Source organism: Pseudomonas sp. SDO5591_S426, from assembly GCF_054070755.1.
Genome location: NZ_JBSVXD010000004.1, coordinates 1 through 57,553 on the forward strand (window position 1 = coordinate 1; position 57,553 = coordinate 57,553).

Annotated in this window: 52 protein-coding genes (1 of these 52 cut by a window edge); 36 read left to right on the forward strand and 16 right to left on the reverse strand. The window is 58.5% G+C overall.

Annotation, left to right across the window (positions count from 1 at the left end):
- The 4 genes from ACW9JC_RS01720 to tssI form a co-directional block, all read right to left on the reverse strand.
- Positions 1–2,221: DUF6531 domain-containing protein (locus tag ACW9JC_RS01720; RefSeq protein WP_457453176.1), on the reverse strand; the 2,221-nt coding region annotated here is incomplete at its 3' end.
- Positions 2,222–2,224: 3 nt separating this feature from the next.
- The gene (locus ACW9JC_RS01725; protein WP_457453178.1) at positions 2,225–2,692 is read right to left on the reverse strand and encodes a DcrB-related protein; all 468 of its coding nucleotides are present in this window, start codon (positions 2,690–2,692) and stop codon (positions 2,225–2,227) included.
- Positions 2,693–2,731: 39 nt separating this feature from the next.
- Positions 2,732–3,316 carry a hypothetical protein gene (locus ACW9JC_RS01730; RefSeq protein ID WP_457453281.1) on the reverse strand — a complete coding sequence of 195 codons (585 nt, stop codon included), beginning with the start codon at positions 3,314–3,316 and terminating at the stop codon, positions 2,732–2,734.
- A gap of 11 nt (positions 3,317–3,327) precedes the next feature.
- A complete protein-coding gene (tssI, locus tag ACW9JC_RS01735) occupies positions 3,328–5,178 on the reverse strand; it encodes a type VI secretion system tip protein TssI/VgrG (RefSeq protein WP_457453180.1) in 1,851 nt (616 codons plus the stop codon).
- Between the two features lie 712 nt (positions 5,179–5,890).
- On the opposite strand from tssI, the gene ACW9JC_RS01740 reads away from it, so the two are divergent.
- The 8 genes from ACW9JC_RS01740 (at position 5,891) to ACW9JC_RS01775 (ending at position 11,813) form a co-directional block, all read left to right on the forward strand.
- On the forward strand, positions 5,891–7,309 hold the full coding sequence (locus ACW9JC_RS01740; RefSeq protein WP_457453182.1) for a DUF6861 domain-containing protein: 1,419 nt from the start codon (positions 5,891–5,893) through the stop codon (positions 7,307–7,309).
- 435 nt (positions 7,310–7,744) lie between these two features.
- Positions 7,745–7,978, forward strand: a complete 234-nt coding sequence (locus tag ACW9JC_RS01745; RefSeq protein ID WP_150715154.1) for a hypothetical protein — start codon at positions 7,745–7,747, stop codon at positions 7,976–7,978.
- Between the two features lie 94 nt (positions 7,979–8,072).
- Positions 8,073–8,678: an SMI1/KNR4 family protein gene (locus ACW9JC_RS01750; RefSeq protein WP_457453184.1), complete on the forward strand. Its 606-nt coding sequence runs from the start codon at positions 8,073–8,075 to the stop codon at positions 8,676–8,678.
- 52 nt (positions 8,679–8,730) lie between these two features.
- Positions 8,731–9,846 carry an ADP-ribosylarginine hydrolase Tri1 gene (gene tri1, locus ACW9JC_RS01755; RefSeq protein ID WP_457453186.1) on the forward strand — a complete coding sequence of 372 codons (1,116 nt, stop codon included), beginning with the start codon at positions 8,731–8,733 and terminating at the stop codon, positions 9,844–9,846.
- A gap of 42 nt (positions 9,847–9,888) precedes the next feature.
- Positions 9,889–10,152, forward strand: a complete 264-nt coding sequence (locus tag ACW9JC_RS01760) for a hypothetical protein (protein WP_457453188.1) — start codon at positions 9,889–9,891, stop codon at positions 10,150–10,152.
- Positions 10,153–10,219: 67 nt separating this feature from the next.
- A complete protein-coding gene (locus ACW9JC_RS01765) occupies positions 10,220–11,128 on the forward strand; it encodes an immunity protein Tsi6 family protein (protein WP_457453189.1) in 909 nt (302 codons plus the stop codon).
- Between the two features lie 39 nt (positions 11,129–11,167).
- Positions 11,168–11,515, forward strand: a complete 348-nt coding sequence (locus tag ACW9JC_RS01770; protein ID WP_160389443.1) for a hypothetical protein — start codon at positions 11,168–11,170, stop codon at positions 11,513–11,515.
- A gap of 19 nt (positions 11,516–11,534) precedes the next feature.
- A complete protein-coding gene (locus ACW9JC_RS01775) occupies positions 11,535–11,813 on the forward strand; it encodes a DUF6966 domain-containing protein (protein ID WP_457453191.1) in 279 nt (92 codons plus the stop codon).
- Between the two features lie 265 nt (positions 11,814–12,078).
- Here the strand turns inward: ACW9JC_RS01775 and ACW9JC_RS01780 are convergent, their stop codons facing one another.
- From ACW9JC_RS01780 to ACW9JC_RS01795, 4 genes are read right to left on the reverse strand one after another with little or no spacing between them, the layout of a single operon-like run.
- The gene (locus ACW9JC_RS01780; protein WP_457453192.1) at positions 12,079–12,552 is read right to left on the reverse strand and encodes a hypothetical protein; all 474 of its coding nucleotides are present in this window, start codon (positions 12,550–12,552) and stop codon (positions 12,079–12,081) included.
- 5 nt (positions 12,553–12,557) lie between these two features.
- Positions 12,558–13,298 (reverse strand): hypothetical protein, encoded by a 741-nt coding sequence (locus ACW9JC_RS01785; RefSeq protein ID WP_457453194.1) that lies wholly within the window; start codon positions 13,296–13,298, stop codon positions 12,558–12,560.
- A gap of 46 nt (positions 13,299–13,344) precedes the next feature.
- A complete protein-coding gene (locus tag ACW9JC_RS01790; RefSeq protein WP_457453195.1) occupies positions 13,345–13,887 on the reverse strand; it encodes a CbrC family protein in 543 nt (180 codons plus the stop codon).
- A gap of 28 nt (positions 13,888–13,915) precedes the next feature.
- Positions 13,916–14,443: a DUF4303 domain-containing protein gene (locus ACW9JC_RS01795; RefSeq protein WP_457453197.1), complete on the reverse strand. Its 528-nt coding sequence runs from the start codon at positions 14,441–14,443 to the stop codon at positions 13,916–13,918.
- Between the two features lie 113 nt (positions 14,444–14,556).
- Here ACW9JC_RS01795 and ACW9JC_RS01800 point away from each other — a divergent pair, with 113 nt between their 5' ends.
- Entirely contained in the window at positions 14,557–14,703 is a 147-nt protein-coding gene (locus ACW9JC_RS01800; RefSeq protein ID WP_457453198.1) for a DUF6966 domain-containing protein, read from the forward strand.
- 35 nt (positions 14,704–14,738) lie between these two features.
- On the opposite strand, the gene ACW9JC_RS01805 is transcribed toward ACW9JC_RS01800, so the two are convergent.
- Complete coding sequence (locus ACW9JC_RS01805) at positions 14,739–16,904, reverse strand: M48 family metallopeptidase (RefSeq protein ID WP_457453199.1); 2,166 nt, start codon at positions 16,902–16,904, stop codon at positions 14,739–14,741.
- Positions 16,905–17,601: 697 nt separating this feature from the next.
- Between ACW9JC_RS01805 and ACW9JC_RS01810 the strand changes: the two genes are divergently transcribed.
- The 15 genes from ACW9JC_RS01810 to tssA all read left to right on the forward strand — a co-directional run bounded on the left by ACW9JC_RS01810 (position 17,602) and on the right by tssA (position 38,475).
- Entirely contained in the window at positions 17,602–18,354 is a 753-nt protein-coding gene (locus tag ACW9JC_RS01810; RefSeq protein ID WP_457453200.1) for a hypothetical protein, read from the forward strand.
- 67 nt (positions 18,355–18,421) lie between these two features.
- Positions 18,422–18,955: a type VI secretion system contractile sheath small subunit gene (gene tssB / locus ACW9JC_RS01815; protein WP_007978739.1), complete on the forward strand. Its 534-nt coding sequence runs from the start codon at positions 18,422–18,424 to the stop codon at positions 18,953–18,955.
- A 10-nt stretch (positions 18,956–18,965) separates the two neighbouring features.
- Positions 18,966–20,468, forward strand: a complete 1,503-nt coding sequence (gene tssC / locus ACW9JC_RS01820; RefSeq protein ID WP_457453201.1) for a type VI secretion system contractile sheath large subunit — start codon at positions 18,966–18,968, stop codon at positions 20,466–20,468.
- Between the two features lie 25 nt (positions 20,469–20,493).
- On the forward strand, positions 20,494–20,976 hold the full coding sequence (gene tssE, locus ACW9JC_RS01825) for a type VI secretion system baseplate subunit TssE (protein WP_034150988.1): 483 nt from the start codon (positions 20,494–20,496) through the stop codon (positions 20,974–20,976).
- Positions 20,976–22,808, forward strand: coding sequence for a type VI secretion system baseplate subunit TssF (gene tssF / locus ACW9JC_RS01830; protein ID WP_457453203.1), 1,833 nt, complete (start codon positions 20,976–20,978; stop codon positions 22,806–22,808). The genes tssE and tssF overlap by 1 nt, the downstream gene beginning before the upstream one ends.
- The gene (gene tssG / locus ACW9JC_RS01835; protein ID WP_457453205.1) at positions 22,772–23,842 is read left to right on the forward strand and encodes a type VI secretion system baseplate subunit TssG; all 1,071 of its coding nucleotides are present in this window, start codon (positions 22,772–22,774) and stop codon (positions 23,840–23,842) included. The genes tssF and tssG overlap by 37 nt, the downstream gene beginning before the upstream one ends.
- Positions 23,839–26,442, forward strand: coding sequence for a type VI secretion system ATPase TssH (gene tssH / locus ACW9JC_RS01840; RefSeq protein WP_457453207.1), 2,604 nt, complete (start codon positions 23,839–23,841; stop codon positions 26,440–26,442). Before tssG ends, tssH begins: the two co-directional genes overlap by 4 nt.
- A gap of 23 nt (positions 26,443–26,465) precedes the next feature.
- The gene (gene tssJ, locus ACW9JC_RS01845) at positions 26,466–27,218 is read left to right on the forward strand and encodes a type VI secretion system lipoprotein TssJ (protein WP_457453208.1); all 753 of its coding nucleotides are present in this window, start codon (positions 26,466–26,468) and stop codon (positions 27,216–27,218) included.
- Positions 27,215–28,558, forward strand: coding sequence for a type VI secretion system baseplate subunit TssK (tssK, locus tag ACW9JC_RS01850; RefSeq protein ID WP_457453210.1), 1,344 nt, complete (start codon positions 27,215–27,217; stop codon positions 28,556–28,558). The genes tssJ and tssK overlap by 4 nt, the downstream gene beginning before the upstream one ends.
- Complete coding sequence (icmH, locus tag ACW9JC_RS01855; RefSeq protein ID WP_338581296.1) at positions 28,555–29,268, forward strand: type IVB secretion system protein IcmH/DotU; 714 nt, start codon at positions 28,555–28,557, stop codon at positions 29,266–29,268. Before tssK ends, icmH begins: the two co-directional genes overlap by 4 nt.
- A gap of 30 nt (positions 29,269–29,298) precedes the next feature.
- Complete coding sequence (locus ACW9JC_RS01860; RefSeq protein WP_457453211.1) at positions 29,299–33,171, forward strand: type VI secretion protein IcmF/TssM N-terminal domain-containing protein; 3,873 nt, start codon at positions 29,299–29,301, stop codon at positions 33,169–33,171.
- 31 nt (positions 33,172–33,202) lie between these two features.
- Positions 33,203–34,129 carry a type VI secretion system-associated protein TagF gene (gene tagF / locus ACW9JC_RS01865; RefSeq protein ID WP_457453213.1) on the forward strand — a complete coding sequence of 309 codons (927 nt, stop codon included), beginning with the start codon at positions 33,203–33,205 and terminating at the stop codon, positions 34,127–34,129.
- Positions 34,126–36,606: a type VI secretion system membrane subunit TssM gene (gene tssM / locus ACW9JC_RS01870; RefSeq protein ID WP_457453214.1), complete on the forward strand. Its 2,481-nt coding sequence runs from the start codon at positions 34,126–34,128 to the stop codon at positions 36,604–36,606. The genes tagF and tssM overlap by 4 nt, the downstream gene beginning before the upstream one ends.
- Positions 36,607–36,768: 162 nt before the next feature.
- Positions 36,769–37,287 (forward strand): Hcp family type VI secretion system effector, encoded by a 519-nt coding sequence (locus ACW9JC_RS01875; RefSeq protein WP_034150979.1) that lies wholly within the window; start codon positions 36,769–36,771, stop codon positions 37,285–37,287.
- A 93-nt stretch (positions 37,288–37,380) separates the two neighbouring features.
- Complete coding sequence (tssA, locus tag ACW9JC_RS01880) at positions 37,381–38,475, forward strand: type VI secretion system protein TssA (protein WP_457453215.1); 1,095 nt, start codon at positions 37,381–37,383, stop codon at positions 38,473–38,475.
- 219 nt (positions 38,476–38,694) lie between these two features.
- Here the strand turns inward: tssA and ACW9JC_RS01885 are convergent, their stop codons facing one another.
- From ACW9JC_RS01885 to ACW9JC_RS01910, 6 genes are all read right to left on the reverse strand, one after another.
- Positions 38,695–40,041 (reverse strand): glutamine synthetase family protein, encoded by a 1,347-nt coding sequence (locus ACW9JC_RS01885; RefSeq protein WP_457453216.1) that lies wholly within the window; start codon positions 40,039–40,041, stop codon positions 38,695–38,697.
- A gap of 23 nt (positions 40,042–40,064) precedes the next feature.
- Positions 40,065–40,619 (reverse strand): helix-turn-helix domain-containing protein, encoded by a 555-nt coding sequence (locus ACW9JC_RS01890; protein ID WP_457453218.1) that lies wholly within the window; start codon positions 40,617–40,619, stop codon positions 40,065–40,067.
- Positions 40,620–40,644: 25 nt separating this feature from the next.
- Positions 40,645–41,934, reverse strand: coding sequence for an NAD(P)/FAD-dependent oxidoreductase (locus tag ACW9JC_RS01895; RefSeq protein ID WP_457453219.1), 1,290 nt, complete (start codon positions 41,932–41,934; stop codon positions 40,645–40,647).
- 198 nt (positions 41,935–42,132) lie between these two features.
- Positions 42,133–42,408, reverse strand: a complete 276-nt coding sequence (locus ACW9JC_RS01900; RefSeq protein WP_338581304.1) for a type II toxin-antitoxin system RelE/ParE family toxin — start codon at positions 42,406–42,408, stop codon at positions 42,133–42,135.
- Positions 42,398–42,589: a type II toxin-antitoxin system RelB family antitoxin gene (gene relB, locus ACW9JC_RS01905; RefSeq protein ID WP_338581305.1), complete on the reverse strand. Its 192-nt coding sequence runs from the start codon at positions 42,587–42,589 to the stop codon at positions 42,398–42,400. The genes ACW9JC_RS01900 and relB overlap by 11 nt, the downstream gene beginning before the upstream one ends.
- Before the next feature lie 259 nt (positions 42,590–42,848).
- Positions 42,849–44,255, reverse strand: a complete 1,407-nt coding sequence (locus ACW9JC_RS01910) for a purine-cytosine permease family protein (RefSeq protein ID WP_457453220.1) — start codon at positions 44,253–44,255, stop codon at positions 42,849–42,851.
- A 324-nt stretch (positions 44,256–44,579) separates the two neighbouring features.
- Between ACW9JC_RS01910 and ACW9JC_RS01915 the strand changes: the two genes are divergently transcribed.
- From ACW9JC_RS01915 to arsH, 11 genes are all read left to right on the forward strand, one after another.
- On the forward strand, positions 44,580–45,065 hold the full coding sequence (locus tag ACW9JC_RS01915; RefSeq protein WP_448108165.1) for a flavin reductase family protein: 486 nt from the start codon (positions 44,580–44,582) through the stop codon (positions 45,063–45,065).
- 80 nt (positions 45,066–45,145) lie between these two features.
- Positions 45,146–46,189, forward strand: a complete 1,044-nt coding sequence (locus ACW9JC_RS01920; RefSeq protein ID WP_457453222.1) for an LLM class flavin-dependent oxidoreductase — start codon at positions 45,146–45,148, stop codon at positions 46,187–46,189.
- A gap of 222 nt (positions 46,190–46,411) precedes the next feature.
- Positions 46,412–47,407 carry a TRAP transporter substrate-binding protein gene (locus ACW9JC_RS01925; RefSeq protein WP_457453224.1) on the forward strand — a complete coding sequence of 332 codons (996 nt, stop codon included), beginning with the start codon at positions 46,412–46,414 and terminating at the stop codon, positions 47,405–47,407.
- A 62-nt stretch (positions 47,408–47,469) separates the two neighbouring features.
- Positions 47,470–48,102, forward strand: coding sequence for a TRAP transporter small permease (locus tag ACW9JC_RS01930; RefSeq protein WP_338581309.1), 633 nt, complete (start codon positions 47,470–47,472; stop codon positions 48,100–48,102).
- Positions 48,099–49,382 carry a C4-dicarboxylate TRAP transporter large permease protein DctM gene (dctM, locus tag ACW9JC_RS01935; RefSeq protein ID WP_457453226.1) on the forward strand — a complete coding sequence of 428 codons (1,284 nt, stop codon included), beginning with the start codon at positions 48,099–48,101 and terminating at the stop codon, positions 49,380–49,382. Before ACW9JC_RS01930 ends, dctM begins: the two co-directional genes overlap by 4 nt.
- Before the next feature lie 84 nt (positions 49,383–49,466).
- A complete protein-coding gene (locus ACW9JC_RS01940; protein ID WP_457453228.1) occupies positions 49,467–50,417 on the forward strand; it encodes a TAXI family TRAP transporter solute-binding subunit in 951 nt (316 codons plus the stop codon).
- 71 nt (positions 50,418–50,488) lie between these two features.
- The gene (locus tag ACW9JC_RS01945; RefSeq protein ID WP_457453230.1) at positions 50,489–52,516 is read left to right on the forward strand and encodes a TRAP transporter permease; all 2,028 of its coding nucleotides are present in this window, start codon (positions 50,489–50,491) and stop codon (positions 52,514–52,516) included.
- Entirely contained in the window at positions 52,513–52,899 is a 387-nt protein-coding gene (locus ACW9JC_RS01950) for a DUF1850 domain-containing protein (protein ID WP_457453232.1), read from the forward strand. Before ACW9JC_RS01945 ends, ACW9JC_RS01950 begins: the two co-directional genes overlap by 4 nt.
- Positions 52,900–53,082: 183 nt before the next feature.
- Positions 53,083–54,150 carry an alpha/beta fold hydrolase gene (locus ACW9JC_RS01955; RefSeq protein ID WP_448108168.1) on the forward strand — a complete coding sequence of 356 codons (1,068 nt, stop codon included), beginning with the start codon at positions 53,083–53,085 and terminating at the stop codon, positions 54,148–54,150.
- 183 nt (positions 54,151–54,333) lie between these two features.
- Positions 54,334–54,804, forward strand: a complete 471-nt coding sequence (locus tag ACW9JC_RS01960) for an arsenate reductase ArsC (protein ID WP_457453234.1) — start codon at positions 54,334–54,336, stop codon at positions 54,802–54,804.
- A gap of 11 nt (positions 54,805–54,815) precedes the next feature.
- Complete coding sequence (arsH, locus tag ACW9JC_RS01965) at positions 54,816–55,502, forward strand: arsenical resistance protein ArsH (RefSeq protein WP_457453236.1); 687 nt, start codon at positions 54,816–54,818, stop codon at positions 55,500–55,502.
- Here the strand turns inward: arsH and ACW9JC_RS01970 are convergent.
- Positions 55,495–56,271, reverse strand: a complete 777-nt coding sequence (locus ACW9JC_RS01970; RefSeq protein ID WP_457453283.1) for an AraC family transcriptional regulator — start codon at positions 56,269–56,271, stop codon at positions 55,495–55,497. The two genes, arsH and ACW9JC_RS01970, sit on opposite strands and share 8 nt — an antisense overlap.
- 131 nt (positions 56,272–56,402) lie before the next feature.
- Here ACW9JC_RS01970 and ACW9JC_RS01975 point away from each other — a divergent pair, with 131 nt between their 5' ends.
- Positions 56,403–57,553 carry the 5' portion of an MFS transporter gene (locus tag ACW9JC_RS01975; protein WP_457453238.1) on the forward strand. Its footprint extends 67 nt past the window's final position, so the window shows 1,151 of its 1,218 coding nt (coding positions 1–1,151); the start codon lies at positions 56,403–56,405; its stop codon lies off the right edge, out of view.

The following is a 57,553-nucleotide window of genomic DNA, read 5'->3' on the forward strand; positions in this document are numbered from 1 at the left end:
CGTATTCGTAGCGGATGCGCTGGCCCTTGGCGTCCTGACGGCTGCTCGGCAATCCACGGGCGGTGCGCAGCAGGCGCGTGGTCTGGCCTTTGCCGTCGGTATGCGTCAGCACCTGGCCGAGGGCGTTGTAGGTGAAGGATTCGGCGCTGCCGTCCGGATGATGGATGCGCAGCACTTCGCCGTCGGGTTTGCGTTCCAGCGTGGTGGTCTGGCCCAGCGCGTCGGTGACGGCGACCAGGTGCTGGCGCTCGTCGAAGCGGTAGGTGGTGTTTTTACCCGAGCAATCCTGGAAGCGTTCGACCTGGGCCAGGGTGTTCCACCACAGGTATTTGGACTTGTGGGTCGCGTCGATGATGGTGTGCGGCAGGCCGTCGTCGCCGTTGAGGTATTCGGTTTTATTGCCCAGGGCGTCGACTTCGGCGATCAAGTTGCCCTTGGCGTCATAGCGGGCCTGCCAGGTGCTGCCGTCGAGGAAGGTCGTTTCGGTGACCAGGGTAGTGCCGAGGTGGTGCTTGTATTTGATCTTGCGACCCAGCGGGTCGGTTTCTTCAAGCAAACGCGAAAAGTCATCGTACTTGAACCCCAACCGGTTGCCATCCGGCAGCTTGAGACCGGTCATGTTGCCGGCTTCGTCGAGGTCGATGGCGTACTGCTCACCGCCGAAGTCGCGACTGGCAATCACGCGGCGATCGTCGTTGTAGTGGATCTGCAGCTCGCGCCCCAGCGCGTCAGTGGCCCACGAGGTGCGGTGCTTGAAGTCGTAGCGGTAGTGAAAGTGTTCGCCATCGCTGGTCCAGTGCTCCACCACACGCAGCTGGCCTTCAAGGGTTTCCCAGCGGTAATGACAGCTCAGGCCCAAGGCGTTGCTGTGGCTGGCCATCACACCATCGGCGTAGCTGAAACGGCGCATCGAATCGCTGTTGCGATTGATCACCTCGATGAGTTGGCCGTTGTCGTCATAGCGGTACTGCACCAGGGTTTCAACCGCCACGTTGTCGACGACGCGCTTGACGTCGGTCAGGCGCCCCAGCGGGTTGTCATAGTGCAGGTGCACGCGAACACCGCCAGTGGCGCTGATGTCGGTCAACCGGCCTTCTGTCGTACGGGTGAAATGCAGGTAATGCCCAAGGGCATTTTCCAGGCGCTGCAGCGGAACATCGCTGTTGTCGTCCGGCACCTCGCCGAAGTAGAAGAACAGGTTGTCGAGGGTTTGCAGCAGGTAGTGGCCGCCTTCGGTGCGGACCAGGTGGAGTTGCTCATAGGGGTTATAGATGCGATCGCCGGGCTCCACATCCACAAAGGGCACGCTGCGCCCCTGGTTATCCGTGAGGTAGACGAAGCTGCCGCTTCTGCGCAGGCTTTGCTCCCAAGGCAATACCCAGCCTTTGCCGAGCACGCTGTCGACAGTCAGATCGCTGGCATAGAAGCGCGACCATTCAATCGGCATGAGCCCCGGCAGCGCAAAGTCGGTTTCTCCCGACTCGAGCAACAGCTTGCGCCCGCTGGTAAGGTCGACGGGATTGCCGCTCAAACCGCCGATTGCGCGCTCAACGGCCGGACCGATGACAAAGCGACCGGCCAGATAGCTGCCCGCCACGGCCGCGCCGAATTTCAATGCGCAAGGTCCGGCCGCCTTCAGACCTTGTGTCATACCCAGCCTGAAGATCGGACCTATTGCGCGGCCCATCGAGGCGACGATCATCAGCACGTCGACGGTGACCCGCAGCCAGCCGGGAATTTCTTCGTCGACATCGAGATAGCGCTCAGTCCCGCCGCCAATGAACACATTGTTCGAGCCGCTGGAGATCTTCGCGCCGCAGGTGAGTTTGTCACCCTTGCGCGAAGCCGCCACATTGTTGATGAAAACGTTGGAGGAGCCTTCGGCAACCATTACAGGTGCTGGGTGTTTATCGCAAATACCCATGCTCAATTTTGCGTGGGCGGCATTACGGCTGTTGATGAACACATCCGTGGAGCAGCCTTCGAGCTTGATCCCACCTGCGGGCGAACTCATTGCCGACCCTATGCTTTCGCCAATCATGGGGACGAAACTGGCAGCCAGCCCTACGGCAATCCCCAGCAGAATGCCGCCGAGCCCCGCCGTGCAGATCGTGAATGCGGCAGCCGTCGCAATTGCAAGCCCGATCACTGCGCCGGCGAGAAACCCGCCGAGCGCACTGGTGTGTTCAATTTCATCGCCCCAACGCGCAGCTTCGAACATGGGTTACTCCTGTTCGGCGCTGTCGGTGGACACCGTATCGGCCTGACGCGGTTTGAAACTTGCCAGCAGCTGCAACCAATTCTGGTTTTGTGTGGCGCTGAAATCAGCCTGGCTGGTCGTGGAAAACACCAGGATGCGACCGGGTTCGATTTCGAACGCTGCCTGCCGTTGGTACACCGGTCGACCATCGTTCATGTAGTAGGCATCCACCTGGATGCCGGAGAACGGTTGCTCCCCGGACAGCGCTGCCGGCTTCTTGCTGAGCAAGGTATAGCCGCGCAGTTTGGCGGCAATGAGTTTTACCTGGCGCTCGATGTAAGCCTTCAGATCCTCTGCCGGCAGCATGTTGTCGCGCGACAGTGTGATGTTCAGCGGCGCAGGAATGCTGTTGCCGAGCACAAACATGTTCACCGTGCGGTCCTGAAAACCTTCCGGCAAAGTGATGGATCCTTCCTGAAGCTGATAGTCCATTGGGCGTGTGTTCCGTGAATGCGTGAAAGGGGAAAATGTTTAGTCGACGCTGATGTTTTCGAGCATCGTCTCGAACTCGATCAGCCAATCGGCTAGCTCTGCATGAGCGGGATTGATCATCGTCGACATGCTCAACCATTGGCGCTCGTTACCATGGCCGGGCTGGATGACTGCGCTGGTCGCTCTACCGTGGCGACGCTCCTGTCCCGCCGTGAATATATAATCCAGGGTTATCGCCGGGCTGCCAGCCAGCAGGCAATCGCTCTGGCGCACAATGGTGACGTCGGGGTGGTTTTTGCGCAGGTTCTCCACATACAACTGCACCGAGCGTTGCAGCGTCAGCCCTTCAGGTGCAGGACGACGCTTGACACTGAACGTGACGGGATGCCCATGCTTTTCGAGCGTTGTATCGATGTCGCGGAAATTGAAGCCTTGCGGCATTACCAGGTTCAGCCCCGCGACTTTCAATTCATTGCGCGTCAATTGCAGCGGCACCACCGCTACCGGCTCAGGCTCGATGACAGCGGGCGAAGCCTCGGCAGCCTCCTGTAACTGCTGTCGCGCAAGTGTCTCGGCCGCGAGCCGCTTCTCGGAAATACGGTCGTAGATACTGGTCCTGACCATGGTCTGATTGCTCACTTGTTGATATCGACACGGTCACCGTGGACGTAGGTGTTCTTGCCAAGAATATCGATGGCGTCGCCCTTTATTTCGATGCCTTCGGGCGTCAGCTTGATACTGCTGCCGCCCACCTGAAGAATGATGTGCTGTTTGGCACTGACCTGAATGAACTGGTTGTCGACCTGGATCGTCAGCGAGCCTTCCTGGACATTCATCACCGTGTCTTTCTTGATCGTTTCGGTGTGCGTGCCACCGACCGTGATCGTGCGATTGCTGCCGACACTGTGGATCTCGTCGACCTCGATCTCGGTGTCCAGGTTGCGCTCGGCGTGCATGATGATCTGCTCGGCACCGGCCTTGTCTTCGAAACGGAAGAAGTTCGCCGTACCGCCGTCGCCCTTCATCGACCGCGTCAGGAACCCGCTCTGGGTCTTGTTCGCCGGCAGCGACCACGGCGGGGTGTTCTGGCTGTTGTAGAGGCTGCCCATGACCAGCGGGCGGTCGGGGTTGCCGTCGAGGAACACCACCACGACTTCATCGCCCACACGGGGAATCTGGATGCTGCCGAAACCGCCACTGGCACCGGCCTGGGCGACGCGGACCCAGCAGGAGCTCTTGTCGTTGTGCTCGCCCTTGCGGTCCCAGTGAAACTGCACCTTCACCCGACCGAGTTCGTCGGTGAAGATTTCCTCCCCCGGCGGGCCGACGATGATCGCGGTTTGCGGGCCGGAGATGGTCGGGCGCGGAGTAGTGAGTTGAGGTCGGAAGACGATCTTTTTGCGCACGCAGGCGAAGGTGTTGTAATAACTCGCCTGATGCCCGCTGAGGTAGTTGTTGTGGCCTTCGCTTTCGACGCTCATCAGCAGGAACTGACGATCCTCGGCAGGGCCTTGATCGTGATCGTAATGCTGCAGCAGTTCGAAGGTGTAGCCGGGTTTCATCGCACGGCAGTTACTGGCGCCATGAAAACTCTTGCCCTTGAGCTCAAGCGCTTCGACCCGCAGCCGCAGCAGCGTTTCGCCTTCGTCGTAGGTGCCGTGAGTGTACTGGCCGGGGAAGTCGTAGATTTCGAATTCGTCGACATCGCCCTGCTTGTTCAGGCTCTTCATGGCGACCGGCAAGCGATTGGACGGCTGACGATAATCGAAGGTCTGGACCGCGATTTTCCCGGATTGCAACTGGCGATTGCCGCTCCATTGGGTGATGGAGTCGGCGGTCTCGGTGACCGATGCCGTGTGGTAGCGGATCTGCGGTTGTTCAGGCAACGGCAGCAGCGTGCTAGAGTCGTCGCAGATGATCATGGTGTGACCTTCGGCGGTGTGCTCGAAGTAGTAGAACATCCCCTCTTCTTCCAGCAGGCGCTGGACAAAGTTGAAGTCCGTTTCACGGTACTGGGTGATGTAGGTGTAATGCTTGAGCGGCTTGCTCAGGCGAAACTCGTGCCGGGAAAACGCCGGGCACAACGCAAACACCTGGGTGACGACATCTTCCACCGTACAGCCCTGGAAAATGCGCGTGTCGAAGCGGTTTTTCAGCATCGAGAACCACGGGTTCAGCGTCGCCGTATAGCGGGCCATTCCACCGTCGCTGCCGATGCTGGCAAACCGCGTGAGGTAGCCTGCCAGGTAACGAGGCGAGGCATCCGCCAGCTCGATTTCCAGAACCACGTGCTGGCCCATCATCGACTTCAGCTCGACGCCGGAGTCCTGGCACACCAGCAGCAATTCGAAGTTGTACGCACGGGACAGACCTTCCGTTCCCCTGAAGGACTCAAGCAACAATTGTTGCTCGGGGTTGGCGAGGTTCTTGAACTTGAACAGGCGCCGATTTTGCGGGGAAAGCATTGCGGCAAGGTCCATCAACATGTGTATCTCCTTGAAAACAGTGGAAAGCTACCGCCCTCTCTCAACCACTGCGCATAACGAATCAGGTAAGAGGGTTAAACGCTGTTTGCCGCAACATTGATTTGGGCGAACACTTCGCCACCCTATGTTTTCGGACGGCGGCATGAGTCAATCTGTATGTTTTGTAAGAGACAACCTACAGAACACTCTTCATTTCCATCGAGCTCTCTTAAACATCCAGCGAAACTGCTCACACGAAATATTACGTGAGGAACTGCGACCTCAAGACAGTATGAAAGTGCCATCACTCAAAAAATATTTGAGAAATTTGTCACACTTTTGCAGGTATCACAGGTTCTGAACGCGGGAAGGAGACACCCATGTCATGCACTGTGTCAACCCACTCTCAGTGAATGCGGGTACTTCCACGCACTTCGAACTCAGTTCAGGACATTCCCTGAAAAATAATTATCGTCCCGCTGGCTGGCCAGAAACGCCGATATATCAAGGATGAACGGGAAGTCAGGTGCCACTGATTGGCAGCTAATGCCTTATTGCCATCATTGCCGAATGTAATGCGAATAACAAAAAATGGGATCCATGTTGAATTTTCCATCCCGCCGCGCAGTCTGAAGTGCGGCAGAAAGCCATTACTTCGGCAATGAAGTGAATATTCGACAGCTCGACCGCAGCAACAAGGAAGCGCCTTTCCCCCAAGGACAGTGACAAGTAAATGGATCTTTTAGCCAACGTGCCCAGCTGGGCCGATGTCGAACGCAACCTCGACCAGAAATTCAGCGAGCTGAACCAGGGCGTCAACGACGGCCTGCAGAGCGTTCACGACAACTGGAACGGTTTCACCCGGCGTGTCAGCAATGGCGCGAGCCAGGCCTATGGCTACATGGGCGGTCATCGCATCGATGCGGTGCATCAGGCGATGACCCTCTCCTACCCGATCATCCAGATGGACCTCAAGCGCAAATGGGCCTCGATTGAAATCGAGCAGATCCTGCCGGTGCTGCTGCAACTGGTCAAGGAAGTCTCGATGATTCTCGGCGGCAGCGTGGCGATCGGCACCGTGGCCGGCGGCGCAGCGGGGGCCTTCGCATTCGGCGTCGGCGCTGCCCCCGGAGCCGCTGCCGGGGCCGGTATCGGCTTGCAGGTCGGTAACCTGATTCTCATGGGCCTGGGCCTGTCCGCCATCGCCGAGTATTTTTACCAGGGCCTGCCCGCCTGCCTCTCGACCTTGCAGGAAGGCATCGCCACAGCCTGGCACGCCGAAGAAGGCGTCAAACCGTCCGGCCTGGACCCCAGCGGCGGTTCCGCCGCACTGGTACAGGAACGTATCGAACGCGCGGCACGACAACTGGCTCGCGGACAGGAGCAACTGGTACTGCTGTTGCTCACCGCCATCGTCACCTACCTGACCCGGGGTCAGATGAAAGCGGGTGTGATGAACAGCATGGAAAGCATCGCGACCCGCAGCGCGAAGCTTCAGGCAGAGATATCGAACAAGGAGCTGGCGGGTTGGTTGGCAAGGAATGAGCAGAAGTTGCTGGCTCGGGATGAGTTGCGGGTGAGGGAACCGGCGCCTTTGGTGAAGGCTGAGAATACATTCAAGTATTCCGAACCAACTCAATCCAAAAATACCTTAATCCAAAAAATCGATAAACCAACACATCCACAGCACGCCACTTTACCCGGAAAAGTCGTCGGTGAGTTTGACATGATTAATAATCCCGGCCCACTGGCGGAACTGCGTGGCAGCCCTTCAGGAAACTTTTCAGGGGGGCGTTACAAGGCAGTTGAACTCTCCGATGACATCACTCTTTTTCGAGGTGGCGACATCAATGGAAAAGCCTTAGGGCAGTGGTTTACAGAGCAGGCTCCAGACTCGGTTGCGCAGGTGAGAATTGACACCGCTGTTAAGCCTCAATGGATCGACCCGCTTACGGGAGAGCTAACGGGGACCTCTCCTGTAAACTCCGTATTCACTATTAAAATTCCTGCTGGTACCATGGTGTATGAAGGGCCGGTGGGAAACCAGGGAGGAATATTTGTTGGCGGACCAAATATAAATCAAATTTTCGTGCAAGAGCCCTGGAAAATACCAGGCGTTGAAGTTATCGGCAGCCCTACACCTATTAAGTGACGGAACCTTATGAAAAACACAGATCTAATAAGCCTGCTCACCGAGCTCAAAGATATTTTTCACAGCGAGAACTGCCGAAACTTTGATGCGGGAATAAACGCGATAATCCGCATACTTTCCGATGACCCTTTGCCGAACAGCAATGAATGGGCACAAGCGACTTCAATTTATAGGACAATGGCAGGCAGTAAATCAGGTTTCTCAGACGTCTACATTGATCGAGGTACCTCTGAACAACGAATCGCAGCTAATGCAAGACTGGATTCTATTCGACAGATGTTATGGGACGCATTTGAACGGGTCTGAAATTGGGCGATATGTCGTGACAGGTCAATGTTTGGTGCCGTGTTTTTTTTAAAAAATCTTGTTGTTCTTGGGCTTTCAGACGGAGTTGGCGATCAACGACGCAGCAATGCAACGCCGCGAGAGAATTAAATGGCAATTGAGAAAGGTGAGCGTTTCGCCAACGAAGACATTTTTATCGACTACCCATACGAAGAAGTCACCTATCGTTGGGACCATCCTTCGAAGCAGGTATTCGTACGTTTTTACGGCGACGAAGAGAGCATTCAACCAGTCCCTCATGACAACCGTTTATTCAATGAAGCGCTGCGCTTCGGTGAGGAGATCACCCGCCAAGACTACAATAGAGGTCGCTCTCGTCGATAATGGCACGTGATATCACACCATCAACGGTTACACCTCTGTAATGTTGCAAATACCGCTTCACAAAAATTTCGGATCTTCACCGCACGATGAAAAGATGAACATTGAGCGATTGATAACAGCAACCCGCAAAAGAACTCGAAATGCTCGTCGAACACCATCAAAACTGAATCCAAAACGACTATTTACGGACAAAAAACCTCACTTAAAAACAAAAAAACAACGTCCGAGACAGACAATGAATAAACCAACAATACTTGAGCTAGAGAACCTGATAAAACAACATCCGGATATCGCCGCGCTTGGATCACCCGCTGACGCTGTGTCTGATGACTGGCTGGTAAAAGCCGAGGAAAAAATCCGCCATAAACTGCCTGCATCCTACAAATGGTTCCTTCTCAATTATGCAGGAGGAGAAGTCGGGACGGAGGAAATATATAGCATCTATGGAATGAACTTCGAGGACATCAATGGTGGAGATATAGTTTTCCAGCACATCAATGGCCTAAAACACAAATCAACAACTGCTAAAAAAGTAGTCATCAGCGAAACCGACTTTGGCGAGGTTTTTTTCTTCGATTACGACACCTATAACGGCGAAGAATGCCAGATTTTCGTTAGAATCCCGTCAGGGAAGAACTTATTGTATGCGAACAATTTTTACGAATTTCTCGTCAAGAGAATTAAGGCGTATTTGCCATAAGGAACGCTTTGTCGTGGAACATCACTGCCTCGCACCAAGAGGTTAAAAAACCATGTTTGATCTCAGAAGCTCAAACGAAGCGCTCACCCAATACACCGAGCGTTACGACCACCTGCTCCCACCTCCGTCTCCTCAACTGCGTCAGCGCATGGACCCTACGTTGCAGCCGGACGCACCCAAATTTCCGGCCAGGAAGCCTGAGTGGCTGACTTCCAGGCCTTGTACCCTCACAGAAGAGCAGGCGCTGGACCGCGCAAAGGGTTGCCTGCTGGGGCTCGCGATTGGCGATGCCGTGGGTACAACGCTCGAGTTTCTGCCCCGTGATCGTCAACATGTCAGTGACATGGTTGGCGGTGGCCCTTTCAATCTGAAACCGGGAGAGTGGACTGACGATACGAGCATGGCACTGGCTCTCGCAGACACTTACGTGGCAAACAACGAATTCGATTTCCGCGACTACACGCAGAGGCTTTGTCGCTGGTATAAAAATGGCGAAAACAGCCATAACGGAAAGTGCTTTGACATTGGTAACGCCACTCGTACCGCACTGGAAGGCCTGATGGCGCAAGGCGTCGACTGGTACGGCAACGCTCACCCATCCACAGCCGGCAACGGAACAATCATCAGGCTGGCACCGACCGCCATTTTCCGTCGCCACTCCTTGTCCGGTACCTGGCGGGAAAGCGCGGCACAAAGCCGCTGCACCCACAGGGCTGCAGAAGCCGTAAATTGCTGCGAACTGCTCGGCGCTCAACTGCACCTGGCCCTCAATGGCGCGAACAAGGAAGAAACCCTGTCGTCAATGGTTCGCGCCTTGTATCCCCGCCCCTTGATCATCAACGCTGGCGAATACAAACAAAAAACCCGCGATCAGATCCGCTCCTCCGGCTATGTCATCGATACGCTGGAAGCCGCTCTGTGGGCGGTCTGGAACACCGACAACTTCAAGGATGCAATCCTGTTGGCGGCCAATCTGGCGGACGACGCCGACAGCGTGGCAGCTACAGCCGGCCAGATAGCCGGGGCACTGTATGGGGTGACGGGCATGCCTGAAGAATGGGTCAGAACGGTCGCCTGGTCAGAACACATTCAAGACCTGGCGCAAAAGTTATTCGAAAGCGCCCCACTCCATGACGAGATGGACGAAGTGATTTATGGGAATCGCTGAAACGACACGGATAAATACCCCAGACACCAGTTCAAGGACACGATGAAACTCAGTGACGTATTCACAAGCCGTGAACACATATTTACCTTAGGCGTCGATGAGACTACAGGTCGCCTTTACCTGTCGATTCCAGTCAGCAACGGCATGGTCGACTACGAGGAGTATTACCAAATTGACCGGGCAAACTTCGATCTCTTCCAAACGGATCTTGATACAGCCCTGGCGTTTGCCATGAGATGTCGCCGCAGAGAGCTGGATGATCTGCTGATTGTGCAGCCGGGGGCCAATAGAGGAACAGCCATCTAAGGCAAGCTCGTCACTTCGTCCTCGTGGACCGCTGCCCTCAAAATCAAAATCCTTGAACGGACATCCCATGTCAAAACTACTGCATCGTTTGAAAACCCTATTCGGGCAAAAGACCCCTCTTCCACCCGCCCCCACCGAGCAGGTTGTCGATGCAGCCCCCCAGACCGAAGTGGACAAGCCACTTTCCCGAGTGGAAAGGAACCTGTCCTGGCTACCGATCAATCGTGAGCCAGAAGTGTTTGTCCCGCTGATGCCCCCCGCCTGCCCGGACCTGACGCTTGTGGATGCCCTCCTGTTGCAGCGTTATCGGGTTTTCGTCATAGCGAATGACCCGGCCGACGGGACTTCAGAGACCACGATAAACCGCGATTACGCCAGCCAACTGGCGAGTGACTTGTACGGCAAAGCGACAGATCTTGGTTATTGTCGAGGCACTGAATCCTCGTTCGAGATCTATTGGCTCACGCAATGTGCGGCGATTGTTTCGCTGCTGTCCCAAGGACCAGAATCAGAACAATTCCTGACCTATAGAAAACGCGTTGGTTATGATCGAGACTGTGCCCTGACCGGTGAGCAGGTTCGAATGTTTGATGAGTACGTAGCGTCGCGCAGCTATCAAACCGCTGGAGCCGATAAGGACCGCCGTCTGAAAACGCCTATGACGGCCCTCGACTACATCGACAATGCGATAACCATCACCGCCCTGAGATACAACGGCTGTCCAGAGTTCCAGATCTACTCAAGCTCGTTAATCCAATTGCAATTCATCAAAGACGTGTTGCTGGGCGTTGAAAAAGATAAAGCCCGGTTGCACCAATTGACTATCGGCGCTTGGGCCAGCAAAGAGTTTGAAGCCGACGATCCTGAACTTGCTGGCGTACTGGGGGATGCCTTCTACATAGGCATTCAGATTGCACGCGGCCTGAAGATTCAGCCGCCTAACGGGTTGCCCCCGGAAAGTTTTCCTCGCACATGAAATTGCTGCGACTTCAGGGATAACACTAGAGGTAACGTCATGACCGAAACCTGGTACCACGTTGACAACGGCACCCTTTGGATAGCAGATCAATCCATTCACCTGCCTCACCCGGTCAAAGTCGCCTTGCAGCATGACGACAGGCTCGCGGTCCTGATCGAGTCCCCTTCAAATGTCATTTTCAACAAAAACATCCTTGCACTATCGAGGCATGGAAAGGTGGTTTGGTTCATCCAGGAAAGTCCCCACGGCACGCAAGCAGACAAGCCCTACATGAGTCTTCAGTGCGACAAAAACGGGGCGTTGATCGTTGGTAACTGGAATGGCCTCAGTTACTCGGTCGATTGGCACAATGGTTCCGTCAGCGTTGTGAACTTTGATAAATGATTCGCTCAGGACTGTCACCATGAAAGACATCTGCAAGATCTCCTCGAACCTTGCCCGAACAGCAGAACTACTGAGGAGATTCGGTCACCCGCAATGGGCCGACAGACTTGAGGAGTGCAGCCTTGCGCTGCCCCACGATACGACGTACGCGCTGTCTCGATTGATGTCGCTGTACGGCGGCATGGGCTCGATCAACAACGTTGTTCTGTATGAAGACACAACGCCCTTGCTGGCCGAAAATAACGAACTTCAGACGCTGCTATCAGACCTCCATCAGCTCTGCGCAGGGTGCCATTGAACTTCGCACCCCACGATTGCAGGCCAAAATCGGCGATGTGCCGGATCGGCAATGGCGCCTTTAGGTTCGCAGATACCAAGTGCTCGGGCGTCCGCAACAACGCCGTCTTGTTCGCCCGCTTGAGCATGCGCAACGAGAATGGCAGCAGGCACGCCATCAATACGACCAGCCCCCCGCCAGCAACCAGTATCATCGATTTGCCAATGCAGTGGCCGGCGCTGGCGATTGCGGTTTTCTGTGCAGTGATTGCCTTGCTGAAACAAGCTTACCGACCGCTCGGCAAGGGCGGTCGCGTTTCGACTTGCTCAAGGCTTACACGGTAGGTGGTGTAAGTGTCGCCGTCTTCAAGGTAAAGGTTGCTCCGGTAATTCGAGACTGCGCCTTTGAGTTTGATGTGCAGGCCGTTGGAGACACGCTGGATTACCACGTCTTTCAAGTCAGTGTCCGAGACCAGGAAGGCCGGGGTCTTGCCGAGGCGCACCTTCATCGTCTCATTATTCCTGCCGCCGCCATTGTTGACGTAGAACCTCAGGCTTTTGGGCTCATCTGGATCTCTGGCATCTTGAACGATGTAGATCGACTGCCCCCCAATGAAGTCCTGCTTCAGGACTATCTCAGAAGGAAACGCCGGTTTGTGCAGGTACGCATAGATGAGAGCGCCTACAAGGCAGAGCAAAAAGATAATCAAGAGATACTTTTTGACTCTGACTACAAGAGTTTGCAGTTTGGTCTTGTTCATGGGATTCAACTGTAATCGAAGGTGAATAGTACCAAGCCTTCAATCGGCTCGTAGAACATGATGATCATGTCTGCGCCGGCCGTCCGGTAATGCCAGCCCGGAACGCTTGCCACGTGGAAAAACCGGTTATTCGCAGGGCTCAGGGGGTAGACATTCGAATCGCCGCGGTCGGGGTCCAGTTCAACGATGTGCATTGGAAATTCGACCGCCTCCACCCAGTTGGCGCAGCCATCGACTTCGCCGCCCAGTTGCGCGACAAATTCCACTGCATACAACGGTTCGCCATCCTCACGCGCCAGCACGCCGCTGGTTTTAAACCTTTCAACGGTGGCGGCATAAGCGCTGTGCTGATCGGCGTAGTGCCGCTCCAGATCCGCTCTCGCCTCCGGGTGAGGATCAGCCAGCTGTGCATTCCCCTCGTGCAGAAAGAAGTAGCGTGGATCGCCGCACAAGCGATAGCGCCCTTGCTCGACCTTGAAGCCGATCCAGTTGGTTTTCAGCAGGCAGCCATGGCACCCGTCCCACTCGGTCAGCTCGCCGACAAGGCCCTCGTACGGTTCCAACGGGCTGAGCATGTGCAGCACCCCCGACCACTCGGGGTTTACGGTGCTGATATCCAAACTGAACAAAGGGTGCAGATGGTTGGCCAGTTCCAGTTGATCGGCGACAAACACGTCTTCAACAGGCGGGAACGGCAGCATGCCGGTGGGGACTTTGGTGAAGTCGGGGGTGTGATCGTCGGTCATCAGAGTTTCTTCCTTGTGGGTCGCCCCGGATTGAGCACTTTGGGTATCAATGGCTGTCCTGGTAAGCACCCAGCGTGGCGCAGTGGCGACATTTGAACAGGTAGGCGGTAGGCCCATGATCCTTATCCAGGGCATTGAAGAACGCTTGCCACTGCGGACCGTCCTCCAAGCCTGTTGAGTCCTGAACGGCGGCGATGGCTGCCGGGCCCAGTTCAAGCAACTCTGCATGGCCGGCCTTGCAGACAAACTCGGCTGCGTCGTCGCAGTGAGTGAACCAGCACTCTTGCTGCCAGCCATTAAAACCAGGCGTGCGCTGGCTGACTTCGGCGATCTGCGCCTCGCTCAGCGTGTCTTCGACGTCCAGGCCGATACTCCCGTCATCGACAAACGTCGCGCCCAGGCGCTGGTGCGCACTCCCGTCGGCAATGCACCAAGGACAGATGCAGTTTTCGTATTCATCAATGGCGTATACCGGGCCCACATAAATGTAGCCTCGCGCCTGATTGCAGCTCACGCAAGTGGCGTAAGAGGCTTGCACCGAACCGCTACCGACGGGATCTGGATGATAAATAAAGTGGGGCAGTGTCATGTGCGCATCCTTGTTAAGTGCATGCCTTTCATTGCTCGACCTGCTCTAACCATGTCTTGAATTCGAGGGCTTGCTCGGGGGTATTGAGTTGCGTAATCCAGGCGATTTCTTCCGGCACGCTTTGAGAGTCAGAGACTGCGAATACATAAATGGCGTTCTCAAACGTGCACGTCGTCAGCGACTTCAAGGCCGCAACACAGTGTTCAAAAACGAGCGCGCGGTGACGTGCAAAATCTTCATCGGGAATCGAATCAGCCAAGTCCCACAACAGGCTCGACAGGGCGTTGAAGTGTTCGCCACCGAAGGTTACGTGGCTCCATTCAGCGGGTGACCATTTGAAATACGCTCGCTCAGCAGCATCTTCAGCCTGCACGCGCGCCAAGTGATCAGCCGTGTTGAACGACGGCACCAGCGTCCGCGCATCGGCGTCTGAGTACAGCGCAAACCCACAGACATCGGCGGAGGGGTGCGCTTGGCGAAATTGCTCGATGGCTTTCTTGCACGCTACCTGAATATCTCGCTGAAAATGGTCGTTGATCTGGCCCGAGTCGCTCATTCAAAAAAGAACCTCATGAAACCCTCCACATCCGTGCCCTCAACATCGTTGACCACTTCCCTGGCCCTGAACAGAAAGGCGGGCGTGCGCTACCCCGGGATACGGCGTACGCATTGTCTCGATTGATGTCGCTGTACGGCGGCATGGGCTCGATCAACGACGTTGTCCTGTATGAAAACGCAACACCCTTGCTGGACGAAAACAACGAACTGCAAGGGCTGCTATCAGATCTTCATCAGCTTTGCGCAGGGCGCCATTGAACCCCGCGCCCCACGCTTGCCGATGCTGAAAGCCTTCAGGCCTGCTCGAATCGCTGTTGCAGCAAGTGCCGCGCAGTGCCTGCATTGAGGTAGGTGCCGATCAGTTCCGCCAATTGCTCATTCTTGAGCTTTTTGTCGTCCCGGCAGAACTGAATCAACTGCAACTGGACCCAGCGCTTTTTCTTGTCGAGCTTCGCATCAGGCGAAAAGAACGAGCGCGAGGCCAACTCAGGCATCGGGGCATCATCTTCCAGCAGCAGATTCAAGTGCAGCCCCTGGCCCATTTGCAGACCAAAATCAGCGACGTGCCGAATCGGCAGTGGTGCCTTGAGGTTGGCAAAAACAAAGTGTTCGGGCGTCAGCAACAACGCGGTCTTGTTCGACCGCTTGAGCAAGCGCAACGAGAACGGCAGCAGGCATGCCATCAATACGACGAGCCCCCCACCAGCGACCAGTATCATCGATTTGTTACTCCCTGAAGCCTGCGGCAACAGCCACGGCAAGACCAGCAGGCCCAGACCCAACAGCATGAAGAACGAGAAGCAACCCAGGGTAATCCACCCGCGCAATCGTGCGCCTTCATGCAGCCGGACTTCCTCCGTGGCATTGCTGGCATGGCTACGCAACGCCTGCACAACCGCCGCGTCCTGCTCCACATAGTGGCCGAGGAAGTCCTCGGTCATGCGGGCACGCAATGCCTGGGGATCGGCGAAATAGTGATCCATCGCGGCGCAGGCTTGTGCCGCGTTGATCGGGCGGGTGCCGCGGCTGACGGCCTCTTCGACCGTGACTTGCAGGGATTCCAGCCGTACGAGATTGGAGGGATGAGTGTCCGATGGATGCGGCAGGCTGGCCGCCATTTCCTCCTCGGGCAGGGTCAGCGTCTGCGCGGCCAGTTCCTGCACCAGGCTGCCTGGCAAATCGCCGGTACGCACGTGTTCGGCACTGGGGTTGGTCGCTCGGGCCACATGGGTCGATACCCCCTGCTGCAACAAGGGGTCGATGGCAGAGATGCGCACCAAGGCCGAAGCGATGGCGATATTCCCTGTCAGCTTCGCGCCCGCCGCGTCCGCCGCCAGCTCCCGCACGCGGCTCCAATGGTTCACCGCGTGATCGAAACGCTCCATGAAATACTCACCGAGCATGAACGCCGGCCACAGCGTCGTGCGTTGCAGCACATCGCTTTGCAACATGGTTTCGGCAATCACCCCGAGGCTGCGGCCGATGCCCTCGTAGATCGGTACGAAGCGCAGGCTGTACTCGGTATCGGCACCGGCGAAGTGCGCCAGTTCGTGACCGATGACCGCGCCGGTCTCCGCCGAATCGAGCAGGCCCAGGTACAGCATCGGCACGTGCAGTGTGCGGCCCTTGAGCGTGGTGTCTGCCGGGAGCAGGTTGACGTCGCTTGAGGTGACGTACAAGCCTTCGGTCATGCCCAGCACGATGTGCTCGGGGGCCAGCGCGCCGAGTTGCTCGGCCAGCTGGCGAACATAGGCCCACAACGCCGGCGCCTGTTGCGGTGTGACGACCTCGCCCAGAACGTTCATCGGCGTGGGCTGGAACATGCGCAGCATGACCGGCAGCTGCTTGCCCATCTGCCAGATCGAATACAGGAAACCGAGCATCAGCATCAACACGATGAGCATCAGCTTGAATTCACCAGCGGCCATTTTCCCCATGTGCCACAGCCCCAGGCCTTCGAAACCGAGGATGGCCGCCACCGCCGCGCCCATGGCGACGATGTGCCCCACCAGCAGGTACGGCAACAGGCGGCTAACCCGGCTGAAGGTGTGCAGCAAACGTTCACGGGAATGACTCGCGCGGGCACCGGCCCAGCGCAAGCCCAGCAGACCCAATACGCCGACCAGGGAGGCCAGCAGGCCGAGGGCGATGACACCCTTGGCCAGATTGCTCATCACGGCACTCACCGGTTGCAGGATGGTCAGGTCGTGCTCGGCGTCAGCAATACGCGATAGAGCCATGGCAACACTCATGCGCTTGCCATTGATATCGACCATTGCCGAGCTCGATCCCGGCTTTGCAGCCATCGCTTCGAGTTCGACATGCATATCACCCAGTTCGGCGTTGATAGCCGCGAATTCCTTGATGCTTTCCGAACTGCGTTGTAACTCCCAGGCGCCAAACAAACCAAGGCAAAGCGGCAGGAGAATAAGTACGGCAATGAGTTTCAACGTTCTCATGAGACAGGGCCTCAATAGTCGCGTCGCCTTACATCCGTGGCGAGCATAAATTCCATTTAACGAAGGCCCGAAAGCCCCCACGCTATTGCACGGCCCGACATGAAAGTTACGGGGCGCACTCGTACCCGGCGCGTTATACAGAAATATCGACGATATGTAACGCCATATTGCCCGAACACTCGTTCAGTAACGCAAAGGACGCCTTGTATCTCTCCGACATCCTAAATTGCCATCACTTCCCTGCCGGTTATATGACACTTATCCTTCAACCTTTCCTCAGCGGATCATCAAGCAGGCGTTGGGTGAACCGATTCACCTTTTTCAAATTATTTTCATTTTAAAATTGGATCCACAACCTGCCTGAAACCATTGAATTAACTGGCTTTCGGAACTATCCGACAGACACACCCCACAAGTAATGGCAAGCCGACATCATTGCGGCGTGTAACAAAAACGAGAAAAAATCCGTTCTCGAATGAACTTTTCGATACGACGTGTTGCCATACACGACGTTACTGGCAACTCAATATCCATATGCCAGCATCACACTACCGGTTATCCCCGGCAGTGTGTTTTTTTGGTTTCGAACATTAGCAATCACCTCTCGTGGACAGCTGTTCACTCGAGAAATCTGTCGCTCGACATGCCCCGGTTTTTTTATCCAGGAAGGCATGGAGTGTTCAAGGACGATGTACCGATGACTCAGACGTTTTTTGATGTTGAAGCATTGATCAAGCTGCGAAGCCAGACCCGGGCCATTTCTGATGCGCTGAAGGCGCAGGCTTCGGATTATCTGGCGACCCTGGCTTTGCTGATTCGTCCGCAGGCGTTTTTCGGTGAGTACCTGCAGGGTGCACAGCGCAGCAGCGGCCGCGAAACCCAGCACCATTTCAAGGAACTCAAGGAGCTTTACGACCGCATCGGCTCGGGCGCTCCGTTCCAACTGGTCAATGAACTCGAAGTGCCGCTCAACCTGCTTAGCACCACTCCGCAACTGTTCGCGCTGGAGTACGACAAGGTGCTGTCCCAAAGCGGTCAAACCATTCGCATCACCAGCCCCGTGCGCTGGGTGGTTGGCTTCAGCTCATTCGACCTTGCCCGTTTCCGCACGGTGATCAAAGACCCCAATCGCAGCAGCGCCGAGTTGTACCGCTTCGTGGTGCATTACCTGGTGCTGTTCTACTGCCTGAGCAAGTCGCCCGGCATCAGCCGCCTGCTCGAAGGCTTGCGCTTCCCCGTAAGTTTCGAACGTTTGAAGGACTTCGGCGACCTGCCCTTCTGCGTCATCAGCTCGCCGGTTCGCTCGCAATTGCCCGACGAAGCGGTGATCCGCAGCAGCACCCAGATCGCCGGCAACACCAGCTTCGAAGAACTGGTGGGCTTTGAAAACATCATGGAAATGAACGATGAAATCCGTCAGCGCCTGCTGCTGACGATCGAAGGAATGTAACGCGCTCGGCCCCCATTGAACCGACACGCAAACGACTTGCAGCGAATTGTTCGCACAGGAGATCACGATGGCGAAGAAGGAAAGTACCCAGCACAAACTCGACCGCGTTCGCGCGCCTCGGGTCCATATCACCTATGACGTGGATATCGGCGACGCTCAGGAAAAGAAAGAGCTGCCCTTTGTCGTCGGTGTGCTGGGCGATTTCTCCGGCAACCCGCTGGAGCCGCTGCCGAAGCTCAAGGACCGCAAGTTCATTTTCATCGACCGCGACAACTTCAACGGCGTGCTCAAGGGCATCAAGCCGCGCCTGACCTACCGCGTCGACAACACTCTGGCGAAGAACGGCACGCAGCTGGGTGTTGAACTCAATTTCAACGCCCTCGAAGACTTCGAACCACAGAACGTGGTCAAGCAAGTCGAGCCGCTGCGCAAGCTGCTGGAAGTGCGCAACAAGCTGGCGGACCTGCGCAACAAGATGGGCGGCAACGACAAGCTCGAAGAGCTGCTGATGGATGTGTTGCAGAACACCGAGAAGTTGAAAACCCTGGGCAAGGAATTCGGTCGCGAAGCCGCCGTTCCAGCCACCGACGGCAAAGCGTAGGAGCCTCGCGATGAACGACAAGCAAACCGTGACTCAACAGGACAGCGAACTGGTTGAAGTGGAACACTTCACCGCGCAATCCTCGCTGCTCGACAGCATCATTTCGCAAAGCCGTGTGGCCCGCTCCGAGACCGAGCGCACCCGCACCCGCGACCTGATCGGCGAGTTGGTCAACCAGATCCTGGAAGGCGAAATGACGCCTAGCAAGGACCTGATCGCCGTGCTCGATGCGCGCATCGCCGAGATCGACGCGATGCTCTCCGAGCAGATGAACGAGATCATGCACGCCAGTGAATTCCAGCAGCTGGAAGCGTCCTGGCGCGGCCTGAAGTATCAGGTCGACCAGACCGAAACCAGCACTACGCTGAAGATCCACCTGCTCAATGCTTCGAAGAAAGACCTGGTACGCGACCTCAAGGCCGCTTCCGAATTCGACCAGAGCGCGCTGTTCAAGAAGATCTACGAAGAAGAGTACGGCACCTTCGGTGGTGCACCGTTCGGCATGCTGCTGGGTGACTACGAGTTCAACCGCAGCCCGGAAGACATGTACCTGCTCGAAGAGATTTCCCACGTCGCGGCGGCTGCCCACGCACCGTTCATCTCGGCGGCCTCGCCTGAACTGTTTGGCTGGGATTCGTTTACCGACATGTCCGGCCCGCGGGATCTGGCGAAGATTTTCGACACCGTCGAATACGCCAAGTGGAAGTCGTTCCGCGCCTCCGAAGACTCGCGTTACGTCGGCCTGACCCTGCCCCACGTACTCGGTCGCCTGCCTTACGGCCCGGATACCACGCCGGTCGAGGAATTCAACTTCGTCGAAAGCGTTGATGGCCGCGACCACAACAAATACCTGTGGATGAACGCCGCCTACGCGCTGGGCACTCGGGTTACCGATGCGTTTTCCCGTTACGGCTGGTGCGTGGCGATTCGTGGTGTCGAGGGTGGTGGTCTGGTTGAAGGTTTGCCGACCCACACGTTCAAGACCGATGACGGTGAAATCGCCCTCAAGTGCCCGACTGAAATCGCCATTACCGACCGCCGCGAGAAAGAGCTGTCGGACCTCGGTTTCATTCCGCTGGTGCACTGCAAAGGCACTGACTACGCTGCGTTCTTCGGCACCCAGTCGACACAGAAGCAGAAGCAATACAACACCGACATCGCCAACGCCAACGCCCGGCTGTCCGCACAGTTGCAGTACATCTTCGCCACTTCGCGCATCGCCCACTACATGAAGGCGATCATGCGCGACAAGATCGGCAGCTTCGCCTCGCGCAAAGACGTCGAACTGTTCCTCAACAAGTGGCTGTCGAGCTACGTGTTGCTGGACGACACCGCGAGCCAGGAAGCCAAGGCCAAGTTCCCATTGCGTGAAGCGCGGGCCGAGGTGTTTGAAGTGCCGGGCAAACCGGGCGTCTACAAGGCTGTGACGTACCTGCGCCCGCACTACCAACTGGACGAACTGACCGCTTCGTTGCGCCTGGTCGCTGAACTGCCGCAATCGACGCGCGGCTGATCGAGCACATTGCCAGGGAGGCACCATGACCAGTCAACACAAGCTGTTGCCATCACTGCTGGACCGATTGCTGGACGATCGTCCGCATCAGTCCATCGAAGCGTCATCGCAACGCTTGTGTTCGCTGGCCGATTACAAGGCCAGCATCGTTCGCGACCTGGAAATCCTGGTCAACACCCGCCAGTCCCTGGTCGCCAACGAGCTGGACGGTTTCGTCAACCTGAGCGGCAGCATCCTCGATTACGGCATGCCGGATTTCACCAGCCGCAGCGTGCTTGATCCCAAGGATCGCCTGCTGATCCAGCGGCAACTGGAGAAAGCGATCACGGTCGGCGACCGGCGTTTTCGCAGCGTCAAAGTGCAACTGCTCGCCCAACAGACCGGCCAACGCATGCTGACCTTTCGCGTGGACGCGGTCCTGCGCCTGCAAGACGTCACCCGTCAGGTGTCCTTCGACGCGGTGCTGCAGGTCAACACCCAGGAATACAAAGTGCAGAACCTCAACTGATGCTCGACGAACTGCTGCCCTATTACGAAAAGGAACTGTCGCACCTGCGCTTTTTGGGCCAGGAGTTTGCGAGCCAGTACCCGAAAATCGCTTCGCGGTTGCTCATCGAGGGCGATAACTGCGAAGACCCGCATACCGAGCGCTTGATCGAAGCGTTCTCGTTCCTGTCGGCGCGGGTGCACAAAAAACTCGACGACGAACTGCCGGAAATCGTCGAGTCGTTTCTTGAAGTGCTGTACCCGCATTACCTGCGCCCTACTCCGTCGATGTCGATCGTCGAATTCAATCTGGGCAAACAGGAAAAAGTCACCGAAGCCTTCCGTGTACCCCGGCATACCGAACTCAGTGCCAACCCGATTGATGGCGTGGTGTGTAAATTCCGTACCTGCTACCCGGTCGAGCTGTGGCCGGTGGCGGTGCAACAGGCGTCATTCATCGAGATGGAGCGCTCGGCGTTCAACGGCCACAGTGCTGACCTGGTTGCGCGCTTGCGCATCGGTCTGGTCGCGACCTCCGATGTGATGTTCGGCAAGATGGAACTCGACAGCCTGCGGTTTTTCCTCGACGGCGAAAGCACGTTGATGCTGCAACTGTACGAACTGCTGTTCAACAACCTGGCCAAGGCCACGCTGAGCTTCGAAGATCAAGGGCGCACCCGTGAGGTCGTCTTGCCGGCCAACGCGTTGAAAGCCGTCGGCTATGGTCTCGACGAAGGTTTGGTGGACTATTCGGAGCGCTCGTTCCTCGGCTATCGCCTGCTGCACGAGTACTTCACCTTCCCCGACAAGTTCATGTTCTTCGACCTGTCGGGCTTTGCGCGGATTCTGGCGGGCAAGGACGTCGAGAAGGTCGAGGTCAATTTCTACTTCTCCGACTACGACCTCAGCGACCGTTTGGCACGCCTGACGCAAAACATCGGGCGCAATAACTTCAAGCTCAATTGCACGCCGATCATCAACCTGTTCCGCCAGCAGGCCGAGCCGATCAAGTTGACCCACGCCCAGCACGAGTACGCAGTGACGCCGGATGTGCGCCTGCAAAGCTCGGCGGAAGTGGTGTCCATCGATCGCGTGCGGCGCGTGCGCAAGGTCGGCGGTATCGATCAGGTCGGCACTTGCCACCCGTTTTTCGAACCCCGTGGCGATCAGGGTCCCGGCCAGAGTTTCTGGATTGCCCGGCGCCGTGCCGTGCAGACCGGCCAGCGCGATGGCTCGAACGTGTTTATCCGGGTGGTGGACCGAGAGCTGGGGTTAATGGAGTCCAACAACGACACGTTGAGCATCCGCCTGACTTGCAGCAATCGCGACCTGCCCCTGATGTTGCCATTCGGTGGCGAGCGCGGTGATTTCAACATTCCCGGCAACTCGGTGATCAAGGACATCCGCTGCCTGCGCAAGCCCACCGCCACCGCGCGCGTGCCGCTGGGCAACGGGGTGATCTGGCGGCTGATTTCACACCTGTCACTGAACCACATGTCGCTGGTGTCCCGTGGCCGCGAGGTGCTGCTGGAGCTATTGTCGCTCTACAACTACCGCAACGTCTCGGCGATCCGCAAACAGATCAACGGCATCGTCTCGGTCAGCAGCGAACCAGTGGTTGCGCGCATCGGCCACCCGCGACCGAATTTCGTCCGCGGCGTCGGCATCACCCTCAATTTCGATGAAAGCCAATACACCGGCAGCGGTGTGTTTTTGTTCGGCATGGTGCTCGACCACTTCTTCGGTCAGTACTGCTCGATGAACAGCTTTACCCAATTAACCCTTCGCACCTTGCAGCGCGAAAAGAGAGTCGTCCAATGGCCACCGCGAACCGGCGATCAACCCCTGGTCTGATTGATCAGGCACGGGCTGAGCCGCACCGATTCGAGTTTTTCCAATTGGTGCGCTTGCTTCGCCTGCATTACAGCAGAACCGGGCGCATGGACCTGGAAACCCGACCGCACGAAGACCCTCTGCGTTTTCGCTCGCAGCTGTCGCTCAACTTCCCGGCCAGTGAAGTCAGCGATTTGCAGTTTGAGCGTGAAGGCAAGGTGTCCGTGGCCGGCCTGCCGTTGTCTGAAGTGCAAGTCACGTTCATGGGCCTGGTCGGGCCGTCGGGTGTCTTGCCGCGCCCGTACACCGAGCTGTTGATCGAGCGGCACATCCAATACCGGGATGACGCGGCCCATGCGTTCCTCGATATTTTTTCGCATCGCATGACCACGCTGTTCTACGAAGCCTGGCAAAAGTACAAGTTCTACATCGAGTACGAACGTAACGGCAGCTCGGATTTCGACCGCTACCTGCTGAATCTGGTGGGGTTCGGCCCCGAGGCGCAGAAGCAGAAATTCGACAAACAAGGCTCGCCCCTGCGCCGAGAATTGTTCAGCTATTTCTCCGGCCTGTTCGCCCAGAAACCGCGCAATGCGTTGAACCTGGAAGTGATGCTCAGTTTCTATTTTTCGCTGCCGTTCAAGGTCAAGCCGTTTGCCGGTCGCTGGCTGAAGCTCGATGCCAGCCAATGCACGCAGCTAGGGCGCAAGAACGCTGTGCTCGGGCAAAGCGCCGTGGCCGGCAACCGGGTCTGGGATTACCAATCGTGCGTGCGCATCGAAACGGCGCCGCTGGAACTGGCTGACTATCAACGCTTGCAGCCGGGCAGCGTCGACTACCAGAAACTGGTTGAGTTGGTGCGCTTCTACGTCGGTGCCGAACTCGATTTCCAGTTGGCACCCAAGCTCAAACCCCAAGCCGTCCCCGTCGCCCGCCTGGGTCGTCAGGGCAACGTTTCGCTGGGCCGGCTCGGTTGGCTCAAACGACCAGGCGTCGACGTGGAACCCTCCCGTTGCGCGCTCTTCCACATTCCTTTTGATGGGGTCTCCCTGTGAACCTGAAGCCCCTGTTTGCCAAGCTGAACGACACCAGCCGTACCGCCACCGAAAGCGCCGCGGCGCTGTGCCTGTCGGAACACCATTACGATGTCGAGATCGAGCACCTGTTGTTGCAGTTGCTCGACAGCCACGACAACGACCTGCCAGCCATCCTGCGTCATTACGACGTGGTGCCTGAACGCTTGCAGGCGCAATTGGTGACGGCACTGGGGACGTTCAAGAAAGGCAATACACGCACGCCTGCGCTGTCGCCGCACTTGACCCGCATGATCGAACAGGCGTGGGTGCTGGCGTCCATCGAATTCGGCCAGGCGCAGATCCGTACCGGCCATCTGTTGCAGGCGTTGCTCGATGACGACGAACTGCGCCGGGTGGTGATCGCGGGTGCGGCGGAGCTGGAGAAAATCAACGCCGACGATTTGCGCGTGAACCTCAACGCGTTAGTGGAAGGCAGCGCCGAATCGGCCCTGACCAAACCGCTGGGTACTTCAGACGCCGCCAGCGCCAGCCCGATCAAAGGCAACGGCAAAACCCCAGCCCTCGATCAATACACCATCAACCTCACGCAAAGCGCTCGCGAAGGCCGGATCGACCCGGTGCTGGGCCGCGAATTCGAGGTGCGGCAGATGGTCGACATCCTCACCCGCCGCCGCCAGAACAATCCGATCCTCACCGGTGAAGCCGGCGTGGGTAAAACCGCTGTGGTTGAAGGCCTGGCCCTGCGCATCGTTCAAGGTGACGTGCCGTCGGTGCTCAAGGGCGTTGCCATCCACACCCTGGACCTGGGTTTGTTGCAGGCCGGTGCCGGGGTGAAAGGCGAATTCGAAAACCGCCTCAAGTCAGTCATCGAAGAAACCAAGCGCAGCCTGCACCCGATCATTCTGTTCATCGACGAAGCGCACACCTTGATCGGTTCGGGCGGCCAGGCCGGACAGAACGATGCCGCCAACCTACTCAAGCCCGCGCTTGCTCGTGGCGAGTTGCGCACTATCGCGGCGACCACCTGGGCCGAGTACAAGAAGTACTTCGAGAAAGATGCCGCCCTCGCCCGCCGCTTCCAGGTGGTGAAGGTCGAAGAGCCGGACGAAGACAAGGCGATCCACATGCTGCGCGGCCTGCTGGCCAAAATGCAGGAACATCACAAGGTCACGGTGATGGACGAAGCGCTGGTGCAAGCCGTGCGCCTGTCCAATCGCTACATCACCGGGCGCCAACTGCCGGACAAAGCCGTCAGCGTGCTGGACACCGCTTGCGCCCGGGTCGCCTTGGGGCAATCGGCGCAACCGGGACCGCTGGAAGACTGCAAGCGCCAGATCGACAACCTGCAGGCAGAGGTCTCGGTGCTGCAGCAGGAAGCCGCCAAAGGCAGCGACCATGCCCGCCGCCTGACCACCCTCAATACCGAATTGCTCAGCGAACAGCAGACCCGTGATGCCCTTGAACAACAGTGGCAACGTGAACTGCAATTGGTGGAAAAACTTGGCGCCCTCAGCCACCCGGAAAACCAGTCCCCAGATGCTCAGGAAATTGCCGCGGTGCGCGCCGAGCTGGTCAGCGTCCAGGGTGAACAACCGCTGGTGCATGCACTGGTAGATGGCGGCACCATCGGCGAAGTGATTTCCGGCTGGACCGGTATTCCGCTGGGCAAAATGCTGCGCGACGAAATCGAAACCGTGCAGCGCCTGCCTGCATTGCTGGGCGAGCGGGTACTCGGCCAGGACCATGCACTGCTCGAAATCGGCAAGCGCATCAAGATTTCCCGCGCACGCATGGAAGACCCGAACAAGCCGATCGGTGTGTTCCTGTTGCTCGGCCCGAGCGGCGTTGGCAAGACCGAAACCGCACTGGCGCTGGCCGACACCCTGTACGGCGGCGAGCGTAACGTCATCACCATCAACATGTCCGAGTACCAGGAAGCCCATACCGTCTCGAGCCTCAAGGGTTCGCCTCCGGGTTACGTCGGTTATGGCGAGGGCGGCGTGCTGACTGAAGCCGTGCGGCGCAAGCCCTACAGCGTGGTTCTGCTCGACGAAGTGGAAAAAGCCCACCCGGACGTGCTCGAACTGTTTTTCCAGGTGTTCGACAAAGGCGTGCTGGATGACGGCGAAGGTCGCGAGATCAACTTCCGCAACACCGTGATCATCCTCACGTCCAACACCGGTACCGACCGCATCATGCAGTGGTGCCTCAATGCCCAGCCGCAACCGACACCGGAAGACATCGTCGAAGGGCTGCGTGACGAATTGAACCAGGTATTCAAGCCGGCCTTCCTCGGCCGCCTGACCATCGTCCCCTACTACCCGGTCAAGGACGCGATTCTGGAGCGCATCGTCGCGCTCAAGCTCGAACGCATTCGCCAGCGCTTCGAGCGCAATCATCAGGCCGTCCTGAGCTATGACGAGGAGCTGGTCAAAGCCATTGCCTCGCGCTGCACGGAAGTCGACAGCGGCGCCCGCAACATCGACAACATTCTGTCCAAGACCCTCATGCCCGAGCTGGCGCAGCGGGTACTGGAGCGCATGGCGCAGGACAAACCGATCCAGAGTTTGAACATCGAGTTGGGCAGCGACGGCGATTTCGCCTATCGCCTGTGCTGATCGAGCATTTACAGGTAGTGGTCATGGACAAGAATTTTTCAGGGAAACGTCCCGTGAAGGCATTGGCTCAATGCCTGACGGTGGTGGCGATGATGACGGTACTGAGCGCCTGCGGCGTGACTGATCGGGTCAGCAAGCGGGTCGACGATACGTGGGCCGGCGACATGCTGTTCGATGACAACGAGAAAGTCATCCTGACCTCCGACGGCGGCAATCAGCTCAACCCCGACGCGGAGGGCAAACCGCTTTCGGTGGTGCTGCGAGTCTATCAGCTGACTTCACTGGAGCGCTTTTCCTCGGTAGACGCCGACTCGCTGTGGGACGACCCGCAAAAAGCCCTCGGCAACACCCTGATCGAGAACCGCGAAATCACTTTGTTGCCAGGCATGGGCCAGGTCGACAAGTGGCCCCTGAACAAGGCCGCGGGTTATGTCGGCGTCGCGGCGTTTTTCCGCTCCGACGAGAACAGCCGCTGGAAGGTCGCGTTTGACGCCAATTCGTTGCGCAAGGACGGCATCTGGTTTTCTTCCGATGGCCTGCGAGTACTGGTCGACAACAACACCGTCTCCGCCGTCAGTGGCGTCGACGTGCTGAACAAACCCAAGACCGAAGAGCAACTCGCCAAAGCTTCCGCCCTGCCCGACCCACCGGCCCAGCCAACGCTGACTCAACGGGTTCAGGACGTGGTGATTGAAAAAGCCCAGGACAAGGCAGCCGGCTCCGCGCAGAAAGCCGTGGACTCGAAATTGAATTCATTATTGGAAGGCGCTCAATGAGTAAGCAAAGCCGGGTGATGTGGTCCGAAGGCATGTTCCTTTTGCCACAACATTTCCAGTATCAGGATGAGTTCCACCAGCATCAGCTGGCGCAGGCGACCCTGCGCAATACGCCTTTTCACTGGGGCGTGCAGTTGCTCGAAGTGGACGAAGAAGCCCTCGCCACCGGCTCCCTGCAGCTGAAAAGGCTGAAACTGGTGTTTCCCGACGGCAGTCTGTTCGATGCGCCGCAGCATGATCCGCTGCCCGCTGCCCGCGATTTGAAGGACTTGCTCAAGGGCAACGACCTGAAGGTCTACGCCGCGCTGAAACTGCCTGAGCCCTTCGGCCTGAACTACGTCGAAGACGGCCAGGAACAAAAGACCGGGCGACGCTTTCGCAAGCAGTTCGACACCTTGCCGGACCTCAATGAAGGCGACCTGGAAAACGAAATCACCAGCCTGCGGCTAAACGCAGTGATGCTGATCGATGGCGACAACCTGGATGGCTACACCTGGTGCCCGATCGCTCGCCTGTCGCGCAACAACATCGGCGGTTTCAACCTCGACGGGCATTTCGTGCACCCGACGCTTCACTTGGGCACGCACGACACCCTGATCGGGCTGGGCAAGCGTTTGCTCGGTGCTTTGCAATCGAAAAGCAAGGCGCTGTCCGGCCGTCGTCGCGAGCGCGCGGATCAGATCGCCGAGTTCGGCTCCAGTGACGTAACCCTGTTCTGGCTGTTGAACACGGTGAACCGCGCCCATCCGACCCTAGCGCATTTGCTGGCCCATCCGCGTTTGCACCCCGAACGCTTGTATCTGTTCCTGGCTGAACTCGCCGGCGGCCTGCTGACATTTTCCCTGGATACACAGCTCAACGACATCCCCGAGTACGACCACCACGACCCGGCGGCCTCGCTGGTCAAGCTCGACGAAATGATTCGCGTGCTGCTCGACAACGTGGTGCCGAACCAGTGCGTGGTGATCAACCTGACCCAGACCAAACCCTCGTACTGGCAAGGGCAGTTGCACGACCCACGGCTGGCGGAGGCCGATTTCTACATTTCCGTGCACGCCGACATGCCGGGCGCGAGCCTGCTGGAACTGGTGCCACGGGCGTTCAAGGTCGGCTCGCCGGAAGACATCGAAGTGGTGGTCAACAGCGCCATGCCGGGGGTCACGCTCAATCACTCGACGCGCCTGCCCAATGCGATTCCGGTGCGACTGGACAATCACTATTTCTCCATCGAGCCCCATGGGCGGGTCTACGAACGAATGATGAGTGCCCAGGCCATTTCTTTCTATGCGCCCAGCGCGTTCACCAACCTCAAGCTTGAACTGATGGCGGTACTCAAATGACCGAAGCCGTACTGCAAGGCGCCGTTGCGGCCGCCAGCGAAAAACCGACGCTCAAAGACCTGGTGCAGGATTTCATCAGCATGGCGCTGATCGTGCGCAAGGGCCGCCAAGTGACTTCGGTCAGCGCCTTCGAGGCGAGCGTCGACACCTTCTTCAAGGCACTGGAACGCGATGCCCGCAGCGCCAACTATAGCGTTGAACAAGTGAAGGACACCCAGTACGCCTTGTGCGCCTTCCTCGATGAAAGCGTGTTGCGCTCCGGGGACAACGAACTGCGCCGTCACTTTGAATTGCAGCCGTTGCAGTTCCGCTATTTCGGCGTGCACCTGGCGGGCGAAGGCTTCTTCGAAAAGATCGATTCATTGCGGGGCGACGTCAAACAGAACCTCGATGTCCTCGAGGTCTACCACCTGTGCCTGGCCCTGGGTTTCGAAGGCAAATTCAGCCTCGGGCAAAAGGACCAGTTGCGTTACCTGGCCAATACCCTGGGCCAGGACATTGCGCGCTTTCGCAAGACGCCCAAGGCGCTCTCGCCTGACTGGGCCTTGCCCGACCAGGTCTCGCAGATGCTGCGCCATGAAGTTCCCCTTTGGCTCTACCTGGCGCTGATTGCGCTGGTCTGCGTGGGTGTTTACCTGACGCTGGACTGGCTGCTGGCCAAAGACGTAGCCGCGTTGTCCGAACAAATCAGCCAGCTGTTCAGTGCCTGAGCACAGGTCAGGTAACCGAGTCAGGAAGACATGAAGACATTATTGCGTTTGTTGAAGAGTTTTTGGTTCCTCGTCCCCGTCCTGTGGCTGGCAAGCCTGGCGGTCTGCTGGTTCGTGGCCCCGCACGTGAGCTGGCTGCGCGGTTATGCGCTGGAGGCCATGGCGATCGTCAGCGCCTTCTACCTGCTGATCATTGTGCTGCGTCAGTACAAGCGTATCCGTGCAGAACACAACCTTGAAAACCTGGTGCAGATCGAAGTCGATCGTTCGCTCAAATCCACCGGCGAGTTCCGCGATCAGCAAGTGCTGCGCGAACGCCTCAAGCACGCCATTGCGATGCTGCGCGCCGACCGTTCGGCCGGTGGCGGTGGTTCGTCGGCACTTTACGATTTGCCGTGGTACCTGGTGATCGGCATGTCGGCGGCGGGCAAGACCTCGTTGCTGACCCGCTCCGGCCTGTCCGCTAGCATTGCCAGCAGCGCCAACGACACCGAAAGCGGCACCCAGCATTGCGATTGGTATTTCAGCCCCGAGGCCGTGATGATCGATACGGCCGGCCGTTACCTGCGCGACGACCCATCGGCCAGCGAGTTCGCGGCGTTCCTGCGCATGCTGAAAAAGCAGCGCAACAAAGCCGCCGTCAATGGTCTGGTGTTGGTGGTGAGCCTGCCTGAACTGCTGGCGTGCAGCGCGGCCGAGCGCAACGAACTCGCCGCACAACTGGTGTCGCGCATCGAGGAGTACAACGATTGCCTGGAAGCCAATCCACCGATCTACCTGATGCTGAGCAAGACCGACCAACTGCCGGGCTTCAGCCAGGCGTTCGAAGGCCTCGACCTGAACGAGCGCCAGCAACCGCTTGGCATGACCTTCGGTTTGTCCGAGATCCGCAACCAGGGCCTGCGCCCGGTGCTGGATGCCAAACTGGCCAATTTGCACAGCCATATTCGTCGTCACGTCGATGCCCAGATGATTGCGTTGGGCGCCGATGCCAACAGCGCATTGCTGAACTTCCCGAACTATTTCGCCGAGCTGTCGGGCGTGCTGGAACAGTTTCTCCAGCACTTCGCCGAGACTCGTCGCAGCGGCGCGCCACTGTTGCTGCGCGGGCTGTATTTCACCAGCGCCTTACAGACCGACCAGCAACTGAGCCAGGTGTATGAAGACGATCTGGCAGAGTCGTTCGCCCTGCAACCGGAGCACGAACAACCGGAGCCAAGCACCGGCCGCAAAATCAGCGACCGCAGCTACTTCATCACCGACACGTTCCGTCGAGTGATTTTCCCGGATCGCGACCTGACGCTTTACCAGTCGCGTTTCGGCAAGAACAAATCCGCCAGCCCTGCCCTGCTGGGCCTGGCGGTCCTGGCCGGTGTCGCGTTCATCGGCTGGCAAGCCCTGTCGTTCCAGAACAACCGTCAGTGGCTGGCCACGCTGCGCGAGCAATTGACCGAACTGCAACAGTCGCCGGACAGCGCGCGGTTACTCGCATCAGGGCAAGGCCTGGAACTGCTGCGCGATCAACTCACGGCTATCGAGAAACACCGCGCCAAAGGCGTGCCGCTGCAACTCGGCGCCGGCCTTTACCGTGGTGACGACATTTACCGTGTCGCCCAGACCGCCTATTTGCAGCAACTGCGCACTCAGGCGCTGGAACCGATCACCCTGCAATTGCAGTTGCAGATGCGCGCGTTCAACGAGTTCGCCAAGACCATGGACCCGCAAAACACCTTTGCGCCCGCAACGTCCAAGGCCGGCTCCGCCAAAACCCGTCTGCAGGGGCAGAAACTGCCGATCCGCTTGAACAACGTGCCACGCAGCACCGCTGATGTTGCCGGTCGCCTGAACGGTGCAGCCCGTGGGGCCGCCAACAAGGCTCGCGGCGAAGCCCTGACCGCGTTGCGCAACCCGGCCACGGCGAGCGATGCCGCAGAACTGTCGGCGACAACCGGCGGGCTTTCGTTGTCCGAAGAAATGCTCGGCCGACTGGATGAGCGCCAGGTCGCTTCGATCATCGAGTCTTACAACGCACTCAAGCTCTACCTGATGCTGACCCAACCCGCCACCCATCCGGATGCAGAGTTCGTGGCGGCTGCGTTGCCGCTGGCTTGGGCCAATACCGCCAGCGCCGACAACGCTGTCAGCAGCGCGGTGATTGCGGACAACGCGCCGGTGTATGTGCAATTGCTCAAGAGTGGTCAGGCGCCGACGTTGTCGCGCAACGAACAACTCATCAGCGAAACCCGCAACAGCCTCAAGTCCTTCATGATTTCCAGCTCGCTGGTCGATCGCGAATACCTGCGCCTGCAACTGGAATCCAGTCGCCAATTCCCGGCCGTCGGCCTGAGTGATCTGGTGCCATTGCCGGGCCGTCAGTTGCTCTACGGCACCGAAGCGGTTCCAGCGATTTTCACCCGTCAGGGCTGGGAACAGTTCGTCAGGCCGGAGCTGATCAAACTGGTGTCGGGCAACCTGCAGAACGAATCGGACTGGGTACTGGACGGTGAAGGCGCCGACAGCATTGTGCAAAAAGCCAACTTCATCCGTGAGTTCATGACGCGCTACAAGCGCGACTACACGCAAGCCTGGTACACCCTGATCGACAGCGTCGGCGTGCGCCATTTCACCGACATGGCCAACGCAACCCAACAGCTGTCGCTGCTCAGCGACGTACAAAACTCGCCAGTGAAAATTCTCTTGGCGGCGGTCAACGACAATACCCAATGGGATGTCCCTGCCCCCCGCGAAACCCTGCAAGCGGGCATCAAGCCTGAGGACGGATTCTGGAGCAGCGTCACCGGCATTTTTGACGGCAAGAACGCCTCACCGAGCACGCTGATTTCGCCTTTGCCGGCGGTCGACGACGGCAGCCTGGCGAAACGCTTCGAGCCAGTGTCGCGGGTGTTTGCCGTGCAAAACGCCGAAGGCGCCGACAGCACGATCATGGATCGTTACCTGGCGGCGTTGCGCAAACTCAAGGTGCGGATGAACAACATCCAGCGCTCCCAGGACGTTGGCAAGAGCAGCAAGCAGCTGATCAGCGAAACCCTCGAAGGGCTGCCGAGCGAAGTGACCAGCGTGCGCAACTATGTCGAGACCACCGTCGATACCAGCCAGGGCGGCCTGTCCTCTTCATTGCAGGGCTTGTTCAGCCTGCCGATCCAGTTTGCCTGGGAAACCCTGCGCGACCCGGCCGGCCAACAGATTGCCAAGGCTTGGGCACAGCAGATTGCCAAGCCATGGGAACAGGTCATGGCGCACCGTTACCCCATTGCACCCGGTAGTCGCAACGAAGCCTCGGTCAAGGACCTGCAACGTTTCGTCGACCCGGAATCCGGGCTGTTGCCGAACTTCAAGCGTAACGAAATCGGCAACCTGTCCGGTGGTGAAGGCCTGGGGATGAGCAGCGACAGCAAGGCAACACCGCTGGTCAATCCGAACATGGTCAACAGCATCGACAAGGCCAGCTCGTTGGGCCAGGTGATTGCCAGCCTGTCGGACCGCGACAACGGTTTCGAGATCATGCTCGAACCTGCGGCCAGTCTCACCGACATCATCTTCACTCTCGATGGCCAGGTGCAGCACTACCGCAACGGCAAGACCAGTTGGAGCCGTTTCTCGTGGCCGGGCACCACCACCACGCCGGGCGCACGACTGGATGTGGTGACACTGAGCGGCGAACGCATCACGGTATTCGACTACCCAGGCCGTTGGGGCCTGCTGCGCATGAACGACAGCGCACGGGTCAGCGATCTGGACGGTATCCAGCAACGCTTCAGCTGGAACACCAGCAGCGGCCCGGTCAGCCTCGCCGTGCGCAACTACGGCGGCGTCAAACTGACGGACTTGGCCAACGTCAAAGCCTTGAGCGCACTGAACGCCAAAGAAGGTCGTCCGCTGTGAGTCGCCGCACCTTGAATCAGGGAACCGGCCAATGATCGGCTGTTTCGGAAAAGTCCCATCGAGCCCGGACTTCGTCAGCCTGCAAGGTGCAGGCGACGACGTCTGCGAGTTCGACGGCTGGCTCCAAGGCGCGCTGGCCGCCTTGCAGCACCGCGAAGACTGGCGCGAGCTGTTCGACACGTTGCCGGTGTGTTTTTTCAGCTATCGCGCGCGCAGCGGCAATTGGTTGCTGGGTGGGATGATCAGCTCGAAAGATTCGAGTGGGCGACGCTATCCGTTTTTCATTTTCCAGACGCTCAAGGCCAGCGAAGCCGAGCCTCTGGTCAATCCGTTCACCCTTGGCGAACTGTTCAGTGGCCAGATCAGGCCTCTGCTGCACATGGCCGTCCAGGGTGAAAGCACCTCGGTGCTGTTCGATCGCATCAAGGCCCTGCGTCCGTTGCAAGGCCAGGACTTCGAGTTGTTCCGGCGCGTACATGACAAGTTCCTGGTGAACTTCAACCTGCGCGATATCAGTAGCGCGCTCCAGGGCGCCTACCCGGAATTCGTCACCAACGCCGCGCTTACCCGGCTTCACGCCCTCAGAAGGCACCTGGCGCACACGACGCCAATCGGCATCGCCCTGCCCCTGCCGGCGGAACGAGGCCTGAAGAATCCGACTGCTGATTTGTGGGTCACCTGGCTGACGCAAATGACCCCGGAACGCGCGGTGCCGCAGATCAGTCTGCTGGCCGACGACTTCATGCGCCCCCGGCTGATCTGCTTCGCCTCACGCCAAACCAGCGATGCCTACCGCGTGCTGACGGGCATTAGTGACCGCTCGCAAAGCTACGACGTGCTGGCGTCTTTCGATGCCTTCGACGAGCACCACCGCCAACACGCCTTTCCCGAAATCGACCGCCCTCTGGGTGACGTTATCGACCGTTTTGTCGATGCCCTGGATTCGAAGCCTGTATGAACAAGATCAAGTACTACTTCTTGCGCTATCAACCCTACATTCTGGGGGTGTGCTTTTTCCTCACGATCTTCGTGGTGTGGGGCATCGGCCGTGCGTTTGATTTCAGTTCGCTCAACAGCCTGCTGACCGGCATCGGCGTATTCCTGGTGCTGTCGGCAGGCTATGTGCTGCTGCTCTATCGTGGCGTGTCACGCCATCACAACCTCGAAGGGCTGCTGCGCGACGATGCCGATCAAGCGGTGCTGAACGCGAGCCCGGCGGATCGCGAAGAGGTCAGCCTGTTGCGTGAGCGGCTGTTGCAGAGCATCGAACGCCTGCACAGCAACAAGCCCCGAGGCAGCAACCCCAAGGATGCGCTGTACGCCCTGCCCTGGTACCTGGTGGTCGGGCAGCCGGCGGCGGGCAAGAGCACCATGCTCTACCAGTCGGGCCTCAATTTCCCCTACGCCGAGCGCGAAGGCGTGCGGGTCGCAGGCCTGGGTGGCACGCGCAACTGCGACTGGTTTTTCAGCTCCGAAGCAGTCCTGCTGGACACCGCCGGCCGCTACATGAACAACCAGGAAGAGGCCGGCAAATGGCGGGCCTTCCTTCAATTGCTGCGCCAGCATCGCCAGCGCCGTCCACTCAATGGCCTGATCGTCACCGTCAGCATCCACGACATCCTGCAATCCTCGCTGGAAGATCAGGAGCGTATCGCCAAGCGCCTGCGCGAACGCATTCAGGAAACCCATGCCCTGCTCGAAGTGCGTTTGCCGGTGTATCTGGTGTTCACCAAGTGCGACCTGGTGCCGGGCTTCGCACCCTTCTATCGCCAACTTGATGAAACCGCGCGCGGCGAAGTCATGGGCAAGACCTTTTCCCACAAAGGTTACGAGCAGGCTGATTGGGGCCAGCGCTTCGGCGTCGCAATGGATGAACTGGTCACCTACTGGCAACAGGTGGCGAGCCAGCAATTGGTCACGCAGGACATCCAGATCACCCGACAGGATTCGGCGGTGTACCGCTTCCCGCTGGAACTGGCGGCACTCAAACCACGGTTGCAACTGTTCGTCGATGCGCTGCTGCGGGCCAATCCTTATCAAAATGCAGAACTGCTACGCGGCTTTTATTTCACTAGTGCCCTGGATGCCGACCAGCCGGAAATGGGTGGGCACGCGCGCCAGGTGACAGAGCGTTTCTCGCTCGAACGGGATCTGGAGATCGCCAGCGGCAACGCGCAACCGCGCCCGTTGTTCATCAACAGCCTGTTTCGCAAAGTCATCATTCCTGACCAACATTTAGTCGCGCTGTACACCACCAACCACCGCGAACGTCGGCGCAAGGCGGCATGGATCGGCGGCGCCGGGCTGGTGGCGGTGCTGCTGTGCAGCCTGCTCGGCTGGTCGTACATCAATAACAAGAACACCCTGCAAAACATCACGGCAGAGCTGACCCAGGCAGGCGTCGACGATCATTCGGCCAGCGGCCAATACACAGATTGGCAAACATTGGATCGCCTGCGGTTCTGGACCGCGCATTACTACGCGCAGCATCACGACGAAGGTGTGCCGTTGCGCATGCGCCTCGGGCTTTACCAGGGTCACAAGGTAGAGCCAATGGTGCGCAGCCAGTATTTCGACCGACTCGAAACCGTGATGCTCAAACCCACGGCCGACAACCTGACCCGCTCGTTGTATCTGCTGACTACGCTCAAGGTCTATCAGCGCAACGCCAAAGAGTTGATGCCGGTGACAGGCGTGGACAGTGTCGAGCCCAAGGCGCTGCCCAACGACAACCGCGCACAATCCATTGCCGCCTTTGGCAAGGCAACGCTGGACACTTACGTCATGCTGTCGCGTGCGCAACGGGAAAAGGCCGACCCGGCATTCCTGAAAGCGAAAATCCCGGATTACTGGTATCCGGCGATTGCCCGCCAGGTCGGCAGTGCCGCTGCTGCCACCAGTAACCAGGACTATGAATTCGCCAGCCGCCAGATCAATTTCTACAGTGATCAGATTCACGAGCCGGACGTGCCGCGGATTCTCGATAACGCGTTCCTGATCTCCAGCTCGCGCAACTACATCAACAGTTTGCTGACCCAATCGTTGCGTTCGATCGAGACCATCACGCTGGAGTCGGACACCCTGTTCGCCTTTGCCCGTGCCGATTTCCAGAGCCTCAAGACCGAGGGTCAAAGCCAGCTTAGCGCGATTGCCGGCAAGCTGCTCAGCACCCCCAACATCGGGAAAATCATCATCGCCGGGCACGCCGATCAACTCGGCGACCCACAAGGCAACCTGCAGGTTTCCAAACAACGGGCACAAACCATCAGGACTTATCTGGTGGGCAAAGGTGTCCCCGGCGAGCTGGTAGAAGCGGTCGGCGAAGGCAGCACCAAGCCTTTGGTCAAGTGCGATATGCAGCAGCCAAGGGCGCAGCTGATTCACTGCCTGGAACCTAACCGACGGGTAGAAATCGAAGTGCGGGCACTCAACTGAGAAGCCTGCGCCGGTTATAGAAAATTCGGTGCCTGGGTCATCTCGAAGTGGGCCGAGGCTGCCGTAACACACCTCTCTTGATCGTTTCAAAGAGGTTAAAACGAAGGGCTGCGATCTGTTTGCAGATACATCCCTTTAAATGAAGGTAAGGAGAAATTAGAAATGGCATTTGACGCATACATCCAGATCGACGGCATTCCAGGTGAAGTACTGGACGACAAACACAAGGATTGGATCGAAGTGCTGGGCTACGAGTACGGCGCTACTCAGGCCACTTCCGCGACTGCCAGCTCGTCGGGCGGTGCTTCGTCGGAGCGTGTCGCGCTGAGCGATTTCAGCATCCGCAAAGCCGTGGACAAGGCTTCTGCCAAGCTGTTCGAAGCCTGCTGCAAAGGCACGCACATCGCCAAGATCCAACTGAATGTGAACCGCGCTGGTGGTGACAAGGTGACCTACCTGACCATCAACCTGGAAGAAGTCGTGGTGTCGTCGGTCAAAGCGGTCGCCGGTGGCAGCCAGAACGGCGAAGACAAATCGGTTGGCGACCTGCCGATCGAAGAAATCAGCTTCAACTTTGCCCGCATCAAAACCACCTACACCCAGCAGAGCCGTGCCGATGGCCAGGGCGGCGGCAACGTCACCGGCGGTTGGGATCGTACTGCCAACAAGGTTTTCGCATAACACCGTGGCAATGACGGGCCGCCCGGCGGCTCGTTTTCAGCACCGTGCCCGCCGGGCGGGTACGGTGTTCTTTTATTTTGATCAGAGTTACCTATGTCTGAATTTCTCAACGACCTTTCGCTGGCCGAACTGACCGCGCCCATCAATGAGGGGAGCGGCGAAGACTTGAGCTTTTCCGCCTTGTTCGATCAGGTGAAAGAAGCGCGGCGAGCAGACCCCGATTATTTGACCCAGGGTGACTGGCAAACGGATCTGAAGTCCTCTGACTGGGACCTGACCATCACCCTGGCGGCACAAGGCCTGGCTCGACAGAGCAAGGACCTGATGCTGGTCGCCTGGCTCAGCGAAGGGCTGGCGCACCAGCATCATTTCAGCGGTATCACTTTTGGCCTGACGCTGGCCGAACGCATTCTGGATACTTTCTGGGGCGGCCTCTTCCCCTCCCTCGAAGACGGCGTCGATGAACGCGCGGCCCGTTTGGCGTGGATGAAAACCACCTTGGCCGATGTCGTGGGCGGACTGCCCATTACCCAAGGCCAGCAATACGGTCTGCTCCGCTACGACGAGTCCAGGCATGTCGAAAACCTGGCACTGCAAAGCCCTCAGGCCATGCGTGCAGCCCTGGACGAAGGCAAGATCAACGCTGAGGTCTTTCAGCGTTCGGTGGTGCTTACCGACTCCGATCACCTGCGCCGCAAAGCCAGCGAAATCGCCGCCAGCCTCAACGCCTGCCAGCAATTGCAAAGCACCGCTGACAGGCTGTTCGGCCCTGACGCACCGAGCTTTGCCGGGCTGCATGACGTGCTGTCCCGTGCAGGCCAATTGGCCGAGAAGCTGCTTAAAGATCGGGGGATAGAACTGCATCCGGCCCCTGTCGCTGCAACCCCGGCCGCCGAAAGCGCTGGCGCACAACCTACAGGTGCTGCAATGACCCAGACCCAGCAAGACATTCCCGTCACGCCGCTGCGCACCACGCCCCAGACTCGCGACGAGGCGTTCACCCTGCTGGCGGGTATCGCACAATTCTTCAAGCAGACCGAGCCGCAAAGCCCCGTCCCCTACCTGATCGAACGTGCGATCAAATGGGGCAACATGCCGCTCGAAGGCTGGCTCAACGATGTGATCAAGGACAGCAATGTCGTGGACAACATTCGCGATGTGCTGGGCACCAAGGAAGCGAAGTCCTGATGAGCTGATGGACGCAGAAATCTCAGGCAAAAAAAATCCCGGGCAGCTGATGGACGCCCGGGACTTAAAAATGCATAAACCGTGGTGGTGAACGCGGCGCGGATATTACGCAATGTTTCGCGCTGTAACAAGATATTTTATTTAACCAGTCAGTTACTAAATTCTCTAAGCCTTTAAATATCCAGATATTTTTTAAGGTTAACCTCGAAACCTCTTTAACTACAGGAACCAGCGGTATTCCCGCGCGCTGATGTCGTGCAAGAAGGCCAGGTGGTCCTGACGCTTGTTCTCGCAATACACATCAACGAACTCCGCGCCCAGTCCTTCGCGCAACTGCGGATTGCCTTGCATCGACTGCACGGCCTCAAGCATTTCCAGCGGGAAGTCGATGCCGCTGCTGCGGTCTTCGTTGAGCGGCGCAATCGGTTCGCGACCGCGTTCCAGCCCTTGCTCCAGCCCTACCAGAATTGCGGCAAGCACCAGGTAAGGGTTGGCATCGGCACCAGCGAGGCGATGTTCGATTCGCAGGTTTTTCGCGTCCGACTCCGGCACTCGCAGGCAGGCATCTCGATCCTCAAAGCCCCAACTGGCCCGCGAGGCGACGTTTACCGTACCGCTCAAGCGACGCATCGCGTTGTGGTTCGGCGCGAAGATCGGCATGCAGTGCGGCAACACATCCAGGCAACCCGCGACTGCATGGCGCAGCGCTTGTTGCCCGTTCGCCGCCAGCAAGTTGTTGCCCGCTTCGTCGTAAAGGCTCACGTGCACATGCATGCCGCTGCCGGGGTGCTGCAAGTAAGGTTTGGCCATGAAGCTGGCGCGGTAGTTGTGCTTGAGCGCTACACCACGGGTGCTGCGGCAAAACAGGGCGGCCCAATCGGCGGCGCGCAGGCCGTCATCCAGATGGCCGAAATTGATCTCAAACTGACCAGGCCCCAACTCGGCGGTGATCACTGTGGCATCGATACCTTGCGCCCGGGCGGTCTCGACCATTTCATCGAGCACCGGGGCAAACCGCGACAGACGCTCGATGTGCATGTTCGGTTGATCATCGGCATCGCCCGTCAGCGGATCGCGGGCAAACTGCGGCAAACCATCACGCAACTGGCTGTCGAACAGATAGAACTCCAGCTCGAACGCCACCACCGGAAAAATGCCTTTGCGGCCCAGCCGCGCCAGCACTTGCGCCAACACCTCGCGCGGTTCGAATTCGATCGGTTTTGCTGTGCCGTCCGAGGTAATCAACATTTGCCCCAACGGCTGTTTCTCCCAGCTCACCAGTTTCAGCGTGCCGGGCACCAGGCGACGCAAAGCATCGGGATCACCATCGTTGAAACAGTAGTCGCCGATCTTGAACAGCCCGCCCTGAGTGCCGAGCAACACACAGTTTTGCGGCAACTTGAGCGCACTGCCGGCGGCGACTTTTTCGAGCATTTCGATCGGGTAGCGCTTGCCGTAGAAATGCCCGGGAATGTCCAGGGAAATCAGGTCGACGTAGCGCACATCGGGGTAGCGCTGACGAAACCCACGCACTTCGGCCAGCAGATCAGAGCACACAGCATCCATCATTTTGTTCCTTGTTGTTTTTATCAGGTGTAAACCCAAAGCACGCGGGTGAGTTGATCGGACAGATTGCCGTAGCGGCAATGGGCATGACTGGCCAGTTGAAAGCTGTCGCCGGCACGCAGGGTCACCGGCTCATCGTCATCCAGCCACAGCGTCAATTCCCCTTCGAGGACATAGCCGCCCTGCTCCGAGCTGTCTTTCATGTGCCGGTCGCCACTGCTGGCGCCGGGTTCGAGCTGACTTTCCAGCATCGAAAAAGACGCGCGCATTTTCGGCGAGACCATGATGTCGGTGATGCCGTCGGCGTAGTACAGGGTGCGGCGCTCGTCCGGACGGGTCACCCACGGCAGGGCCTTGGGTTTGGGCAGGCTGTAGAAGTAGGTGGTCGGCACGCCGAGGGTTTCGCTGATGGCGGTCAGGTCCGCCACCGTCGGGCGGGACAAACCGCGCTCGACCTGCGACAGGAACCCCACGGACCGGCCGATTTTGTCCGCCAGTTCCTTGAGGGTGTATTTCTTGTGCTTGCGCAGGTCCTGGATCAGGATCGCCAGCGCCGAAATCTCTTCTTGCATGTCCATCTAAAGGCTTCCAGAAATTGCTGCTTCAAATGCTGTCGCGCAGCCGATACCAGGCTTTGCCGATGGCTTCCAGTGGCGCCGCCATGTACTTGCCGCCGGGAAAGCTGCCGTTGCTCAACCCTTGGTACAACGCCAATTCATCCGGCTGACCGAGAATCGCATCGCCGACTGCCCGCGCCCCGGCGAGGGTCGGCAGTACGCCGTGACCGGAGTAACCCTGTAGCCAGTACAAATCGCCACGTCGACCGATGTCCGGCGTGCGCTTGAGGGTCAGGTCGATGTGACCGCCCCAGGCGAACTCCAGCTCGACGCCTTTCAATTGCGGAAACACCCGCTCCAGGCACGGCCGGGTTGCGCCGGCGATGTCTTTCGGCATCCCGCCCAGATACGTGCAACCACCGCCGAACAGCAGCCGGTTGTCCGGTGTGCGGCGGAAATAATCGAGCACGAACTGGTTATCGGTGACGCACACATTGCTCGGCAGCAACGCAGTGGCCTGCGCTTCGGAAAGCGGCGCGGTGGACACCTGATAAGTGCCAACCGGCAACACGCAACTCGATAGCTGCGGGTCGAGCCGATCAAGGTAAGCGTTGCACGCCAGCACCAACACGTCGGCGCGAATGCGACCGCGTTCAGTGGTGACCACGTAACCGTTGCCGTCCTCGTGATAATTCAGTGCTTTGCTTTGTTCATGAATCACGCCCCCGGCCCGCTCAATGGCGGCGGCCAGACCGAGCGCCAGTTTCAGCGGATTCAAGTGCCCGCCTTCAGGATCGAACAACCCGGCCTGATAACGCTCGCTGGCGACCCACTCCGGCAGTTGCTCGCGCGGGATGAACTGCAAAGCGTCGTGACCCCATTTGTGGCTGGCCTCGTGTTGCCATTCCGTCAGCAGGCTGACCCGTCGCGGCATCACCGACGTCCAGAGGTGGCCGGACCGATAGTCGCAATCGAAACCATGACGCGCAGGCAGTTCACGCAATTCCCGCGCCGCCCAACGCATCCCGTCCCACAGCCGCCGCGCGCGCTCATAACCCAGTGCAGCTTCCAGCGGCGGCATGTCACACGACCAACCCAGAATGGCCTGCCCACCGTTACGCCCCGAAGCCGCCCACGCCACCCGACTGGCTTCCAGCAATGTCACGCGCTTGCCGGCCAGCGCCAGGCGCAGTGCCGTGTGCAAACCGCTGAAGCCGGCGCCGATGATCAGCACTTCGGTGTCCTGCTCGCCTTCCAGTGGCGGCCGATTGACCAGGCGATCGGCGCAGGTATGGGCGTAGTAGCTGGCGACATGCTGCGTGGATTGCTGAAACATTCCGGCTCCATGAAATTTTATAGTTTTAATTTCATGAAAAAATACACGATGATTTTCACGCAGGCAATGTTTCAGAGACGAAAGCGCGTTTTAGTCCGATCAGCCGATGCCAAAAGCAACGCTGTTGCTGCTTATTGCGCACAACGCTTCCAACAATAAAATGATGAGGCTTCGATGCGTGCTCGACTCCTGAGGAGTTCAAGTTAGGGGATATTCCTGGCGAGCATGCAACACACTCACGATCTCTATTCGGTCCGTCACTCGATAGACCACCAGGTAGTTGGGGTGCACAACAATTTCCCGAGTACCGGGCACTCGACCGAATCGATACAGATAGGGGTGTTCTGGGAGAACCGATGTAACCATCTCGATGGCCTGCCCCAGGTCGCTGGCCGCTACAACGTGACGATCGCCAATATAATTAAGGATTTGCCAAAGTTCAGCCCTTGCTTCGGGCCGCCACTCAACCAGCATCCCGTTTTTTGCGCTTCGATTCGATCAGGGCTCGCATTTCAGCCATCACTTGATCGTGCGGAACATTTGGACGCGGATCATCCAGTGAAGCCTGTACCTTGGCACGGAACCAACGGTCATAGCTGGCGGCCTGTTCTTCGGTTTCAAACTCGGAAACGATGGGGGAACGTTCGGCGCTCATGGTGACCTCCGGAATCAATGTGTTGGAGTCTATTCGGTATGTGGCTCGTTGTCGTTGTTGCCTGGATGAAGTACAGCCCGCTGGATATGGCATGGTTACTTCAGACAAGCCAAATCCTAAACGCCGCATTTCCGACCGCCAACCCTAAAAAAGCGTCAGAAAATTCCGCGATCGCCCTAAGAATTCACCTACGCGTACCAGCAAACAAAAATGCCCGGACAAAGTGCCGGGCATTTCAGTAAACACACAACGAGTTGTGCTAGTCGGTGAAACCCAGTTTCGCCGCCCGTTTTTCCTGCCCCTGCCCCCGCGTCGCCAGGCAGTAATACAACGGACAAGTCACCACCAACCCCACCAGCCAGGACAGGTCCGCGCCTTCGACCAGATTGGCGTACGGCCCGACATACAACGAAGTGTTGGCGAACGGCAGCTGCACGATGATGCCGATGAAATACGCGACGATCGCATGCAGGTTGAAGCGTCCGTAGATCCCGCCATCAGCGCGGAAGATCGAGGCGATGTCGTAGTGGCCGCGTTTAATCACATAGAAATCGATCAGGTTGATCGACGCCCACGGCACCAGCACCAGCAACAGCGCCAGAATCAGCCCGATGAACTGCGAGATGAAATCCGCCGACGCGCCCAACGCCACCACACAGCAGCCTGCCAGCACCACGCTCGAGAGCACCACGCGCACCTTGATGCTCGGCGTCCATTGACTGGCGAAGGTCTGGATCGAGGTGATGATCGACAGCACGGCGCCATACAGATTCAAGGCGTTGTGGCTGATGATGTTGAGCAGAAACAGGACCATGAGGATCGGCCCCAGCCAACCGGTGGATTGCTTAACCGCCGCCATCGCTTCGGTGCCTTCCGGGGTTGCCAGTACCGCTACCGCACCGAAGGTGAATGACAGGATCGTGCCCAACGTCGCGCCCAGATAGGTCGCGAAAAACGGACGGGTAATGCCGATATCGGCCGGCAGGTAACGTGAATAGTCCGAGACATAAGGCGAGAAGCTGATCTGCCAGATGATCCCCAGCGACACCGTGGCCAGCCAGCCGGACAGGTTGAAACCGCCGCGGGTGAAGAAATCCGCCGGCAGATCATGGGCGAAGATGTAGAGGAACCCGGCGAGCAACGCACTGCCCATGACCCAGGTGCCGATGCGGTTGAGCGTGTGAATGAAGCGGTAGCCGATCACGCCGATCGCGGTGGCGCTGAGGGCGCCGATCAGGATGCTGGCCGGCACTGGCACTGAAGGTGCGATACCGACGATCGATTTACCCGCCAGCACGATGTTGGAAATGAAGAAGCCGATGTAGATCAGCGCGGCGAAGAACACGATCAGCAGCGCGCCATATCGACCGAACTGGCCGCGGCTCTGGACCATTTGCGGAATGCCCATGCGTGGTCCCTGGGCCGACGCGAGGGCAATCACCAGTCCGCCGACCATATGCCCCAGGGCAATCGCCAGCAAACCCCAGAACAGATCGAGATGGAACACCTGAACCACCATGGCGCCGGTGACGATAGGCAGTGGCGCGATGTTGGTGCTGAACCATAAAGTGAAAAGATCGCGAGCCTTCCCGTGGCGCTCTGCGAGTGGAACGTAGTCGACCGTGTGATTCTCGATCAACGGGTCTTGCCGGGACATCTGGGACATATGCATGAACTCGAGTTTGTCTGTTCTTATCTTTGTATGAAGCCAAACCGGGGGGACTCTCTGGCCACCCCTCAGATGCAAACCATATTATGGTATTCCAACATTTTCACAATACTGATCCGCTGTATGGAAGCTCATCTGCTACGCCATCCCGCCTGGTGCCTGTCACCGCTGAATAGCTGAAAGCCCCGTATTTATGGAGCTTCCGGCGAAACCCTTACGTTTATCGGTCCATCAAAAAAGATCTTGCAAACGATGTATTACGGTATACCATCAGACCTACAAGCACATAAGAATCGCGTCACATCACCCGAGGACAGACCAATGATCGATGCCGCCGTCTACAAACAAGTCATGGGCTCGTTCCCGTCCGGCGTAACCGTGATCACCACGCTCGATGACGACGGCCAGATCGTCGGTCTCACCGCCAGCGCCTTCAGTTCGTTGTCCATGGACCCGGCACTGGTGCTGTTCTGCCCCAACTACAGCTCCGATTCCTACCCGGTCCTGATCAAGAACAAACGCTTTGCCATTCATGTGCTGTCCGGCGGCCAGCAGAGCGAAGCCTATGCCTTCGCACGCAAAGGCAAAGACAAGGCGCAAGGGATCGAGTGGACGTTGAGCGAATTAGGCAACCCGATCCTGGCCAACGCCACGGCGGTCATCGAATGCGAACTGTGGCGCGAATATGAAGGCGGCGACCACGCCATCATGGTCGGCGCGGTGAAGAACCTGATCGTGCCCCAGCACAACGCCGGACCACTGGTGTACTGCCACGGCAAGATGGGCGCCCTGCCGGTTCTCGCCTGACCTAATACTTAATAAGGTATTCCAATAATCAACAGACCCGCTGTCGACGGGCCAACAACAAAAGATCCGAGGAAAGCGTCATGAAATTTTCCCTGTTCGTACACATGGAACGTTGGGACGATAGCGTCAGCCACCGTCAGTTGTTCGAAGACTTGACCGAACTGACCCTGATGGCCGAGGCCGGCGGTTTCAGCACCGTGTGGATCGGCGAACACCACTCGATGGAATACACCATCTCGCCAAGTCCGATGCCTTTGCTGGCCTACCTGGCGGGCAAGACCACCACCATTCACCTCGGCGCCGGCACCATCATCGCGCCGTTCTGGCATCCGATCCGGGTGGCGGGTGAATGCGCGTTGCTCGACGTGATCAGCAACGGGCGCATGGAAGTCGGTCTGGCGCGCGGCGCTTATCAGGTCGAATTCGACCGCATGGCCGGTGGCATGCCCGCATCGAGCGGCGGCCAGGCGCTGCGGGAAATGGTCCCGGTGGTGCGCGCACTGTGGCAAGGCGACTACGCCCATGACGGCGACATCTGGAAATTCCCGACATCCACCAGCGTACCCAAGCCAATCCAGAAGCCGAACCCGCCGATGTGGATCGCCGCACGCGACCCGGACTCGCACAACTTCGCCGTGGCCAACGGCTGCAACGTCATGGTCACGCCGCTGATGAAGGGCGATGAAGAAGTCCTCGATCTGAAGAACAAATTCCAGGCGGCCCTCGACAACAACCCCGACGTGCCACGCCCGCAATTGATGGTGCTGCGTCACACCCACGTGCACACCGCTGACGATCCAGAAGGCTGGCAAGTCGGCGCCAAGGCGATCTCGAAGTTCTATCGCACGTTCGATGCCTGGTTCGGCAACAAGGTAACCCCGGTTAACGGTTTCCTCGCGCCGAGTCCGGAAGAGAAATTCGCCGGCCGTCCGGAGTTCGAACTGGAGAGCCTGCACAAGACCGCGATGATCGGTACGCCGGAAGAGATCATTCCGCGCATCAAGTACTACCAGGAACTGGGCGTCGACGAGTTCAGTTTCTGGTGCGATAACAGCCTGCCCCATGCGGAAAAGAAAAAATCCCTGGAGCTGTTCATCAAACACGTGGTGCCAGCGTTTCGCTGAGGATCACAAGGGCCGATTTGCGACACCTGCACCTATCACCTTCATCACAACGCCGGCGTTGAGGCCTTGCCCGACCCGGCGTTTTGCCCGCACTTTTTCAACCCGCTTCAACCCTCCCCTGCAAATCGCAATTTTCTGCCTAGACTTGCTCCTGTCCGTCGTACGAACAAGCGTTAAAACACGGAACCGTACGAACAATTAAAACAAGAGGAATCCCCCCAGATGTTCAAGTCCATCTGCAAAGCGTTCGCCTGCACCCTTGCCCTGGGCACCATCACCAGTGTCATGGCAGCCGATCCGGTGATCATCAAGTTCTCACATGTGGTAGCCGAACAGACGCCCAAAGGCCAAGGGGCGTTGCTTTTCAAGAAACTGGTGGAGGAACGCCTGCCCGGCAAGGTCAAGGTCGAGGTCTACCCAAACTCCTCATTGTTTGGTGACGGCAAGGAGATGGAAGCCCTGCTGCTGGGCGATGTGCAGTTGATTGCACCGTCACTGGCCAAGTTCGAGCAGTACACAAAGTCTGTGCAACTGTTCGACCTGCCCTTTCTTTTTGACAATATCGACGCAGTCAACCGCTTCCAGCTGAGCCCGCAAGGCCAAGCGCTGCTCAAGTCCATGGAAAGCAAAAACATCACCGGCCTGGCCTATTGGCACAACGGGATGAAGCAACTGTCGGCCAACAAGGCACTGCGCGTGCCCGCCGATGCCCGTGGCCTGAAGTTCCGGGTGCAAGCGTCGGCCGTACTTGAGGAACAATTCAAGGCCGTGCGCGCCAACCCGCGCAAAATGAGCTTCGCCGAGGTGTATCAGGGTTTGCAGACCGGTGTGGTCAACGGTGCGGAGAACCCCTACTCGAACATCTACAGCCAGAAAATGCACGAAGTGCAGAAGTTCATCACTGAATCCAACCACGGTGTACTGGACTACATGCTGATCACCAACACCAAGTTCTGGAGCGGTTTGCCACCGGATGTGCGCAGTGAGCTGGACAAGATTGTCGTTGAAGTCACCGCCCAGGTGAACAAGCAAGCGGAGCAACTGAACCAGGGTGACAAAGAACGGATCATTGCGGCCAAGACCACCGAAATCATTACCCTGACGCCCGAGGAGCGTAATCAATGGCGAGACGCGATGAAGCCGGTCTGGAAGATGTTTGAAGCTGATATCGGTCCTGATCTGATCTCCGCCGCCGAAGCCTCCAACAAGGCTCAATGATCGCCGGGCAGGTACTGCTGCGGCGGTGCCTGCCGATCATCACTCGACAGGGGATGCCATCCATGAGAGCACTTCGGCGGATCTGGGAGCACTTCGAGGAGGGGTTTATTGTCTTCCTTCTGGCGGCCATGACGCTGGTCACCTTCGTCTACGTCATTCTCAACAATCTCTACAGCCTCTTCTATTGGCTGGCCGAGCGCTGGGAGGGTGCGAGCGCCCCGTTGTTCGCCGTCGGCGACGGGATCATGGGGATGGCTCAGGCCATGACCTGGAGTACCGCACTGACCAAAGCCCTGTTTGGCTGGCTGATCTTTTTCGGCCTGGCTTACGGCGTGCGCACGGCCGGGCATATCGGCGTTGATGCACTGGTAAGGCTAGCCAGCCGATCGGTGCAGAAATACATCGGCATCGTCGCCTGCCTGTGCTGCCTGGCGTACGCGGGACTGCTCAGCGTTGCCAGCTTCGAATGGATTCAGACCCTGATGAATGCGGGCATCGGCGCTGAAGACCTGGGCCACTTCGGAATCATGCAATGGCACATCGGACTGATCGTCCCCTTGGGGTTTGCCCTGGTCTTCATTCGCTTCGCCGAAATTCTCGTGCGCATCCTGCGCAACCGCCAGACCGGCCTGGGCTTGGCCGACGAAGCCGCCGATGCCCTGAAACTGACTGAACAAGAGGATGACAAGCCATGACCATCGCCTTCCTGTTCGTGGCCCTGTTCGTCCTGATGTTCATCGGTGTTCCCATCGCCATTTCCCTGGGGCTGGCCGGCTCGCTGACCATCATTTTTTTCAGCCCCGATTCCGTGCGCTCCCTGGCGATCAAACTGTTCGAGACGTCGGAGCATTACACACTGCTGGCGATCCCGTTTTTCCTGCTCGCCGGAGCCTTCATGACCACCGGTGGCGTTGCGCGCCGGCTGATCGACTTTGCCAATGCCTGTGTCGGTCATATTCGCGGCGGCCTGGCCATCGCCGCTGTATTGGCGTGCATGTTGTTCGCCGCGCTTTCCGGTTCAAGCCCCGCGACGGTGGCTGCGGTGGGCTCGATTGCCATTGCCGGCATGGTCCGCTCCGGTTATCCGCAAGCCTTTGGCGCAGGGATCATCTGCAACGCCGGGACTCTGGGCATCCTGATTCCGCCTTCGATCGTGATGGTGGTCTACGCCGCCGCCACCGAAACCTCCGTGGGCAAGCTGTTCATGGCCGGTGTGGTGCCAGGCCTGTTGCTGGGCACTGCACTGATGGTGGCGATCTACATCGTCGCCGTTAAGAAAAACCTGCCGGCATTGCCACGCGCGACACTGCGTGAATTTCTGGCTACGGCACGCAAAGCGATATGGGGTCTGCTGCTGATGGTCATCATCCTGGGTGGCATCTATTCCGGGATGTTCACCCCGACCGAGGCGGCTGCTGTGGCGGCCGTTTACTCGGCGTTCATCGCCTTGTTCGTCTACAAGGACCTGACGTTTCGTGAAACGCCAAAAGTCCTGCTGGAATCCGCCAAGCTGAGCATCATGCTGATGTTCATCATTGCCAACGCCATGCTGTTCGCCCACGTCCTGACCACTGAACAGCTCCCGCAACAGATTACTGCCTGGGTGATTGACGCAGGCCTGACGCCCGTGACTTTCCTGCTGGTGGTCAACATTGTGCTGCTGATTGCCGGTGCGTTCATGGAGCCGTCTGCAATCATCCTGATCCTGGCCCCAATCCTTTTCCCCATCGCCATGAAGCTGGGTATCGACCCGATTCACCTCGGCATCATCATGGTGGTCAACCTCGAGATCGGCCTGATCACGCCACCGGTGGGCCTTAACCTGTTTGTCACCTCTGCGGTGACCGGCATGTCTTTACCGGCAACGGTCAAAGCGGCCATGCCCTGGTTGATGATATTGCTGCTGTTCCTGGTGCTGATCACCTACGTGCCGTGGATCTCCCTGGTGCTGCCGAACTGGCTGGGCATGAATTGACGTCTCGTCCACCACGCTCTGCGCCGCGATCTACTACAGTGGAATCACTCTGCATAAAGCCATAACAAGACGGAGAGGTTCCCCATGCGAGTGACAAAACGCTTTGCCCTGTTGGCCGCCGCCACGCTGGCATTCACCACCGCCGCCCAGGCAGCGCCGGTGTTCATCAACATCCTGACCGGTGGGACCAGCGGGGTTTACTACCCGATTGGTGTTGGCTTGTCGCAGATTTACAGCGATGGCATCCCGGGCGCGAAGACTTCAGTCCAGGCCACCAAGGCTTCGGTGGAAAACCTGAACCTGTTGCAAGCCGGTCGAGGCGAACTGGCGCTGGCACTGGGTGACTCGGTTGCCGATGCCAAAAACGGCGTGGAAGACGCCGGTTTCAAAGCGCCGCTGACCAAATTGCGTGCCATTGGCGGTGCCTATCCCAATTACATCCAGATCGTGGCCAGCAAGGAATCGGGCATCAAGACCCTGGCGGATCTCAAAGGCAAAACCATCTCGGTCGGTGCACCCAAGTCGGGCACCGAGCTGAACGCGCGAGCGATCTTCAAAGCGGCGGGTTTGACGTACGAGGACATGGGCAAAGTGCAATACCTGCCCTTTGCCGAATCGGTCGAACTGATCAAGAACCGGCAACTGGATGCGACGCTGCAATCTTCCGGATTGGGCATGGCAGCCATTCGCGACCTGTCCTCTGTCATGGCATTGAACTACATCGCCATCCCGACCGATGTGGTCGCGAAGATCGGCAACCCGGCCTACCAGAGTGCAATGATTCCGGCCAACACCTATGACGGACAAGACCAGGCCGTGCCGACGGTGGCAATCACCAACATTTTGGTCACCCGCGCCGATGTGCCCGATGAAGTCGCCTATGAGATGACCAAATTGTTGTTCGATAACCTGACGCGCTTGGGTAACTCACATTCGGCAGCCAAGGACATCAAACTGGAAAGCGCCGCCAAAAACCTGCCGATCGCGCTGCATCCGGGCGCCGAACGCTACTACAAGGAAAAAGGCGCGCTGTAACCGCACGAGGCGCAGTGGGCCCGCCACTGCGCCATAAATTCTATCCAGTGTGGTCATGAGGCAGGCAGCCAATGAGTGATGAACATCACGGCATTTCCGCGAATCCGCGGGACTGGCCAAAAACCTTGTTTTACGTAGCGTTGCTGTTTTCGATTTTTCAGATCGTCACCGCGGCCTTTTCACCCATCTCCAGCCAGGTGCTACGCGCGGTACACATCGGTTTTTTGCTGTGGGTGGTCTTTCTGAGTTACCCCGCTCACGGCAAGGCTCGTCCCTGGCAACCGCTGGCCTGGCTACTTAGCCTGGCAGCCATCGTCACCGCGTTGTATCAATGGGTGTTCGAAGCTGACCTGATCCAGCGCTCCGGCGATTTGACGACAGCAGACACGGTGACAGGTGTCCTGCTGATCGTCCTGGTATTCGAAGCCGCCCGACGCGTGATGGGCATTGCACTGCCAATCATCTGCGGCCTGTTCCTGGCCTATGGATTGTTCGGCGAATATCTACCGGGCGACCTGGCCCATCGCGGCTATGGCTTCGACCAGATCATCAATCAACTGTCTTTTGGAACCGAAGGGCTGTACGGGACGCCGACCTACGTTTCGGCGACCTACATTTTTCTGTTCATTCTGTTCGGCGCCTTTCTTGAACAGGCCGGCATGATCAAGCTGTTTACCGACTTCGCCATGGGATTGTTCGGGCACAAGCTCGGCGGCCCGGCGAAGGTGGCCGTTGCTTCGTCGGCGCTGATGGGGACCATCACCGGCTCCGGGATTGCCAACGTCGTGACCACGGGACAATTCACCATTCCGCTGATGAAGCGCTTTGGCTACCGGGCCGCGTTTGCCGGCGGGGTCGAGGCCACTTCGAGCATGGGCAGCCAGATAATGCCTCCGGTAATGGGCGCCGTTGCCTTCATCATGGCCGAAACCATCAACGTGCCTTTCGTGGAAATCGCCAAGGCGGCGTTGATTCCCGCCATCCTCTACTTCGGTTCGGTGTTCTGGATGGTTCATCTGGAGGCCAAGCGCTCCAACCTCAAGGGCTTGCCCAAAGACCAATGCCCCAGTGCTTTGGGCGCCGTAAAGGAAAACTGGTACTTGCTGATTCCCCTGCTGGTGCTGGTTTACCTGTTGTTTTCCGGACGCACCCCACTGTTCTCCGGCATGGTCGGCCTGGCACTGACCGCCATTGTGATACTCGGTTCGGCGATCATTTTCAGGGTGCAAGGCTTCGGCCTGCGTTGCGCGTTCTGGATCGCGCTTGGCGTCTTGTGCACCGGTTTTTTCCAGTTGGGCATCGCCGTGATTTTTGCAGTCATAGCGGTGCTGATGGTGATATGCGGGTTCATCAAGGGCGGCCGGGAAACGCTGATCATCTGCCTGCACGCGCTGGTCGAAGGTGCACGCCATGCGGTTCCGGTGGGGATCGCCTGTGCGCTGGTCGGCGTGATCATCGGCGTGGTGTCACTCACGGGGGTCGCTTCGACGTTTGCCGGGTATATTTTGGCCATCGGTCGGGACAACCTGCTGCTGTCACTGATATTGACGATGATCACCTGCCTGGTGCTGGGCATGGGCATTCCAACCATCCCCAACTACATCATCACCAGTTCGATCGCCGCACCGGCCCTGTTGGAACTGGGCGTGCCACTGATCGTGTCGCACATGTTCGTGTTCTATTTCGGCATCCTCGCCGACCTGACGCCACCGGTCGCCCTTGCCTGCTTTGCCGCGGCACCGATCGCCAAGGAGAGCGGATTCAAGATCAGCTTGTGGGCGGTGCGCATAGCGCTGGCCGGCTTCGTCATTCCGTTCATGGCCGTCTATAACCCGGCGCTGATGCTGCAAGGCGGCAACTTGTGGATGACCGCCTACATGCTGATCAAGACCGTATTGGCTGTTGGCCTCTGGGGAATGGCGTCCACCGGATATCTGCAACAGAAAATGGCCATTTGGGAACGTTTGTTGAGTCTTGGTGCCGGTGCATTGTTGATTGTCGCGTTGCCGTTGACCGATGAGATCGGCTTCGCACTCGGGATACTGGTCATTGTCCAGCACGTCTGGAGATCCAGACTGGCCGGGGTGGCCAACGCATGATCGGCTTGTGCCTGGGCCTGGCCGGTGTGGTCTGGGCCCAGCTGCCGGTTTCGGACTTCACGCTGGCATGGAACCACACCATCGAAAAGATCCGCTGGGAGGAGGATTACCGCGTCACTCAACAAGGCCTGGTGCTGGGAGAGGCACGAGTCCGCGGCAATGGCGCGGGAATGGAAATCCCGGAAGACGCTCGACTGGAAAACGGCAGTTGGCACTACCGCCGCCTGCTGCCTGCGCAGCAACCCCTGCGATTGGGACGAACCCCCGAGGCAGGTGACTACCAATTGTGCTTCGATGGCCGCTGCCATTTCATGAGCGAGTGGCTCGGTCCGCCGACCGACAGCCAGCCTTTCATTCAGCTGTGGAGTTGCCCGTCGGGATAAAGCTGCGTGTTGCGTTCGCTCACTGTGTATCACAACGTATCCGGATCCCGTCCCGATACACAGACTTTCATCTGGCCGTCGATACGGACACAGCTCAGATACGTCACCGCGTTGAAATGCCTGCCAGGTTTGAAGGAGATCAGCCAGACCTCCTGGCCAATGGCTTGCAACGGAGACATCACCATGAAGATGGCACTGCAGAACAACCGCACCGGCAATACTCGCCGCCGTCTGGTTGGCCCATCGATCCTCGCGCTCACCCTGTTCAGCGTGCTCGGCACCGCTCACGCGCAAACGACCGCCGCCGCGCAACCCGCCGCGACCAGTGCCGCTGCCACTTATACGACGCCCTCTCCGTTCGGCCCGTTGAAGCATGTCAACGCCGGACTGCTGAGCGTGGCGTACGCCGAAACCGGTCCGGCCGATGGTCCGGTGGTGATTCTTCTGCACGGCTGGCCGTACGACATTCACAGCTATGACGAAGTTGCGCCTTTGCTCGCGGCCAAGGGCTACCGAGTGCTGATGCCGTATGCGCGGGGTTACGGCGATACGCATTTCCTGTCTGACAAAACCGTTCGCAACGGCCAGCCCGCCGCGCTGGCCAGTGATGTCATCGACTTCATGGATGCCCTGAAAATCAAGCAAGCGGTGCTCGGCGGTTATGACTGGGGCGCGCGTTCGGCCGACATAGTCTCGGCACTGTGGCCGGAGCGGGTCAAGGCGCTGGTCTCGGTCAGCGGCTATCTGATCGGCAACCAGGCGGCTGGCCAGAACCCGCTGCCTCCCAAGGCTGAATTGCAGTGGTGGTATCAGTTCTACTTCGCCACCGACCGTGGCCGCGCCGGGTACGAGAAAAACACCCATGACTTTGCCAAGCTGATCTGGCAACTGGCTTCGCCGAAATGGGCGTTCGACGACGCCACCTTCGACCGCAGCGCCAAGGCGCTGAGCAACCCTGATCATGTCGACATCACCGTGTTCAACTACCGCTGGCGTCTGGGGCTGGTACAGGGCGAAAGCAAATATGACGCCCTGGAACAGAAACTGGCGACGGCGCCGTCCATCAGCGTGCCGACCATTACGATGGAAGGCGACGCCAACGGCGCACCGCACCCGAACCCTGACGACTACGCCAAACGCTTTACCGGCAAGTACGAGTTCCGCCTGATCAGCGGCGGCATTGGCCACAACCTGCCGCAGGAAGACCCGAAGGCGTTTGCCAAGGCTGTGATCGATGCGGATCACCTTTGAGCCCTGAGTCCGCATAGCGTTAACACTGTGGGAGCATGCTTGCTCTCACAGTTTTTACTCTCCTCCGACAGCGGCGCCGAGCCTGTGCTTGCCGATACATATGAACATCCGTATATTCGGACAGCCATATATTCGAGCCGTGCTCGTGCTCAATCCTGCCGCCATATTCAAAGAGGAGCCACCATGCGCGTTCTGTTCATGTGCACCGCCAATAGCTGTCGCAGCATCCTGTCCGAAGCGATGTTCAATCATCTCGCGCCAAGCGGTTTCCAGGCGATCAGTGCCGGGAGCTTTCCAAAGGGAGAGGTACTGCCGCGCAGCCTGACCACGCTGCAAGAGGCCGGCATTGCCATTGACGGCTTGAGCAGCAAAGGCAACGACGCCTTCGAAGCCAACCCACCGGATATCGTCATCACGGTCTGCGACAAGGCCGCTGGCGAGACCTGCCCCGTGTACTTCGGGCCCGCGCTGAAAGCCCATTGGGGGCTGGAAGACCCGTCTGACGTGAAGGGCGACGAGGCGACGGTCCGCGCGGCGTTTCACGCAACGCTGACGCGTATCGAAACCCGCTGCAGCGCGTTCCTCGCCTTGCCCTTCGCCCAACTGGATCGCGATGCATTGAAGCGTGAACTCGACCGCATCGGCGCACTGTAAAGGGAGCATCCATGACCGACTCACTGCCCAATCTCGACACAACCTTGATCCGGCCTGGCGCCGATGGCCCGCACAAGCCACGAATCCTGCTGCTGTACGGATCGACTCGCCCTCGGTCATTCAGTCGCCTGCTGGTTGAGGAAGCTGCCCGACTGCTCGAACACTTCGGCGCCGAGACGCGCATTTTCAATCCGACCGGCCTGCCGTTGCCCGACGACGCCCCGGCAGATCACCCGAAAGTTCAGGAGCTGCTCGAGCTGATGCAATGGTCTGAAGGCCAGGTCTGGTGCTCGCCCGAGCGTCATGGCTCGATGTCTGCCGTGTTCAAGGCGCAGATCGACTGGGTTCCGCTGGCGTTGGGTGCCGTGCGCCCGACTCAGGGCAAGACGCTGGCGGTGATGCAAGTCTGCGGTGGTTCGCAATCTTTCAACGTGGTCAATCAACTGCGCGTGCTGGGGCGCTGGATGCGGATGTTCACCATCCCCAATCAGTCTTCAGTGCCGAAAGCCTTTCTGGAATTTGACGAAAACAACCGCATGAAACCTTCTTCGCTCTATGACCGGGTGGTGGATGTGACTGAGGAACTGGTGAAGTTCACGCTGCTGCTCAGGGATCACCCAGAGCTTGTCGATCGCTACTCGGAGCGCAAGGAATCGGCGCAAGAACTTACTCAGCGTGTCAATCAGCGCCTCATTTGAAGAAATGACTGGGCGTCTTGCCGAACTGTTTCTTGAACATGGTCGTGAATGCGCTGGGGCTGTCGTAGCCCAGCTCACCGGCGATGTCGATGATCTTCTCCCCGACCGCAATGCGCTCCAGTGCCAGCAGCAACCGCGCTTGCTGGCGCCACTGGCCGAAAGTCATTCCGGTTTCCTTGTGAAACAAGCGCTGAATGGTTTTCTCGTCGAGGCTGAGCCGGGCGCTCCAGTGCGCCAAGGTCGATCCATCGCCGGGATCACGCTGCAGGGCCGAACAAATGGCTTTGATACGTTGATCCGTCGGCTGAGGCAGGTGCAAAGGCAACGTGGGCAGGATCCTCAGTTCATCGAGGATCAGGCGCATGACCCGGCCCTCGCGCGAGTCCTGGTCGTAGGGCGGCGCTACATTGACAGAAACCTTGATCAACTCACTCAGCAGCGCAGAAATGCTCACTGCCCGAGGCTCGTTCGGCAGGTCTGGAAACGGCTCGGGCCGTACGAACACGCTGCGCATCTTCAACGGCCCCACACAGCGAATCGAGTGAATGTGCCCGCTCGGCATCCAGATGCCACGGCTCGGCGGCACGGTCCACTGGCTCAATCCTGAATGCACGACCATCACGCCCTCGATCGCGTAGATCAATTGATGCGCTTCATGGGAGTGAGGTTCGATCACCCAGCTTTCCGGGTAGTCGGTCGCGCTGCTGCTGACTGCGCAGGCTCGCCCGTCGATCTCTCTGAGGAATTCATCTAGCGGCTTCAACAGCATGCCCTTTTTGCGATAGTCGATTCCCGAATTGCGCGAGACAGGCAATCCGGCGAAACCTAGCATAGCGCTCAACCCCAAAATGGGTAGCGCTTTTGGCGCCCCGCTGTGCGTTTTTGTCTGGAAGACCGCCCATGTCCATCAGCACCACCGCTTCCCCCGCCGCCACCGCATCGGTGGCCAGTCAAGCCAGCCCTCTGGTGATGCGCGTGATCGGCGCCTGTGCCCTCGCGCATCTGATCAACGACCTGATTCAGGCTGTGCTGCCGTCGATCTACCCGATGCTCAAGGCCACTTACGGCCTGACTTTCACCCAGGTTGGCCTGATCACCCTGACCTTCCAGCTCACCGCTTCGCTGCTGCAACCGTGGGTCGGTTACTACACCGATCGTCATCCCAAGCCATGGCTGTTGCCGGCCGGCATGGTCTGCACTCTGATCGGCATTCTCATGCTGTCGATGGTCGGCAGCTTCCCGGCGATTCTGTTGGCCTCGGCGCTGGTGGGCATTGGCTCTTCGACCTTCCACCCCGAGACATCCCGCGTCGCGCGTCTGGCCTCGGGCGGCCGCTATGGCTTTGCTCAGTCGACGTTCCAGGTCGGTGGTAACGCCGGCAGCGCATTCGGCCCGTTGCTGGCGGCGGCGATCGTGATTCCCTACGGTCAGGGGCACGTCGCCTGGTTCGGGCTGTTCGCGGTGTTCGCCATTCTCGTGCAGTACGGCCTGAGCCGCTGGTATCGCAACCACCTGAACCTGTTCAAGCTCAAGCAAGGCAGCAAGGCCACCCACGGTCTGTCCAAAGGCCGGGTGACGTTCGCCTTGGTGGTGCTGGCAATGCTGGTGTTCTCCAAGTATTTCTACATGGCCAGTTTCACCAGTTACTTCACCTTCTACCTGATCGAAAAGTTCGACCTGTCGGTCGCCAGTTCGCAGTTGTACCTGTTCCTGTTTCTTGGCGCCGTCGCTGCCGGCACGTTCTTCGGCGGCCCTATCGGCGACCGGATCGGTCGCAAGCAAGTAATCTGGTTTTCCATTCTCGGCGCTGCGCCCTTCACTCTCGCCCTGCCCTATGTCGACCTGTTCTGGACCGGCGTGCTGAGCATGATCATCGGCTTCATCCTCGCCTCGGCGTTCTCAGCGATCGTGGTCTTCGCCCAGGAACTGGTGCCGGGTAACGTTGGCATGATCGCGGGTGTATTCTTCGGTCTGATGTTCGGTTTTGGCGGCATCGGCGCCGCGCTGCTCGGGCACCTGGCGGATATCCACGGCATCGAATACGTGTACAC

What these genes read in the sequence shown, in the direction of transcription:
- ACW9JC_RS01725 (WP_457453178.1), bottom strand. Translation starts at nt 2,692, where the DNA reads ATGGACTATCAGCTTCAGGAAGGATCCATCACTTTGCCGGAAGGTTTT.
- ACW9JC_RS01730 (WP_457453281.1), bottom strand. Translation starts at nt 3,316, where the DNA reads ATGGTCAGGACCAGTATCTACGACCGTATTTCCGAGAAGCGGCTCGCG.
- tssI (WP_457453180.1), bottom strand. Translation starts at nt 5,178, where the DNA reads ATGTTGATGGACCTTGCCGCAATGCTTTCCCCGCAAAATCGGCGCCTG.
- ACW9JC_RS01740 (WP_457453182.1), top strand. Translation starts at nt 5,891, where the DNA reads ATGGATCTTTTAGCCAACGTGCCCAGCTGGGCCGATGTCGAACGCAAC.
- ACW9JC_RS01745 (WP_150715154.1), top strand. Translation starts at nt 7,745, where the DNA reads ATGGCAATTGAGAAAGGTGAGCGTTTCGCCAACGAAGACATTTTTATC.
- ACW9JC_RS01750 (WP_457453184.1), top strand. Translation starts at nt 8,073, where the DNA reads ATGAACATTGAGCGATTGATAACAGCAACCCGCAAAAGAACTCGAAAT.
- tri1 (WP_457453186.1), top strand. Translation starts at nt 8,731, where the DNA reads ATGTTTGATCTCAGAAGCTCAAACGAAGCGCTCACCCAATACACCGAG.
- ACW9JC_RS01760 (WP_457453188.1), top strand. Translation starts at nt 9,889, where the DNA reads ATGAAACTCAGTGACGTATTCACAAGCCGTGAACACATATTTACCTTA.
- ACW9JC_RS01765 (WP_457453189.1), top strand. Translation starts at nt 10,220, where the DNA reads ATGTCAAAACTACTGCATCGTTTGAAAACCCTATTCGGGCAAAAGACC.
- ACW9JC_RS01770 (WP_160389443.1), top strand. Translation starts at nt 11,168, where the DNA reads ATGACCGAAACCTGGTACCACGTTGACAACGGCACCCTTTGGATAGCA.
- ACW9JC_RS01775 (WP_457453191.1), top strand. Translation starts at nt 11,535, where the DNA reads ATGAAAGACATCTGCAAGATCTCCTCGAACCTTGCCCGAACAGCAGAA.
- ACW9JC_RS01780 (WP_457453192.1), bottom strand. Translation starts at nt 12,552, where the DNA reads ATGAACAAGACCAAACTGCAAACTCTTGTAGTCAGAGTCAAAAAGTAT.
- ACW9JC_RS01785 (WP_457453194.1), bottom strand. Translation starts at nt 13,298, where the DNA reads ATGACCGACGATCACACCCCCGACTTCACCAAAGTCCCCACCGGCATG.
- ACW9JC_RS01790 (WP_457453195.1), bottom strand. Translation starts at nt 13,887, where the DNA reads ATGACACTGCCCCACTTTATTTATCATCCAGATCCCGTCGGTAGCGGT.
- ACW9JC_RS01795 (WP_457453197.1), bottom strand. Translation starts at nt 14,443, where the DNA reads ATGAGCGACTCGGGCCAGATCAACGACCATTTTCAGCGAGATATTCAG.
- ACW9JC_RS01805 (WP_457453199.1), bottom strand. Translation starts at nt 16,904, where the DNA reads ATGAGAACGTTGAAACTCATTGCCGTACTTATTCTCCTGCCGCTTTGC.
- ACW9JC_RS01810 (WP_457453200.1), top strand. Translation starts at nt 17,602, where the DNA reads ATGACTCAGACGTTTTTTGATGTTGAAGCATTGATCAAGCTGCGAAGC.
- tssB (WP_007978739.1), top strand. Translation starts at nt 18,422, where the DNA reads ATGGCGAAGAAGGAAAGTACCCAGCACAAACTCGACCGCGTTCGCGCG.
- tssC (WP_457453201.1), top strand. Translation starts at nt 18,966, where the DNA reads ATGAACGACAAGCAAACCGTGACTCAACAGGACAGCGAACTGGTTGAA.
- tssE (WP_034150988.1), top strand. Translation starts at nt 20,494, where the DNA reads ATGACCAGTCAACACAAGCTGTTGCCATCACTGCTGGACCGATTGCTG.
- tssF (WP_457453203.1), top strand. Translation starts at nt 20,976, where the DNA reads ATGCTCGACGAACTGCTGCCCTATTACGAAAAGGAACTGTCGCACCTG.
- tssG (WP_457453205.1), top strand. Translation starts at nt 22,772, where the DNA reads ATGGCCACCGCGAACCGGCGATCAACCCCTGGTCTGATTGATCAGGCA.
- tssJ (WP_457453208.1), top strand. Translation starts at nt 26,466, where the DNA reads ATGGACAAGAATTTTTCAGGGAAACGTCCCGTGAAGGCATTGGCTCAA.
- tssK (WP_457453210.1), top strand. Translation starts at nt 27,215, where the DNA reads ATGAGTAAGCAAAGCCGGGTGATGTGGTCCGAAGGCATGTTCCTTTTG.
- icmH (WP_338581296.1), top strand. Translation starts at nt 28,555, where the DNA reads ATGACCGAAGCCGTACTGCAAGGCGCCGTTGCGGCCGCCAGCGAAAAA.
- ACW9JC_RS01860 (WP_457453211.1), top strand. Translation starts at nt 29,299, where the DNA reads ATGAAGACATTATTGCGTTTGTTGAAGAGTTTTTGGTTCCTCGTCCCC.
- tagF (WP_457453213.1), top strand. Translation starts at nt 33,203, where the DNA reads ATGATCGGCTGTTTCGGAAAAGTCCCATCGAGCCCGGACTTCGTCAGC.
- tssM (WP_457453214.1), top strand. Translation starts at nt 34,126, where the DNA reads ATGAACAAGATCAAGTACTACTTCTTGCGCTATCAACCCTACATTCTG.
- ACW9JC_RS01875 (WP_034150979.1), top strand. Translation starts at nt 36,769, where the DNA reads ATGGCATTTGACGCATACATCCAGATCGACGGCATTCCAGGTGAAGTA.
- tssA (WP_457453215.1), top strand. Translation starts at nt 37,381, where the DNA reads ATGTCTGAATTTCTCAACGACCTTTCGCTGGCCGAACTGACCGCGCCC.
- ACW9JC_RS01885 (WP_457453216.1), bottom strand. Translation starts at nt 40,041, where the DNA reads ATGGATGCTGTGTGCTCTGATCTGCTGGCCGAAGTGCGTGGGTTTCGT.
- ACW9JC_RS01890 (WP_457453218.1), bottom strand. Translation starts at nt 40,619, where the DNA reads ATGGACATGCAAGAAGAGATTTCGGCGCTGGCGATCCTGATCCAGGAC.
- ACW9JC_RS01895 (WP_457453219.1), bottom strand. Translation starts at nt 41,934, where the DNA reads ATGTTTCAGCAATCCACGCAGCATGTCGCCAGCTACTACGCCCATACC.
- ACW9JC_RS01900 (WP_338581304.1), bottom strand. Translation starts at nt 42,408, where the DNA reads ATGCTGGTTGAGTGGCGGCCCGAAGCAAGGGCTGAACTTTGGCAAATC.
- relB (WP_338581305.1), bottom strand. Translation starts at nt 42,589, where the DNA reads ATGAGCGCCGAACGTTCCCCCATCGTTTCCGAGTTTGAAACCGAAGAA.
- ACW9JC_RS01910 (WP_457453220.1), bottom strand. Translation starts at nt 44,255, where the DNA reads ATGTCCCAGATGTCCCGGCAAGACCCGTTGATCGAGAATCACACGGTC.
- ACW9JC_RS01915 (WP_448108165.1), top strand. Translation starts at nt 44,580, where the DNA reads ATGATCGATGCCGCCGTCTACAAACAAGTCATGGGCTCGTTCCCGTCC.
- ACW9JC_RS01920 (WP_457453222.1), top strand. Translation starts at nt 45,146, where the DNA reads ATGAAATTTTCCCTGTTCGTACACATGGAACGTTGGGACGATAGCGTC.
- ACW9JC_RS01925 (WP_457453224.1), top strand. Translation starts at nt 46,412, where the DNA reads ATGTTCAAGTCCATCTGCAAAGCGTTCGCCTGCACCCTTGCCCTGGGC.
- ACW9JC_RS01930 (WP_338581309.1), top strand. Translation starts at nt 47,470, where the DNA reads ATGAGAGCACTTCGGCGGATCTGGGAGCACTTCGAGGAGGGGTTTATT.
- dctM (WP_457453226.1), top strand. Translation starts at nt 48,099, where the DNA reads ATGACCATCGCCTTCCTGTTCGTGGCCCTGTTCGTCCTGATGTTCATC.
- ACW9JC_RS01940 (WP_457453228.1), top strand. Translation starts at nt 49,467, where the DNA reads ATGCGAGTGACAAAACGCTTTGCCCTGTTGGCCGCCGCCACGCTGGCA.
- ACW9JC_RS01945 (WP_457453230.1), top strand. Translation starts at nt 50,489, where the DNA reads ATGAGTGATGAACATCACGGCATTTCCGCGAATCCGCGGGACTGGCCA.
- ACW9JC_RS01950 (WP_457453232.1), top strand. Translation starts at nt 52,513, where the DNA reads ATGATCGGCTTGTGCCTGGGCCTGGCCGGTGTGGTCTGGGCCCAGCTG.
- ACW9JC_RS01955 (WP_448108168.1), top strand. Translation starts at nt 53,083, where the DNA reads ATGAAGATGGCACTGCAGAACAACCGCACCGGCAATACTCGCCGCCGT.
- ACW9JC_RS01960 (WP_457453234.1), top strand. Translation starts at nt 54,334, where the DNA reads ATGCGCGTTCTGTTCATGTGCACCGCCAATAGCTGTCGCAGCATCCTG.
- arsH (WP_457453236.1), top strand. Translation starts at nt 54,816, where the DNA reads ATGACCGACTCACTGCCCAATCTCGACACAACCTTGATCCGGCCTGGC.
- ACW9JC_RS01970 (WP_457453283.1), bottom strand. Translation starts at nt 56,271, where the DNA reads ATGCTGTTGAAGCCGCTAGATGAATTCCTCAGAGAGATCGACGGGCGA.